The 55,579-nt window shown below is 72.8% G+C and carries 52 protein-coding genes (2 of these 52 running past the window's edge); 22 read left to right on the top strand and 30 right to left on the bottom strand.

Annotated elements, in window-relative coordinates; translation table 11 throughout:
• Positions 1-355, top strand: the 3' portion of a protein-coding gene (locus tag AB0C87_RS27095) for an XRE family transcriptional regulator (protein WP_345182707.1). It extends 245 nt beyond the left edge of the window; the window shows 355 of its 600 coding nt (coding positions 246-600); the start codon falls outside the window, past its left edge; it ends in the stop codon at positions 353-355.
• Positions 356-479: 124 nt separating this feature from the next.
• On the opposite strand, the gene AB0C87_RS27090 is transcribed toward AB0C87_RS27095, so the two are convergent.
• On the bottom strand, positions 480-1,007 hold the full coding sequence (locus AB0C87_RS27090; RefSeq protein ID WP_360580119.1) for an NADAR family protein: 528 nt from the start codon (positions 1,005-1,007) through the stop codon (positions 480-482).
• A 194-nt stretch (positions 1,008-1,201) separates the two neighbouring features.
• Between AB0C87_RS27090 and AB0C87_RS27085 the strand changes: the two genes are divergently transcribed.
• Complete coding sequence (locus tag AB0C87_RS27085) at positions 1,202-1,330, top strand: hypothetical protein (protein WP_268247751.1); 129 nt, start codon at positions 1,202-1,204, stop codon at positions 1,328-1,330.
• Positions 1,331-1,434: 104 nt separating this feature from the next.
• On the opposite strand, the gene AB0C87_RS27080 is transcribed toward AB0C87_RS27085, so the two are convergent.
• Together AB0C87_RS27080 and AB0C87_RS27075 are read right to left on the bottom strand one after the other, a co-directional pair.
• Positions 1,435-2,559: an enolase C-terminal domain-like protein gene (locus tag AB0C87_RS27080; protein WP_360580117.1), complete on the bottom strand. Its 1,125-nt coding sequence runs from the start codon at positions 2,557-2,559 to the stop codon at positions 1,435-1,437.
• 30 nt (positions 2,560-2,589) lie between these two features.
• Complete coding sequence (locus AB0C87_RS27075; protein ID WP_345182711.1) at positions 2,590-3,648, bottom strand: LacI family DNA-binding transcriptional regulator; 1,059 nt, start codon at positions 3,646-3,648, stop codon at positions 2,590-2,592.
• 141 nt (positions 3,649-3,789) lie between these two features.
• Here AB0C87_RS27075 and AB0C87_RS27070 point away from each other — a divergent pair, with 141 nt between their 5' ends.
• The 9 genes from AB0C87_RS27070 to AB0C87_RS27030 all read left to right on the top strand — a co-directional run bounded on the left by AB0C87_RS27070 (position 3,790) and on the right by AB0C87_RS27030 (position 14,355).
• Entirely contained in the window at positions 3,790-4,659 is an 870-nt protein-coding gene (locus AB0C87_RS27070; protein ID WP_345182712.1) for an ABC transporter permease, read from the top strand.
• A gap of 128 nt (positions 4,660-4,787) precedes the next feature.
• Positions 4,788-5,810: an ABC transporter substrate-binding protein gene (locus AB0C87_RS27065; protein ID WP_345182713.1), complete on the top strand. Its 1,023-nt coding sequence runs from the start codon at positions 4,788-4,790 to the stop codon at positions 5,808-5,810.
• A gap of 20 nt (positions 5,811-5,830) precedes the next feature.
• The gene (locus tag AB0C87_RS27060; protein ID WP_345182714.1) at positions 5,831-6,652 is read left to right on the top strand and encodes an ABC transporter ATP-binding protein; all 822 of its coding nucleotides are present in this window, start codon (positions 5,831-5,833) and stop codon (positions 6,650-6,652) included.
• Between the two features lie 100 nt (positions 6,653-6,752).
• Complete coding sequence (locus tag AB0C87_RS27055) at positions 6,753-7,904, top strand: Gfo/Idh/MocA family oxidoreductase (RefSeq protein WP_345182715.1); 1,152 nt, start codon at positions 6,753-6,755, stop codon at positions 7,902-7,904.
• A 32-nt stretch (positions 7,905-7,936) separates the two neighbouring features.
• Entirely contained in the window at positions 7,937-9,031 is a 1,095-nt protein-coding gene (locus AB0C87_RS27050; protein WP_360580140.1) for a dihydrodipicolinate synthase family protein, read from the top strand.
• 13 nt (positions 9,032-9,044) lie between these two features.
• Entirely contained in the window at positions 9,045-9,863 is an 819-nt protein-coding gene (locus AB0C87_RS27045; protein ID WP_345182717.1) for a sugar phosphate isomerase/epimerase family protein, read from the top strand.
• Positions 9,860-11,179, top strand: coding sequence for a hypothetical protein (locus tag AB0C87_RS27040; RefSeq protein ID WP_360580115.1), 1,320 nt, complete (start codon positions 9,860-9,862; stop codon positions 11,177-11,179). Before AB0C87_RS27045 ends, AB0C87_RS27040 begins: the two co-directional genes overlap by 4 nt.
• Before the next feature lie 85 nt (positions 11,180-11,264).
• On the top strand, positions 11,265-13,358 hold the full coding sequence (locus tag AB0C87_RS27035) for a PQQ-dependent sugar dehydrogenase (protein ID WP_345182719.1): 2,094 nt from the start codon (positions 11,265-11,267) through the stop codon (positions 13,356-13,358).
• A 61-nt stretch (positions 13,359-13,419) separates the two neighbouring features.
• Positions 13,420-14,355 carry a LamG-like jellyroll fold domain-containing protein gene (locus tag AB0C87_RS27030; RefSeq protein WP_345182720.1) on the top strand — a complete coding sequence of 312 codons (936 nt, stop codon included), beginning with the start codon at positions 13,420-13,422 and terminating at the stop codon, positions 14,353-14,355.
• Positions 14,356-14,402: 47 nt separating this feature from the next.
• Here AB0C87_RS27030 and AB0C87_RS27025 read toward each other — a convergent pair whose 3' ends face one another.
• From AB0C87_RS27025 to AB0C87_RS27005, 5 genes are all read right to left on the bottom strand, one after another.
• Positions 14,403-15,335, bottom strand: coding sequence for a hypothetical protein (locus tag AB0C87_RS27025; protein ID WP_360580113.1), 933 nt, complete (start codon positions 15,333-15,335; stop codon positions 14,403-14,405).
• Positions 15,336-15,437: 102 nt separating this feature from the next.
• On the bottom strand, positions 15,438-16,502 hold the full coding sequence (galT, locus tag AB0C87_RS27020) for a galactose-1-phosphate uridylyltransferase (RefSeq protein ID WP_345182722.1): 1,065 nt from the start codon (positions 16,500-16,502) through the stop codon (positions 15,438-15,440).
• 13 nt (positions 16,503-16,515) lie between these two features.
• Positions 16,516-17,169 (bottom strand): ATP/GTP-binding protein, encoded by a 654-nt coding sequence (locus AB0C87_RS27015; RefSeq protein WP_345182723.1) that lies wholly within the window; start codon positions 17,167-17,169, stop codon positions 16,516-16,518.
• Positions 17,150-17,527 carry a DUF742 domain-containing protein gene (locus AB0C87_RS27010; RefSeq protein WP_185027345.1) on the bottom strand — a complete coding sequence of 126 codons (378 nt, stop codon included), beginning with the start codon at positions 17,525-17,527 and terminating at the stop codon, positions 17,150-17,152. The genes AB0C87_RS27015 and AB0C87_RS27010 overlap by 20 nt, the downstream gene beginning before the upstream one ends.
• Before the next feature lie 6 nt (positions 17,528-17,533).
• Positions 17,534-20,062 carry a nitrate- and nitrite sensing domain-containing protein gene (locus AB0C87_RS27005; protein ID WP_360580111.1) on the bottom strand — a complete coding sequence of 843 codons (2,529 nt, stop codon included), beginning with the start codon at positions 20,060-20,062 and terminating at the stop codon, positions 17,534-17,536.
• A 289-nt stretch (positions 20,063-20,351) separates the two neighbouring features.
• On the opposite strand from AB0C87_RS27005, the gene AB0C87_RS27000 reads away from it, so the two are divergent.
• Complete coding sequence (locus tag AB0C87_RS27000; protein ID WP_360580138.1) at positions 20,352-21,569, top strand: ABC transporter substrate-binding protein; 1,218 nt, start codon at positions 20,352-20,354, stop codon at positions 21,567-21,569.
• 43 nt (positions 21,570-21,612) lie between these two features.
• Here AB0C87_RS27000 and AB0C87_RS26995 read toward each other — a convergent pair whose 3' ends face one another.
• The 6 genes from AB0C87_RS26995 to AB0C87_RS26970 all read right to left on the bottom strand — a co-directional run bounded on the left by AB0C87_RS26995 (position 21,613) and on the right by AB0C87_RS26970 (position 28,156).
• A complete protein-coding gene (locus tag AB0C87_RS26995; protein WP_185027349.1) occupies positions 21,613-21,846 on the bottom strand; it encodes a hypothetical protein in 234 nt (77 codons plus the stop codon).
• Positions 21,847-21,899: 53 nt separating this feature from the next.
• On the bottom strand, positions 21,900-22,979 hold the full coding sequence (locus tag AB0C87_RS26990; protein WP_345182726.1) for a family 2 encapsulin nanocompartment cargo protein polyprenyl transferase: 1,080 nt from the start codon (positions 22,977-22,979) through the stop codon (positions 21,900-21,902).
• Between the two features lie 16 nt (positions 22,980-22,995).
• Positions 22,996-24,366, bottom strand: coding sequence for a family 2B encapsulin nanocompartment shell protein (locus tag AB0C87_RS26985; RefSeq protein WP_345182727.1), 1,371 nt, complete (start codon positions 24,364-24,366; stop codon positions 22,996-22,998).
• Complete coding sequence (locus tag AB0C87_RS26980) at positions 24,363-25,796, bottom strand: family 2B encapsulin nanocompartment shell protein (RefSeq protein WP_345182728.1); 1,434 nt, start codon at positions 25,794-25,796, stop codon at positions 24,363-24,365. The genes AB0C87_RS26985 and AB0C87_RS26980 overlap by 4 nt, the downstream gene beginning before the upstream one ends.
• A 186-nt stretch (positions 25,797-25,982) precedes the next feature.
• On the bottom strand, positions 25,983-27,392 hold the full coding sequence (locus tag AB0C87_RS26975) for an MFS transporter (protein ID WP_353831656.1): 1,410 nt from the start codon (positions 27,390-27,392) through the stop codon (positions 25,983-25,985).
• 98 nt (positions 27,393-27,490) lie between these two features.
• On the bottom strand, positions 27,491-28,156 hold the full coding sequence (locus tag AB0C87_RS26970) for a hypothetical protein (RefSeq protein ID WP_360580109.1): 666 nt from the start codon (positions 28,154-28,156) through the stop codon (positions 27,491-27,493).
• A 292-nt stretch (positions 28,157-28,448) separates the two neighbouring features.
• Between AB0C87_RS26970 and lpdA the strand changes: the two genes are divergently transcribed.
• Positions 28,449-29,852: a dihydrolipoyl dehydrogenase gene (lpdA, locus tag AB0C87_RS26965; protein WP_345182732.1), complete on the top strand. Its 1,404-nt coding sequence runs from the start codon at positions 28,449-28,451 to the stop codon at positions 29,850-29,852.
• A 66-nt stretch (positions 29,853-29,918) separates the two neighbouring features.
• On the opposite strand, the gene AB0C87_RS26960 is transcribed toward lpdA, so the two are convergent.
• On the bottom strand, positions 29,919-30,527 hold the full coding sequence (locus AB0C87_RS26960) for a hemerythrin domain-containing protein (protein ID WP_360580107.1): 609 nt from the start codon (positions 30,525-30,527) through the stop codon (positions 29,919-29,921).
• 87 nt (positions 30,528-30,614) lie between these two features.
• On the bottom strand, positions 30,615-31,853 hold the full coding sequence (locus AB0C87_RS26955) for an FAD-dependent oxidoreductase (RefSeq protein ID WP_360580106.1): 1,239 nt from the start codon (positions 31,851-31,853) through the stop codon (positions 30,615-30,617).
• A gap of 133 nt (positions 31,854-31,986) precedes the next feature.
• On the opposite strand from AB0C87_RS26955, the gene AB0C87_RS26950 reads away from it, so the two are divergent.
• Complete coding sequence (locus tag AB0C87_RS26950; RefSeq protein ID WP_353831660.1) at positions 31,987-33,519, top strand: helix-turn-helix domain-containing protein; 1,533 nt, start codon at positions 31,987-31,989, stop codon at positions 33,517-33,519.
• A gap of 20 nt (positions 33,520-33,539) precedes the next feature.
• Here AB0C87_RS26950 and AB0C87_RS26945 read toward each other — a convergent pair whose 3' ends face one another.
• Positions 33,540-34,199, bottom strand: coding sequence for a hypothetical protein (locus AB0C87_RS26945; protein WP_345182737.1), 660 nt, complete (start codon positions 34,197-34,199; stop codon positions 33,540-33,542).
• A 318-nt stretch (positions 34,200-34,517) separates the two neighbouring features.
• On the opposite strand from AB0C87_RS26945, the gene AB0C87_RS26940 reads away from it, so the two are divergent.
• Positions 34,518-35,528 carry a DUF1259 domain-containing protein gene (locus AB0C87_RS26940; protein ID WP_345182738.1) on the top strand — a complete coding sequence of 337 codons (1,011 nt, stop codon included), beginning with the start codon at positions 34,518-34,520 and terminating at the stop codon, positions 35,526-35,528.
• A gap of 99 nt (positions 35,529-35,627) precedes the next feature.
• Here the strand turns inward: AB0C87_RS26940 and AB0C87_RS26935 are convergent, their stop codons facing one another.
• A complete protein-coding gene (locus tag AB0C87_RS26935) occupies positions 35,628-36,305 on the bottom strand; it encodes a hypothetical protein (protein ID WP_353831662.1) in 678 nt (225 codons plus the stop codon).
• A gap of 262 nt (positions 36,306-36,567) precedes the next feature.
• On the bottom strand, positions 36,568-37,317 hold the full coding sequence (locus AB0C87_RS26930) for a hypothetical protein (protein WP_353831663.1): 750 nt from the start codon (positions 37,315-37,317) through the stop codon (positions 36,568-36,570).
• Positions 37,318-37,684: 367 nt separating this feature from the next.
• Here AB0C87_RS26930 and ddaH point away from each other — a divergent pair, with 367 nt between their 5' ends.
• Positions 37,685-38,524, top strand: a complete 840-nt coding sequence (gene ddaH / locus AB0C87_RS26925) for a dimethylargininase (protein ID WP_345182742.1) — start codon at positions 37,685-37,687, stop codon at positions 38,522-38,524.
• A 42-nt stretch (positions 38,525-38,566) separates the two neighbouring features.
• On the opposite strand, the gene AB0C87_RS26920 is transcribed toward ddaH, so the two are convergent.
• Both AB0C87_RS26920 and AB0C87_RS26915 read right to left on the bottom strand, forming a co-directional pair.
• A complete protein-coding gene (locus AB0C87_RS26920) occupies positions 38,567-39,841 on the bottom strand; it encodes an MFS transporter (RefSeq protein WP_345182743.1) in 1,275 nt (424 codons plus the stop codon).
• A gap of 30 nt (positions 39,842-39,871) precedes the next feature.
• Entirely contained in the window at positions 39,872-40,444 is a 573-nt protein-coding gene (locus AB0C87_RS26915; RefSeq protein ID WP_345182744.1) for an XRE family transcriptional regulator, read from the bottom strand.
• A 64-nt stretch (positions 40,445-40,508) separates the two neighbouring features.
• Here AB0C87_RS26915 and AB0C87_RS26910 point away from each other — a divergent pair, with 64 nt between their 5' ends.
• Together AB0C87_RS26910 and AB0C87_RS26905 are read left to right on the top strand one after the other, a co-directional pair.
• A complete protein-coding gene (locus tag AB0C87_RS26910) occupies positions 40,509-41,462 on the top strand; it encodes an NAD(P)/FAD-dependent oxidoreductase (RefSeq protein ID WP_360580102.1) in 954 nt (317 codons plus the stop codon).
• Between the two features lie 149 nt (positions 41,463-41,611).
• Positions 41,612-42,601 carry a hypothetical protein gene (locus AB0C87_RS26905; RefSeq protein ID WP_360580100.1) on the top strand — a complete coding sequence of 330 codons (990 nt, stop codon included), beginning with the start codon at positions 41,612-41,614 and terminating at the stop codon, positions 42,599-42,601.
• A gap of 5 nt (positions 42,602-42,606) precedes the next feature.
• On the opposite strand, the gene AB0C87_RS26900 is transcribed toward AB0C87_RS26905, so the two are convergent.
• Positions 42,607-44,055 carry a wax ester/triacylglycerol synthase family O-acyltransferase gene (locus AB0C87_RS26900; RefSeq protein WP_345182747.1) on the bottom strand — a complete coding sequence of 483 codons (1,449 nt, stop codon included), beginning with the start codon at positions 44,053-44,055 and terminating at the stop codon, positions 42,607-42,609.
• A gap of 256 nt (positions 44,056-44,311) precedes the next feature.
• Here AB0C87_RS26900 and AB0C87_RS26895 point away from each other — a divergent pair, with 256 nt between their 5' ends.
• On the top strand, positions 44,312-44,989 hold the full coding sequence (locus AB0C87_RS26895; RefSeq protein WP_345182749.1) for a uracil-DNA glycosylase: 678 nt from the start codon (positions 44,312-44,314) through the stop codon (positions 44,987-44,989).
• Between the two features lie 186 nt (positions 44,990-45,175).
• Here the strand turns inward: AB0C87_RS26895 and AB0C87_RS26890 are convergent, their stop codons facing one another.
• On the bottom strand, positions 45,176-46,030 hold the full coding sequence (locus tag AB0C87_RS26890) for a hypothetical protein (RefSeq protein WP_345182750.1): 855 nt from the start codon (positions 46,028-46,030) through the stop codon (positions 45,176-45,178).
• Positions 46,031-46,163: 133 nt separating this feature from the next.
• Between AB0C87_RS26890 and AB0C87_RS26885 the strand changes: the two genes are divergently transcribed.
• Both AB0C87_RS26885 and AB0C87_RS26880 read left to right on the top strand, forming a co-directional pair.
• Entirely contained in the window at positions 46,164-46,949 is a 786-nt protein-coding gene (locus AB0C87_RS26885; protein WP_345182751.1) for a lysophospholipid acyltransferase family protein, read from the top strand.
• Between the two features lie 98 nt (positions 46,950-47,047).
• On the top strand, positions 47,048-48,205 hold the full coding sequence (locus AB0C87_RS26880; RefSeq protein ID WP_353831666.1) for a DUF5925 domain-containing protein: 1,158 nt from the start codon (positions 47,048-47,050) through the stop codon (positions 48,203-48,205).
• A 12-nt stretch (positions 48,206-48,217) separates the two neighbouring features.
• On the opposite strand, the gene AB0C87_RS26875 is transcribed toward AB0C87_RS26880, so the two are convergent.
• Together AB0C87_RS26875 and AB0C87_RS26870 are read right to left on the bottom strand one after the other, a co-directional pair.
• Positions 48,218-49,399: an aminotransferase class I/II-fold pyridoxal phosphate-dependent enzyme gene (locus AB0C87_RS26875; protein WP_345182753.1), complete on the bottom strand. Its 1,182-nt coding sequence runs from the start codon at positions 49,397-49,399 to the stop codon at positions 48,218-48,220.
• Positions 49,400-49,721: 322 nt separating this feature from the next.
• Entirely contained in the window at positions 49,722-50,501 is a 780-nt protein-coding gene (locus AB0C87_RS26870; RefSeq protein WP_345182754.1) for a DUF2470 domain-containing protein, read from the bottom strand.
• Between the two features lie 66 nt (positions 50,502-50,567).
• Between AB0C87_RS26870 and rpsD the strand changes: the two genes are divergently transcribed.
• Complete coding sequence (rpsD, locus tag AB0C87_RS26865; protein ID WP_353831668.1) at positions 50,568-51,173, top strand: 30S ribosomal protein S4; 606 nt, start codon at positions 50,568-50,570, stop codon at positions 51,171-51,173.
• Positions 51,174-51,191: 18 nt separating this feature from the next.
• Here rpsD and AB0C87_RS26860 read toward each other — a convergent pair whose 3' ends face one another.
• From AB0C87_RS26860 to AB0C87_RS26840, 5 genes are all read right to left on the bottom strand, one after another.
• The gene (locus AB0C87_RS26860) at positions 51,192-51,689 is read right to left on the bottom strand and encodes a MarR family transcriptional regulator (protein ID WP_353831669.1); all 498 of its coding nucleotides are present in this window, start codon (positions 51,687-51,689) and stop codon (positions 51,192-51,194) included.
• Between the two features lie 113 nt (positions 51,690-51,802).
• A complete protein-coding gene (locus AB0C87_RS26855; RefSeq protein WP_345182757.1) occupies positions 51,803-52,807 on the bottom strand; it encodes a hypothetical protein in 1,005 nt (334 codons plus the stop codon).
• Positions 52,808-52,830: 23 nt separating this feature from the next.
• Complete coding sequence (locus tag AB0C87_RS26850; RefSeq protein ID WP_345182758.1) at positions 52,831-54,123, bottom strand: MCE family protein; 1,293 nt, start codon at positions 54,121-54,123, stop codon at positions 52,831-52,833.
• Positions 54,120-55,202: an MlaD family protein gene (locus AB0C87_RS26845; protein ID WP_345182759.1), complete on the bottom strand. Its 1,083-nt coding sequence runs from the start codon at positions 55,200-55,202 to the stop codon at positions 54,120-54,122. Before AB0C87_RS26845 ends, AB0C87_RS26850 begins: the two co-directional genes overlap by 4 nt.
• Positions 55,202-55,579: the 3' portion of an MCE family protein gene (locus tag AB0C87_RS26840; RefSeq protein WP_345182760.1), read on the bottom strand. It continues 708 nt past the right edge of the window; 378 of the gene's 1,086 nt are visible here — the last part of the coding sequence; the start codon falls outside the window, past its right edge; its stop codon occupies positions 55,202-55,204. The genes AB0C87_RS26845 and AB0C87_RS26840 overlap by 1 nt, the downstream gene beginning before the upstream one ends.

Raw genomic sequence — 55,579 nt, 5'->3', positions numbered from 1 at the left:
CGTCCGGCTGACTCCACGGCGCGTGAACGGCAACACCGTCCTCCCCCTGACGCGCCAGCCCGGCCCGATCCAGTCGTACAAGATGGTGCTCCCCGCGGCCCGGCGCGTGCCCGACCTGTGCACCCATGAGGGCTACGAGTGGCTTTACGTGCTGTCGGGACGTCTGCGCCTCGTGCTGGCCGATCACGACCTGGTACTGGGCCCGGGCGAGGTGGCCGAGTTCGACACCCGGCTGCCGCACTGGTTCGGCACGACCGGCGAGGGTCCGGTCGAGGTCCTCAGCCTCTTCGGCCGTCAGGGAGAGCGCATCCACATCCGCGCCAGACCGCGTCCCCGCCAGACGCAGGCGCCCTGAACGCGCCGGCTTGCCCACGGCGGCCCGTGCTATCTCCGCCCGTCTCAAGCGGTCCGATGTTCGAGCCCTCGGCCCCGGTACCCCGGCGCGGCTTCCGGTGGGAGACCGACGCCGAGGAGGGCGGTCAGGAGGAGAGCGTTTCGCGGACGGTCATCAGGGCGAAGCCCAGGAGGTTCTCGCCCTGCCAGGAGGCGGGGTGCTCGGCCCGGGGGTCGTCGGCGGTCATGCCGATGCCCCAGACGCGGTCCAGCGGGCTCGCTTCCACGAGGATGCGGTCGCGGGTGCCGGCAAGATAGTCGCGGAGATCTTTGTTCTGGGCGAACTTGGCCTCATTGCCCTTTGTGACAATGGTCACACGATTGTCGCGCCACGTCTGCTCGTCGAAGTCGCGGACGCGGCGGCCGAGGTCTTTCGCGCGTCGGGGATGGGACGCGGCGATGACGGCGGCGGCCGTTTCCTCGTCGCCGAAGAGGCGGGCCTTTTCCGCCATCATGTAGTGCTCGGCGGTCGCGTACGTGACTCCGCCGACGGCGAAGGGGGACGGCCACCACTGGCTGAGGTAGCCGCGACCTGGGGTCTGGTGGCCCCAGAAGAACAGGAACCTCAGGTGCGTGCCCTGCTCCTGGAGGCGGGTCAGCTCGGCGACGTCCATGACCGAGAGCGTGCCAGGGACGGCCGCCGCGGTCCATCCGGTTTCCGCCGGGAATGGATGATCGATTGGCGTTGTTGTGAGGTTTGCCGCGGCCCTGGGTGGGAACCGCGGTCTAGACCATTTTGCGGACCCGGCATCTCGCCGGGACCATCTATTGATCCGGCCCGGCCTTGAACAGGAGGACTGCGGTAACAATGGACAACGCCCTGGCGAACCCCCGGCGGACCAAGATCGACGCGTGGCCCGAATGGCGGCCCGCGGAACCGGACTCCGAGCGCCCCGCGGAGGCCGATGTGTCCGAGGACGAGCTCGCCGCGCACTGACGGCCCTCCGGCCGATAGATGAGAACCCGCCCGGCCCCCGGGCGGGTTCTTCGCGTCCGGCCCCGGGCGCCGCGCCGGAGCCGCCCGTCGGTCGGCTCGGGCGGTCAGAGGACGTTGACCGCCAGTTCGCGGACGGTCCGCTCGTCCACCTCGACGCCGAGGCCGGGGGCGTCGGGGACGTGGGCGGTGCCGTCGCGGATCTCGACGGTCGGCCCCGCGTACGGGGACTCGATGAACTGGCGTCCGTTGAGGTCGACCGGGGTGTCGACGCCGAAGGCCGAGAAGAGGTGCAGGGACGCGGCGAGGCCGAGGTCGGAGTCGGTGAGGCCGGAGCCCATGAGCGCGACGCCGCAGTCCTCGGCGAGGGAGCACAGGCGGCGCGACAGGGTCAGCCCGCCGGTGCGCTGGACCTTCGCGATGGCGACGTCGACCGCGTCCAGGCGGACGAAGGTCGCCAGGTCGGACGGGTGGCGGAGGCTCTCGTCGAGGGCGACCGGGATCGGGCAGGCGTCGCGGAGGCGGCGCAGGCCCGCGATGTCGTTGGCCGGGAGGGGCTGCTCGAACGCGGTCACGCCGAGGTCCTCCAGGCGGCGCGCCAGCGTGAGGGCCGAGCGGACGGTGTAGCCCTGGTTCGCGTCCACCCAGAGCGCCGCGGCGTCGCCCGCGTGCAGGCGGACGGCCTCCACGACGTCGGCGTCCTCGGGGCCGAGGCCGACCTTCACCTTGAACGCCCAGTAGCCGAGGTCGCGGCCCTCGGCGACGCTGTCGGCGACCTCGGCGGAGGTCCGGCCGGAGACGATCCACCCGAGGTCGATCGTCTCGCGGCGGCGCCGGCCCCACAGGACGCCCAGCGGGACCCCGGCGGCGCGGCCGAGGAGGTCGTGGAGGGCGACGTCCACGGCCGACTTGGCCAGGGGCGCGCCGATGCTGAAGCCCCGGTTGATCGCGCGGTCGAAGGCGGTCGTCACGCCGTCGAGGTCCCAGGCGGGACGGCCGGTGATCGCGGGCGCGAGGTACCGGTCGATCGTGGTGACGATGGACTCGGCGGTCTCGTACGTCCAGGCCGGGATGGGGGTCGCCTCTCCCCAGCCGTGCGCGCCCTCGGCGCTGACCTTCACCAGGACGCGCAGGCTGGGCCGCCCGGCGACGGCGACCGCGCCGCCGGACACCCCGAACGAGCGCCGGGTGGGCAGCCCGACGCAGAACGTCTCGATTTTCTCGATCTTCATTCACGCCTCCGGGAAGCGGGCGCCCGCGGGTCAGCCGGGCGGTGCGGTGCTGCCGCGCAGCACCACCTCGCCCGCGACGCGCTCGATGCGGCTGCGGCGGGTGGCGGGCTCGCGCAGGGCCAGGCCCATGACGCGCTCCCCCATCGCGTTCAGCGGCAGCGCGACGGTGGTGAGGGCCGGGGTCAGGTCGCGGACGATCGAGATGTCGTCGAATCCGGCGAGCGACATCTCCTCCGGCACTAACACGCCGTTGTCGCGCAGCGCGGCGAGCGCGCCGACCGCCATCACGTCCGTGACGGCGAACACGCAGGTCGGACGGTTCTCGCGGCGGAGCAGCTCGGTCGCCGCCCGGTAGCCGCCGTCGCGCGTGAAGGGGGCCTCGACGATGTGCTCGGGCGCGACCCGGACGCCCGCCTCGGCGAGCGCCTCGGTGAATCCGCCGAGCCGGTCGTGGACGGTCGTCAGGGCGCGGGGGCCGGTCAGCACGCCGAAGCTGCGGTGGCCGAGGTCGAGCAGGGCGCGGGCCAGGGCGGCGGCGCCCTCCCGGTTCTGCGGCAGGATGGCGTCGACCTTGAGGCTGCGGTGCCGGCTGAGGACGGCGACGCGGCCGCCGGTGCGCTGGTAGGGGTCGAGCTCGGCGGCCATCGCCCGCTCCCAGTCGCGGTCCTCGAAGCCGGAGCCGATGAGCAGGATCGCGCGGGCGCGCTGGGCGCGCAGCATCGCCACGTACTCGACCTCGCGCGCCGGGTCGCGGAAGGTGCTGGCGAGCATCACCAGCATCCCGTGCTCGGCGGCGGTGCGCATGACGCCGCGGGCGATGGCGGCGAAGTAGGGGTCGCTGACGTCGTGGCAGACCACCCCGACGGACTTGCTGGAGGAGCTGGCGAGCGCCTGGGCGTGCGCGTTCGGGGTGTAGCTCAGCTCGGCCGCCGCGGCCAGGACGCGTTCCCGCAGGTCGGCGCGCACCTGCGAGGTGCCGTTCAGGACGCGGGACGCGGTCGCCAGCGAGACGCTCGCCTCCTTCGCGACGTCCTGCAGGGTCACGTACGCCCGGTCGCCGGTGCGCTCCCCTTCGGCCGCTTCCGTCATCACCGCCCCCTCGGCCGGCACGGGCCCTCGCGGCGGGTTCCTGGCGAAGACCCTCTTGACCGCGGCGCGCGCCGCTTCTTACGGTACATCAGAAAGCGCTTTCTGAACGCGCTTTCCAAACCACCCCGTCCGGAGGAACCCATGGTGAGTCAGGGTACGACGGCCGCCCCGCCCTCGGCGGACGCGGCGGGCGTCGTGGAACGCGCCAGGCCCGGCGCGGGCGAACGGATCCGCGACGGCCTGGAACGGTCGTGGCGGCCCGTCGCCCTGCTGGTGGCCTGCTTCGCCGCGTGGTGGGCGATCAGCGCCTTCAAGCTGGTCGAGGCCTACCTCGTCCCCTCGCCCGGCGCGACGCTGCGGCTGATGGGCGACAAGTGGGGCTACATCTGGCACCACACGTGGGTCACCACGTACGAGACCCTGATCGGCTTCGCGCTCGCGGTGCTCATCGGCGTCGCGTCCGCGGTGATCATGGTGTACTCGTCGACGGTCGAGCGCACCCTCTATCCGATCCTGCTGTTCGCGCAGGTCGTCCCGAAGATCGCGATCGCCCCGCTGTTCGTGGTGTGGCTCGGCTTCGGCATCGGTCCCAAGATCGTCGTGGCGGTGCTGATCGCCTTCTTCCCGGTGGTGATCTCGATGGTCGCCGGGCTGAAGGCGGTGGATCCGGAGATGCTGCAGCTGTCGGCCACGATGGGCGCGAGCCCGATGGCCACGTTCTCCAAGATCCGGCTGCCGGCGTCGCTCCCGCACCTGTTCTCCGGCCTGAAGGTCGCGGTCACCCTGGCCGTCACCGGCGCCGTGGTCGGCGAGTTCGTCGGCGCGAACGAGGGGCTCGGCTACGTGATCCTGCAGGCCAACGGCAATCTCGACACCCCGATGCTGTTCGCCGGGCTGCTGGTCATGTCGGCCATCGGCGTGGTGCTGTTCGTCGTCGTCGAGGTCGCGGAGAAGCTGCTGCTGCCGTGGCACGCGAGCCGCCGCGGCGACGCCGTCACCACGACGTACTGACGGCGCCGCCCGGCGGTGCGCCGGCGCGCCCCCCGCCACCCGAACCGCCCGCCCGGAATCCGCCGGACGGGACGTCCCGACAGTCCAACGGCCGAGCACGACCCACCCCATCTACGGAGAGCCGTCCAATGAAACTCCGCACCCTCGCCATCGCCGTCATGGCGCCGGCCCTCGCACTCGCCGGCACCGCCTGCGGCGGTGACTCGGGCGACAGCACGAGCGCCTCGGGCAAGAAGCTGACCAAGGTCACCCTGACCCTGAACTGGTACCCCTACGGCGAGCACGCGCCGTTCTACTACGGCAAGAAGAAGGGCATCTTCGAGAAGCACGGCATCGACCTGGAGATCAAGGCGGGCCAGGGCTCGCAGAAGACCGTCCAGGCCACCGGCGCCGGGCAGACCGACTTCGGCTGGGCCGACACGCCCGCGCTGCTCGCCGCCGTCGACAAGGGCATGCCGGTCAAGAGCATCGGCGTGTTCCTGCAGACGACGCCCGCGTCCGTGCAGTCGTTCACCTCGGCGGGGATCAAGAAGCCCGCCGACCTGAAGGGCAAGAAGATCGCCGGGACGGCCGGGGACGCGCTGGCGCGCACCTTCCCCGTGTTCCTGCAGAAGAACGGGATGAGCGCGAGCGACGTCCCCGTCCAGAACACCGACCCGGCCGGGAAGATGGCCGCGGTGCTGGCCGGCAAGACCGAGGGCCTCATGGGCTTCGCGAACGACCAGGGCCCGACGATGGCCGCCAAGTCCGGCAAGGAGGTCTCGTACCTGCGGTACTCCGACTTCGGGCTGAACTTCTTCTCCAACGGCCTGCTGGCCGGCGAGCGGAAGCTGAAGAGCGACGCCAAGCTCGTCAAGGAGATGGTCGCGGCGACGAGCGAGTCGTGGACGGCCGCGGAGGGCGACCAGGCGGGCGCCGTCGCGAGCATGGCGGGCGCGTCCGAGCAGCTGCCGCCCGAGAAGGTGCTCACCGAGCAGTTCAAGACCACGCTGACGCTGCTGCACACCCCCGCGACGCAGGGCAAGGCGCCCGGCGTCAACTCCGAGGACGACTGGAAGCAGACGATCGCCACCTTCCAGCAGGCCGGGGTCATCGGCAAGGCGCAGGCGCCGTCGGAGTACTGGCAGGCGTCGGCCGCTCCGCAGACGTGACGGGACGAGCGATGAGGATCATGAGCGAGAAATCCACCGCGAAGCCGGACACCGGCCGGGAGACGGGCCGGGAGAACGCCGTCAGCCTCAATGAGGTCGCCGTCCGGTTCCGCACCCGCAAGCGCGACGTCACCGCCCTGCGCGAGGTGTCGCTGGAAGTCCCGATGGGCGAGTTCGTCGCGATCGTCGGTCCGTCCGGCTGCGGCAAGTCCACGATGCTGAAGCTGGTCGCGGGGCTGCTGAAGCCCTCGACCGGGGACGTGCGGCTGCGCGGCGACAAGGTCACGGCGCCGCGCCCGGACATCGGCTACGTGTTCCAGCGGGCCGCGCTGCTGGAGTGGCGCAGCGCCCGCAAGAACATCCTGCTCCAGGCGGAGATGCGCAAGATGCCGGCCGAGCAGGCCCGCAAGCGGACCGCCGAGCTGATCGAGATGACCGGCCTGAAGGGCTTCGAGGACGCGCTGCCGCACGAGCTGTCGGGCGGCATGCAGCAGCGGGTCGCGCTGTGCCGGGCGCTGCTGCACGAGCCGCGCGTCCTGCTGATGGACGAGCCGTTCGGCGCGCTCGACGCCCTCACCCGCGAGCAGCTCAACATCGAGATGAACCGGATCTGGCGGGAGACGGGCACCACCGTCCTGCTGGTCACGCACTCCATCGCGGAGGCCGCCTACCTGGCCAACCGCGTCGTGGTAATGACCGACAGGCCCGGGTCGATCGCCGAGATCATCGACGTCGACCTGCCCGCGGAGCGCGACTACGCCGCCACGATGGCCCGCCCGGAGTTCGCCCGCGTCACCAACCGCGTCCGGGGACTTCTCGGCGCGGGCGCCGCGGCGGACTGACCGGCGCCGACCGACCGGGCGCGCCACCGACCGGCGCGCCCTGCTCGGCACGCCGGAGGGCGCGCCGCACTGGACACACGACAGGCTAGGAAGGAACGGGATGGCACGCAGGTCCATCGGGATCGTCATGAACGGCGTCACCGGCCGGATGGGGTACCGCCAGCATCTTCTGCGCTCGATCCTCGCGATCAGGGAGCAGGGCGGGGTCCGCACGGCCGAGGGCACCGTGCTGTGGCCGGAGCCGGTGCTGGTGGGACGCAGCGAGACCAAGCTGCGCGAACTGGCCGAACGGCACGGGCTGACGGCGTGGACGACCGACCTGGCCGAGGCGCTGGCGCGTCCGGACACCGACGTCTACTTCGACGCCCAGGTCACCTCCGCGCGGGTCGAGGCGATCCGCGCGGCGGTGGCCGCCGGCAAGCACGTCTACACCGAGAAGCCCATCTCGGAGGATCTCGACGAGGCGCTCGCCCTGGCGCGCCTGGCCGACGAGGCCGGCATCAAGCACGGCGTGGTGCAGGACAAGCTGTTCCTGCCGGGGTTGCTCAAGCTCAAGCGGCTGGTGGACGGCGGGTTCTTCGGCCGGATCCTGTCGGTGCGCGGCGAGTTCGGGTACTGGGTGTTCGAGGGCGACTGGCAGGAGGCCCAGCGGCCCAGCTGGAACTACCGCGCCGAGGACGGCGGCGGCATCATCCTGGACATGTTCTGCCACTGGCGGTACGTGCTGGACGGGGTGATCGCGCCGGTCCGGTCGGTGCAGGCGCTGGGCGCGACCCACATCGGCGAGCGGGTGGACGAGCACGGCAAGCCCTACGAGGCCACCGCCGACGACGCCGCCTACGGGATCTTCGAACTGGAGGGCGGGATCGTCGCCCAGATCAACTCCTCGTGGGCCACCCGGGTGTTCCGCGACGAGCTGGTCGAGTTCCAGGTCGACGGCACGGAGGGGTCGGCCGTCGCGGGGCTGCGGCGGTGCCGCGTCCAGCACCGGTCGATGACGCCGAAGCCGGTGTGGAACCCCGACCTGCCCGCCACCGAGGACTTCCGCTCGCAGTGGCAGGAGATCCCCGACAACACCGAGTTCGACAACGGCTTCAAGACCCAGTGGGAGATGTTCCTGCGCCACGTCGCCGACGACGGCCCCTTCCCCTGGGACTTCTACGCCGGAGCGCGCGGCGTCCAGCTCGCCGAGCTGGGCCTGCGGGCGTGGCGGGAGGGCCGCCGCCTCGACGTCCCGGAGCTGACCCGATGAGGATCGACCTGCCCGGGGCGCCCGGCCACGTGATGAGCGAGCCGCGCACCTACAAGCCGCCCGCGGGACCCGCCGCGTCGCGCGTCGCGTACGCGGCCGCGCACGTGGTGGCCGGGGACGGGGCGGCGGGCGACGCGGGCCTGGACTGGGACGCGACGCTGGCGTTCCGCCGGCACCTGTGGTCCTACGGGCTGGGCGTCGCCGAGGCGATGGACACCGCCCAGCGCGGCATGGGCCTGGACTGGGCGACGACCCGCGAGCTCATCGTGCGGAGCGGTGAGGAAGCGCTTTCAGCAGGGGGCCAGATCGTCTGCGGGGCGGGCACCGACCAGCTGCCCGCGGGGCCCGCGTCGCTGGAGCAGATCGCCGCCGCCTACGAGGAGCAGCTCGCCGTCATCGAGTCCGTCGGCGCGGTGCCGGTGCTGATGGCGAGCCGGCACCTGGCCGCCGCGGCGAGCGGCCCGGAGGACTACGCCGCCGTGTACGGGCGGCTGCTGGCCCAGGTCAGGCGGCCGGTCGTGCTGCACTGGCTGGGCCCGATGTTCGACCCGGCGCTGGAGGGCTACTGGGGCTCGGCCGACCTGGACGTGGCGTCCGGCGCGCTGCTCGCGCTGATCGGCGAGCACGCGTCCAGGATCGACGGGGTGAAGATCTCGCTGCTGGACGCGGCGCGGGAGATCGACCTGCGCCGCCGGCTGCCGGCCGGGGTCCGGCTCTACACCGGCGACGACTTCAACTATCCGGAGCTGATCCGGGGCGACTCCGAGGGGCACAGCGACGCGCTGCTCGGCGTCTTCGACCCCATCGCGCCCGCCGCCGCGGCCGCCCTGCACGCGCTGGACGGCGGCGACACCGCGTCCTACGAGGAGATCTTCGCCCCCACGGTGCCGCTGGCCCGGCACCTCTTCGAGACGCCCACCTACTACTACAAGACGGGAGTGGTGTTCCTGGCCTGGCTGACCGGCCACCAGCGGCATTTCCGGATGGTCGGCGGGCTGGAGACCGCGCGTTCGGTGACGCACATGGCCGGCCTCTTCCGGCTGGCCGACGCCGCCGGCCTCTTCCCCGACCCCGACCTCGCGGCGCACCGGATGCGCGCCTGGCTGACCGTCCAGGGAGCCGCGTGATGGGGGCGGGCGCGTGAAGAGGTTCAGCCTGAACCAGTGGACGACCAGGCACTGGCCCCTGGAGGAGCTGGCCGCCGGCTGCGCGTCCGCCGGGGTGACGGGTGTCGGGCTGTGGCGCGAGCCCGTCGCCGAGTACGGCCTGGCCCGCACCGGCGCGCTCATGCGCGACCACGGGCTGGCGGTCACGTCCCTGTGCCGGGGCGGCTTCTTCCAGGAGCCGGACGCGCTGGAGAACAACCGCCGCGCCGTCGAGGAGGCGGCCGAGCTGGGCGCGCCCTCCCTGTGCCTGGTCAGCGGCGGCCTTCCGGACGGGTCCCGCGACCTGGACGGGGCGCGCTCGCGCGTCGCCGACGTCCTGGCCGAGCTCGCGCCCTACGCGGGCGAGCACGGCGTCCAGCTCGCGATCGAGCCGCTGCACCCGATGTTCTGCTCGGACCGCTGCGTCGTCTCCACCCTCGGGCAGGCGCTCGACCTCGCGGCGCCCTTCCCGTCCTCCCAGGTGGGCGTCATGGTCGACACCTATCACCTGTGGTGGGACCCGGCGGTGTGGGACGGCATCGCCCGCGCGGGCGCCGAGGGCCGGATCTCGCTGTTCCAGGTCGCCGACTGGGTGACGCCGCTGCCCGAGGGCGTCCTCACCGGGCGCGGCATGCTCGGTGACGGGCGCATCGAGCTGCGCCGCTTCCGCGAGGCGGTGGACGCCACCGGCTACACCGGCCCGATCGAGGTGGAGATCTTCAACGACGCGCTGTGGGCCATGCCGGGCCCCGAGGCCCTCGCCCTGACGATGGCGCGTTACGAGGAACACGTCCTCAAGGAAGACGGGGCGTGACGTCCGCTCCGGCGCGCCCGCGCGCGTCCGGCCCCGGCGGGGGGCGGACGTGGCGGGCGGCGGCCGGGGCGTGGCTCGGGATCGGGACGGCGCCGGGCGCGCTCGTCCTCGGGGCGCAGGTCGGCGGGCGGCACGGCGGCGCGCTGCCCGTCCCGGTCCTGGTGGTCGGCGGGGCGGTCATGGCCGCGCTGCTCGCCGCGCAGGGACGTCTCGGCCTGCGGGAGCCGGCCGGCGAGAACGCCGGCATGGCCGACCTCGCGCCCCGCTACCTCCCCCCGGTCGCCGAGCGCGCCTTCACCGCCCTGCTCGCGGTCGCGATGGCCGGCTGGTTCGGGTTCAACGTCGGCCTCGGCGGGGCGGCCGCCGCGGCGCTCGGCGGAGTCCCGGACGCGGCCGGGGTCGCGGCGCTGACCGTCCCGACGGTCGCGGTGCTGGTGGCGGGCGGCGGGCGGTGGAACGCGGTCGCGGTCGCCACCACCCTCACCGCGGTCGCGCTGATCGGCATCGTCGCGGTGAGGCTCGCGCCGCCCGCGTCGCCGGTCTCGCTCTCCCGCGACGGGCCGCCGGGCGTCCTCGCCGCGGACCTCGCCGGGTACATCGGGTACGTGTCGGTGTTCGCCGTGCGGGCCCCCGACTTCACCGTCGGACTGCGCGGCCGCCGCGACCTCGCGGCCTGCGTCGCGCTGCTGGTCGTCCCCGCCCTGGCGGCCTCCGTCGTCGGGGCCGGGGTCGCGGCGGCCAGCGGCTCCACCGACGTGGTCGCGGTCCTCGCCGGGCCGGGCGGGCTGCCGGCCGCGAACCTGTTCGTCGCCGCGTCGGTCATCGCCCCGACCCTCGCCGCCGTCCACTCCGGCGCCCTCGCCGTCGACCGCTTCCTCCCCCGCCCCACCGTCCCGCGAGAGGATGCGGGTTCGGGGGACGGGAGGACGCTCGGCCGGTTCCGGCCGCGGGTGGAGGGGCGGCGGGTCGCGGCGGTGCTGGCGATCGCGGTGCCCGGGGCCGTGCTCGCGGCGCTGCGGGTCGACCGGATGCTGCTCGAATGGCTGACGGTGCTCGCGGCGGCGCTGCCGGCGCTCGTTCCGCCGATGGCGGCGGAGTTCGGGCGGAGGCGGCGCGGGCGCGCGGGACGGCCCGTGGCGACGTGGATCTGGGCGCCCGGTGCGGCGGTGGCCGTGGGGCTGACCCTGGCCGGGCACGCGGCCGCCGCCCCCGTCGGTCTCGTCGTCTCCACGGCCGCGACGCTGGTCCACGCGTGGTTCCCCCGGAGCGGTCGCGACGAGATGACCACATCCGGCTCGTCCGAAATTCGTCCTTGACGTCGGCCGAGCCCAGTCGTACCTTCTGGAAAGCGCTTCCAGAAAGCGCTTTCCTGCCACCGATCCCCACCCTAGGACGGCTGGAATGCGAAGTAAGCTCACCTGGTGTCTCCTCGCGATCGCGGCGCTGATGCTGCCGCTGCTCAGCGTGCCGCCCGCGGCGCTGGCCCGGGACGACGCCCCGATCCTCGACCCGATCCCCGAAGACCCCGCACCGTCCGGCCTCGGCCTCGTCCTCCAGGAGGTCGCGCAGCTGCCGAAGTCGACCCCGACGGGCACCCCCACCGACCCGCGGCTGCTGCGGTGGAACCGCATCAACTACGTCGGCGAGGTCCCCGACAACTCGGGGCGCCTGTACGTGCCGGACCTGAACGGCAACCTGTACATGCTCGACAAGAAGACCCGCACCCCCCACGTCTACCTGGACGTCGCCGCCACGTTCGCGCCCGACTTCTTCTCCCAGGCCGGACTCGGGCAGGGCTTCGGCTTCGTCGCGTTCCACCCTGACTTCCGGAAGAACGGGAAGTTCTACACCACGCACGTCGAGGCGGGCGAGGCGCTCAAGACCAAGACGCCCGACCTCACCGCGCAGCCGAAGACCGGCTACCACGGCGTCGTCGACGAGTGGACGGCCAAGGACCCGAAGGCCGGCACCTTCTCCGGGACGCACCGCGAGATCCTGCGCATCGGGTTCGCCGGGCGCATCCACAACCTCCAGCAGATCGACTTCAACCCGAACGCCCGTCCCGGCGACGCCGACTACGGCAAGCTCTACCTGTCGGTCGGCGACGGCGGCAACGGCAACGTCGGCGACAACGGCGGCGACCCGCAGAACCTCGGCGTGCCGCAGGGCAAGATCCTGCGGATCGACCCCGCCGGGAAGAACAGTGCCAACGGCAAGTACGGCGTTCCGGCCGACAACCCGTTCGCCGGGCAGGCGGGCAAGCTCGGCGAGATCTACGCCTACGGCATGCGCGACCCGCACCGGTTCAGCTGGGACACCGGCGGCACCCACCGGCTGTTCCTCGCGCACATCGGCGAGCACGAGATCGAGTCGATCCACGAGCTCTACCCCGGCGCGAACATCGGGTGGAGCGAGCGGGAGGGCGCGTTCACGTTCCGCAAGGACGACCGCTGCCACCTCTACCCGCTGCCGGCCGACGACGCCAAGTACGACTACGAGTACCCGCTCGCGGCCTACGACCACGACCCGCCCGCCGACTGGAACTGCTCCAGCGACGTCGGCCGCGCCATCTCCGGCGGCTACGTGTACCGCGGTGCGAAGCTGCCCGCACTGCGCGGCAAGTACCTGTTCACCGACATCGTGAGCGGCCGGCTCATGTACACCGAAGAGTCGGAGATGAAGCACGACTCGACCGGCACCAACCGCGCCCAGATCTACGACCTGGCGGCCTTCGACACCTCCGGCAAGCCCGTCACGATGCAGCAGCTGGCCGGCGACCAGCGCGTCGACCTGCGGTACGGCTCGGACGGCAAGGGCGAGCCGTACCTGCTCGCCAAGGCCAACGGCAAGATCTGGAAGGTCGTCGGGACGAAGCGGGTCGCGGCCGGCGCGGCCGGTCCGGTCCGCGTCGGGAACGCGATGGGCGCCGAGAACTGGACGCCCGTCACGCCGTCCAAGTGGCAGTTCCCTGGCGACCAGGTGGTCCTGGCCGAGGCCGGGGTGCAGCGCCCGGGTCCGCGCCGCCCGTTCGAGTACGCGGTGCTGAACAAGGGCCCCGCCCTCACCTCGGCGCGGATCGACGCGGAGGTGCGGCTGGACACTCCGGTGTCGGTCAGCAACCGGGACGTGATCGTCGTCTTCGGCTACCAGGACGACACGCACTTCTACTACGCCCACCTGTCCAGCGACAACACCATCTACCCGCACAACGGGATCTTCCTGGTGAACGGCGCCGACCGGCTGCGCATCGACCAGCAGTGGAACGCCACCCGGTCGCACGGCGCCCCGCCGGCCATCACCGACGAGGCGTGGCACCGCGTCCGGGTGGACCGCCGGGCGGACACCGGTGAGATCGCCGTGTACGTGGACGGGGCGTCCAAGCCCGTCTTCACGGCCCTCGACAAGACCCTCGGCTCCGGCCGGGTGGGCTTCGGCTCGTTCGACAACATCGGCCGGCTCCGCGACCTGACGGTCCGCGGAACCCCGGCGCAGTAACGGCCTCCTCCGGGCGGGCGCCGCGAGCCTGCGCCCGCCCGGAGGGCCCCAAGGAGTCGACATGATGATTCGCCGCGGCACCGCCGCACTCACCACCGCACTGCTGGGCGCGTCGCTGTGCGTCGCCGCAGCCCCGGCCGACGCCTCGACCGGCGGCGTCTTCCCGCCGCTCCGGCAGAACCTGATCTCCTACTACGACTTCGAGCACCCCGTCCCGGGCGACCCGTCCCGCGAGGCCGACAGCGGACGCTCCGGAACGACGATCAACCTCATCAACGGCGGCGCGGCCATGCGGGTGCGGGACGGCGAGCGCCGGCACGCCATCCAGCTCGGGCAGGTCAACCCGTCCGCGAAGGGCAACGACGACTGGAAGGCGGGGCTCTACTCCGCGTCCGGCGTCCCGTCCCTGCACGCGTTCAGCTCCGCCAAGGGCGCGACCCTCGCGGGCTGGTTCAAGATGACCGGGACGAACCCGAGCCCCAACACCGAGACGTCCAACCCGAGCGACGTCTACAACGCGGTCGGCCTGTCCGGCCTGCTCACCGGCGACTCCGACGGCCACGCCGTGCGCGCCCTGCTGGAGATCATCGAGGTCTCCGGCAAGCTCCACGTCGTCGCGCTGGGCCGCCGCGTGGACGGCTCGAAGTCGCAGACGTTCGCGGCGAGCGAGGACTGGCAGAGCATCCTCCCCCAGAACACCTGGGTGCACCTCGCCGCGACGTTCGACTACGACACCGGCGAGATGGCGCTCTACAAGGACGGGCGGCCGCTGGACGGCTTCTACACCACGGCCGGGGACCCGTGGGGCCTCGAAGGCGCCCCCGAGCCCGACGTCACGTCCGCCACGGACCCCCGCGGCATCAAGATCGGCGGCAGCTACCCGCAGAACACCGCGGAGAAGAACCCCTGCAACTGCCGCATGGACGGCCTGATGTTCCTCGACCGCCCCCTCACCCCGAAGGAAGCGGCCATCCAGTACAAGTTCGCCAACCGCTGACCTCCCACCCCCACCGCCGGCGTCCTACGGGCGCCGGCGGTGCCTTTTCATGTGCGGAGGCAGGCCGTGTAGAGGGCGGTGTCCGTGGCGGCCAGGAGGGTGCCGTCGGGGGCCAGGGACAGGTCGTTGGCGGGGGCCGGGAGCCTGACGCGGTGGGACGGGGCCGGGGAGGCGGCGTTCCAGGCGAGGAGGGTGTCGGGAGCGTCCTGGAGAGCGGCGGCCACCAGGAGGTGTCCGTCGACCAGGGCCGCGGCCACATGGTCGCAGGGGGCCGGAGTGGACAGGGTCGCGAGGCGGTCGCCGTCGAGGCCGTGCACGCCCAGGCCCTCAGGGGCCGGGTAGAGGAGCACGAGGCCGTCCGGGGACGGGGTGAGGGCCGTGGCGGGGGGCAGGGACGCGGACGGGGCGCGCGACGGGGCCGTGGCGATCTCCTCGCCGCGTTCGAGGTCGAGGAGCGTGACCGCGGAGTCGCCGGTCAGGCCGGTGATGGGACCCGTGGCGGGCGTCGCGTGCAGGAGCCGGCGGCCGATCGCGCTGCGATGGCCGAGCCAGAGGTGGAAGCTCGCGAGGCGGTCGCCCGTGAGCGCGTCCCACACGGCGACCTCGGCGTCGTTCGCGGGGCCGAAGACGGCCACGACGGCGCCGCGGCCGTGGTGGACGGTGAGGCCGACCAGGTCGGGCTGGGCGTCCAGGGTGAGTTCGCGGCCCGTGCCGAGGTCGTGGACGTGGAGGCGGTCGCGGTGCGTCCAGGCGACGGTCGGGGACCCGGCGGGGAGCCCGAACGCCCAGTCGGCCCGGTCGGCCGGGAAGTCGGGGATCGGCGGGCCGAGCGGCGCGCCGGCCGCCAGGTCCCACGCCTGGCCGATGTTCACTCCCTGCCCGACGCGGGAGGCGAACGCGAGCGACGGGCGCTCGGCGGTGGCGGCGACGCCGTCGAAGGACCCCCGCGCCAACGGGTCCGCCAGCACGCTTTCCGGCATGCGTCGGAGCGTAGGCCACGCGGCGGAGATCGTTCCAGACAGTCGCGAAATCGGGAGGGTCAAGCCCGAGTCAACCGGGCGGGAGTGGACGGCGGGCGCGCGTCAGCCGAGGGCGCGCAGGCGCGCGGCGACGTCCTCCGGCGGGACGTCGTTGATCCAGGCGGCCATGCCCGACTCCGAGCCCGCCAGGTATTTGATCTTGTCGGCGGCGCGCCGGATCGAGAACAGCTCCAGGTGCAGGCGGAGCAGCTCGCGGCCCTCGCCGACGGGCGCCTGGTGCCAGCCCGCGACGTAGGGCAGCGGGGCCTCGTAGAGGGCGTCGCAGCGGCGCAGCAGGTCGCGGTAGAGGACGGCCAGCTCGTCGCGCTCCCCCGCGTCGAGGGCGGCCATGTCGGGGACGTGGCGGTGCGGCGTCAGGTGCACCTCGACCGGCCAGCGGGCGGCGGCGGGGACGTAGGCCGTCCAGTGCTCGCCGGCCAGCACGACGCGGCCGCCGGCGCGCTCGGCCTTCAGGACGTCGCCGAACAGGTCGGGGTTCGCGGACGCGGACGCCAGCATCCGCTCGGTGCGGGGGGTGAGGAACGGGTAGGCGTAGATCTGGCCGTGCGGGTGGTGCAGGGTCACGCCGATCTCGACGCCGCGGTTCTCGAACGCGAAGACCTGCGCGACGCCGGGGATCGCCGACAGCTCGGCGGTGCGGTCGGCCCACGCGTCGACGACCGTCCGGACGCGGGAGACGGGCAGCTGCGCCATCGAGGCGGAGTGGTCGTCGGTGAAGCACACGACCTCGCAGCGCCCGGCGCCGCGGGACCGTTCCACCCCGTCGATCGAGCCCGCGCCGTCGACCGAGCCCGGCACCGGCGGGGTGCGGACGTCGAAGGACGGGAAGCGGTTCTCGAACACGGCGACGTCGTAGGACGGGTCGGGGATCTCCGAGGCCGGGCCGCCGGGGCACAGCGGGCACTGGTCGGCGGGCGGCAGGAACGTCCGCGTGTTGCGGTGCCTGGTGATCGTGACGTGGTCGCCGGTCAGCGGGTCGCGGCGGACCTCGCACACCGGCTCGACCGGCGGCAGGCCGCGCGGGTCCGCGACGGGGGCCCGGCCGGGGGCCTCGTCGTAGTAGACGATCTCGCGGCCGTCCGAGAGCCGCGCGCGTGTCCGGTTCATCTCGTCCGGCAGCCTACAGCGCCGGGGCGTCCGCCCGCGTCGTCTTCTCGTGCACCGTCAGCAGGTACTTGACCAGCGCCGTCAGCACCTCCTTGCCGGACGTGCGCTCCCGTACGTCGCACATCACGACCGGGGTCCCCTCGCTGAGGTCGAGCGCCTCCCGGATCTCGTCGGGCGTGTAGTCGTAGCCGTCGTCGAAGCGGTTCACCGCGATGACGAACGGCAGGCCCCGGTTCTCGAAGTAGTCGACGGCGGGGAAGCAGTCCGAGAGGCGGCGGGTGTCGGCGAGCACGACCGCGCCGAGCGCCCCGAAGGACAGCTCGTCCCACATGAACCAGAACCGGTCCTGGCCGGGCGTGCCGAACAGGTAGAGCACGAGGCCGTCGCGGATCGTGATGCGGCCGAAGTCCATCGCGACAGTGGTGGTGGTCTTCTGCTCGACGCCCTCGGTGTCGTCGACGCCGACGCCCCGGTCGGTGAGCAGCTCCTCGGTCTGCAGCGGGCGGATCTCGCTGACGGAGCCGACGAGCGTCGTCTTGCCGACGCCGAAGCCCCCGGCGACGAGGATCTTCACCGCGACCGGGGTCGCCGGGCCGACCCCCTCCGGGGACGGCCCCGCGCTCCCTCCGGCGGCCGCACCGGCGTTCTCAGAGGGCTTGAAGACCATGGAGCACTTCCCTCAGCAGACGTTCCTTGGAGAGCGCGCTCTCCTGTTGGGGACGGGTGGCGGTGATCAGTCTGTGGTGGAGCAGATCGCCGAGCAGCACCCGCACGACGACGAGCGGCAGCCCGACCCGCGCCGCGACCTCGGCCACCGGCAGCGGTTGCAGGCACATCTCCAGAATGTCGAGATGCTCGGGACCGATGCCGGGTGAGCCCGACCGCGGCCGCGCCGCGGTCGAGATTATCGTGATCATGTCGAAGGCCTCGCCGGTCGCGGGCCTGGCGCGCCCGCGGGTGAGCGCGTACGACCGCACGATCGGGCCGGCCTCGTCATCGAGCCATTCGCTGCCAGGACCGGTCATGGTCCGTCACGATTCCTCGGTGTCGAGGGACTCGGCGCGGCCGCGCCGGGTGCCCTGCTGGATGGACGACATCATCGACCGCAGCTGCTCGGGCGACCGGTCGGCGCGGGCGGAGGGCGCGGGAGCGGCCGGCGCGGAGTTCTCCTCCCGCAGCTGCGAAGCCATGTTCTCCTGCCTGACCCGCTTCGGCAGCGAGGGCCGGTCGGCGCCGGGCGACTTGCCCGGGGGCCGGCGCCGCACCTCGCGGGGCGAGCGCGGCACGCTCGGCGGGGGCGGCGACGGCGCGGGCTCGGCCTCGGGCGGCGGGTCGCCCCACGGCGACGGGGCCGCCCGGGGCGTCGGCGCCGGGCCCTGGATCGGCTCCTCGAACACCGGGAGGGGCCCGGTCAGCGCGTCCGCCTCCGCGAGCGGCTCCCCGGGCGCGGGCACGGGGGTGGCCGGGGGGATGAACGGGCGGGCGGGCTGGGCGAGCGGCTCCCGCGGCGGAGGGGGCGCCGGGGACGGGGCCGCGGACGGGGCGGCGTGCCGTCCGGACGGCAGGTGCAGCACGGAGCCGCCCTCGCCCAGGACCGGCTGGGGGCCGCTGCGGACGCTCGCGCCGCCGTTCACGACCGTGCCGACGGGGACGAGGGCGTCCTCGGCGCGGCGGGTGGTCAGAGCGGGTGCGCTGTGCACCGGTGCGCCCTCGTCGGGGACGACGAGCTCCTCGGGCAGCAGCACGATCGCGGTCATGCCGCCGTAGGGGGACGTCCGCAGGGTGACCTTGATGTTGTGCCGGCGGGCCAGCCGGCCGACGACGAACAGGCCGAGCTGCGCGCTGTCGGACAGGTCGAACTCGGCGGCGGTGGCGAGCCGCTCGTTGGCGGCGGCGAGGCTGGGCTCGTCCATGCTGAGGCCGCGGTCCTCGACCTCCAGCGTGAAGCCGTGCGAGACGGCCTGCCCGTGCACCTGGACGGTCGTGTGCGGCGGCGAGAACGTCGCGGCGTTCTCGATCAGCTCGGCGAGCAGGTGGATGACGTCGGCGACGGCCGGGCCGACGATGGCGGCGCGGGTCATCGGGGCGACGTTGACGCGGGTGTAGTCCTCGACCTCGGACGCGGCGGCGCGGGCGACGTCCACGATCGCGACGGGGCTGCGCCAGCCGCGGCCGGGCGCCTGCCCGGACAGGATGATCAGGCCCTCGGCGTGCCGGCGCATGCGGGTGGCGAGGTGGTCGACCCGGAACAGGTCCTCCAGGTCGTCGGGGGTCTCGATGCGCCGCTCCATCGAGTCCAGCAGCTTGAGCTGGCGGTGCAGCAGCGTCTGGCTGCGGCGGGCGAGGTTCACGAACACGTCGCTGACGTTGCGGCGCAGCGTCGCCTCCTCGACGGCGCTCTGGATCGCGGTGCGGCGGGCGGCGTTGAACGCCTCGCCGACCTGGTCGATCTCGCGGGTGCCGAACGCCAGCGGCGGCGCCTCGGCGGCCACGTCGACCTCCTCGCCGAGGCGCAGCCGGCGGATCACGCCGGGCAGCCGGACGTCGGCCAGGTCGATCGCCTCGCGGCGCAGCCCGCGCAGCTCGCGGATGATGGACCGGGCGACCCAGACCGCGAGGACGAGGGTGGCGACGACCGCGACCAGTCCGAGCGCGCCCGCGAGGACGACGCGGGTGATGATGCCCTCGGAGATCGGCTGGGCGCGCTTCTCGGCGCCCGCCGACACCGACAGTTCGAGCCCGCGGAGCCGGGTGAGGTTGGAGTCGGCGGTGGTCTTCCACAGCGCCCCGGCGGCGCCGGTGGCGTTGACCAGCCGGGGGGAGGCGACGAAGCGGTCCTCCAGCGCGCGAAGCCGGCCGTACTCGGGCATGCCGACGATGCGCTCGTAGTAGGACTGGTCGGGCGAGCGCAGCTCGGCCGCCGTGTAGGTGTAGAGGGTGCGCTGGGTGCCGACGAGCTTGACGTACTGGGCGTGCTCGCCGGGCGTGATCCTGCCGGCGGCGAGGGCGCCCGCCAGCAGCGCGTCCTCCTGCGCGAGGACCTCGCGGGCCCGGGTCAGCGACGCCTCGTTGCGGGCGTCCTTGGCGACCTCGGAGTTGTCCAGCGTCGCGAGGGAGCCCTGGAGCGCGCCGACGTCGCCGAGCAGGGCCGTGTAGTCGGCGAACGCGCGGGCCCGGTCCAGGCGGCCGGCGTCGATGGCGCGGCGCCGGTCCGCCAGGCCGTCCAGCTCGGTGAGGATCTTGCCCGCGATGCGCTGGGCGTCCTCCGGCGCGGCGCCGTCGACGGCCTCGGCCTCGGCGAGCTTGCGGAACAGGTCGGCCTGCCGGTCGGTGACCAGGCGGCCGGACTCCATGGCGGCGCGGTCGCCCTCCGCGCGGCCGCCGAGGTACACCATCGACAGCCGGCGTTCGGCCTGCAGGGCGCTGCCGAGCGCGCCCGACGGGTAGCCGTAGTGGTCCTGGACGGTCTTGACGTGGCGGAGGTTGAGCCCCTCGCCGAGCGCGATGCTCGCGGCGAACGCCCACAGGACGCCCAGGGAGACCACCGAGACGGTGACCATCAGGACGACCTTGAAGCGGATGGAGCGGAAACGCGCGGCCTTGGGAGCCCGCCGGTGTCCGGCGGACGAGTCCGTTGTGCGGCCTCGAATTGGCACTGCGGCAGAACCTTCACTCGATCGGACGACTGACATCGACTGGTCTGGACGGCTGGCATCGATTGCGTGCGGAGCGGCTCACGCGGAACGCAGGAGAGCCTAGGGCGGTCCGCCGCCATGTGTCGACAGTTTCCAGTTCATCACGTTTTGTGGCGGCGGACAGCCCAAAATACCCCTACGATGCCTCAGCGTGATGGCTCGTACCCCAGAAGCGACGACGACCGTGCGCTCACCCGCCCGCGTCCGCCGGACCCTGCTCGCCACGGGGGCGCTGGTCGCGGCGGTGCTGACCGGCGCCTGCAGCGGCGACTCCGGCGGGACCGCCGCGCCGCCAGACGTCCCGATGCTGCAGGAACTCGGCACCCCGGAAGGCCGGCTCGACCTCGTCGCCTGGGCCGGATACGCCGAGAACGGCTCGAACGACCCGAAGGTCGACTGGGTCAAGCCGTTCACGAAGGCGACCGGCTGCAAGGTGTACACGAAGGTCGCCGACACCTCCGACTCGATGGTCGCGCTCATGAAGACGGGGCGGTACGACGGCGTGTCGGCGTCCGGCGACGCGAGCCTGCGGCTCATCTACGGCGGGACGGTCGCACCCGTCAACACCGGCCTGATCAGCAGCTGGGACGACATCGCCAAGTACCTGAAGAACCAGCCGTACAACTCCGCCGCCGGGCGGATGTACGGCGTCCCGCACGGCTACGGCGCCAACATGCTGATGTATCGTACGGACAAGATCACGCAGCGTCCGACGTCGTGGAGCGTGGTGTGGGACAAGGAGTCCCCCGCCGCCGGGCACGTCGTCGCCTACGACTCCCCCATCTACATCGCGGACGCCGCGCTGTACCTGAAGACGCACCGCCCCGAACTGAAGATCAACGACGTCTACGAGCTGGACGAGAAGCAGTTCGACGCCGCGGTGAACCTGCTCAAGCAGCAGCGCCCGAACGTGAACCAGTACTGGGCGAACTACCTGGACGAACTCCAGTCGTTCAAGAGCGGCTACAACTACGCCGGCACCGCCTGGCAGGTGACCGCGAACCTGGCCATGGCCGAGAAGGCGCCGGTCGCCACGACGATCCCCGACGAGGGGGCGACCGGCTGGTCCGACACCTGGATGATCTCCTCGAAGGCCCAGCATCCGACCTGCATGTACAAGTGGATGAACTGGATCACCATGCCCAAGGTGCAGGCGGAGGTCGCGCAGTGGTTCGGCGAGGCGCCCGCCAACCCCAAGGCGTGCAGGTACACCGCCAAGGGCTTCTGCTCGACCTACCACGTCGGCGACCCGGAGTTCTACAAGCGACTGGCGTTCTGGAAGACCCCCGTGAAGGAATGCGGGGACGACCGCGGCAGCAAATGCGTGGACTACTCCCGCTGGGCGCAGGCCTGGACGCAGATCAAGGGCTGACCCGCGCCTGACCAGGGGACCCGTACTGACCGCCGGCCGCACGTCAGGGCCAGCGGTACTCCGCGCCTGCGGACGGGACGTGGTGGGGCAGGTAGCACTTGGTCGTGACGTGCTCGTCCTTGCAGTCGAGGCACAGGTAGGTGCGGTGGCCGCGCAGGCCGCGGCCCCGCCTGTCGCAGGGCGGGCAGACGCACGGCGACCAGCCGACGATGACCCGGCCCGGGTCGAGCCGGTGCCCGGCCGGGCACAGGAACGGGACGTGTTCGGGAGCCTGCACGACTCCACACCCTACTCGAACATCTGATCGATCCAGAAGGGCCCCGGTGGGGGTCAGCGGTCGCGGTGGGTCATCAGGCGGGCGAGCGCCCGCAGTTCGGCGTCGGCGGCCGGGGCGACTCCGGCGGCGTCGAGGTCGGCGAGGGCGTCGGTGAGGAGTTCGTCGGCGCGGGCGGCGGCCCAGGCGCGCCCGCCCGCCGCGTCGACGAGACCGGCGGCGAGGACCGCCTCCTCGTCGGTGAGCGGCTCCTCGCGCAGGTAGAGGGCGGCGAGGTCGCCGCCGGCGGCGCTGCCCGAGGTGAGGGCCGCGACGACGGGCAGCGACTTCTTCCGGCGGCGCAGGTCGGCGTGGACGGGCTTGCCGGTGACCGCCGGCTCGCCCCAGATGCCGAGCAGGTCGTCGACGAGCTGGAAGGCCAGGCCGAGGCGCTCGCCGAAGACGCGCAGCCGGGAGACCTGCCCGGCGGTGCCGCCGCCGTACACGGCGCCGAGCGCGCACGACGCGCCGAGCAGCGCGCCGGTCTTGCCGGCGGCCATGGCCAGGCACTCGTCGAGCGTGACGTCGGCGCGCTCCTCGAAGGCCAGGTCGGCGCGCTGGCCCTCGACCAGTTCCAGCACGGCCCGGGCGAGGATGCGCACGCCGCGGGCGACCACCGCGGAGGGCTCCTCGGCGAGGAGCTCGTAGGCGGCGGCGAGGAGGGCGTCCCCGGACAGGATGGCGGCGTTCGCGCCGAAGACCGCCCACGCGGTGGGGCGGTGCCGGCGGGTGAGGTCGCCGTCCATCACGTCGTCGTGCATGAGGGAGAAGTTGTGCGCGAGCTCGACCGCCACGGCGGCCGGCAGGGCGGCCTGGACCGTCCCGCCGACCGCCTCCGCGGCCAGCAGCGTCAGCGCGGGCCGGATCGCCTTGCCGCCCGCCCCGGCGGCAGGGCGGCCGCGCTCGTCGCGCCAGCCGAAGTGGAAGCCCGCGGTGGAGCGCGACGCCTCCGGCATGGCCTCGACCACGTGGCGCAGCGCGGGGTCGAGCAGGCGGCGGCTCCAGGTGAGCACCTCCGCCGCCGTCCGGGGGCGGAGCCGCGGCTCCGTCCGATGGTCGCAGCCGACCACGGCCGGGTCGTCACTCCAGGCGGGCATGGCGGGTCCCCTCTCGTCAGCGGGCGATCTCGACGTTCTCCAGGACGCCGAGGGCGTCGGGGACCAGCACGGCGGCCGAGTGGTAGGCGCTGACGAGGTAGGTCAGCAGCCCCTTGTCGTCGATACCGGTGAAACGGACCGTGAGGCCCGGCCGGACCTCGCCCTCCAGCCCGGTGCGGTGCAGGCCGACGACGCCCTGGTCGTCCTCGCCGGTGCGCAGCGCGAGGATCGAGCTGGTCCCGGTCGGGGAGATCGGGATCTTGTCGCAGGGGAGGATCGGGACGCCGCGCCAGGCGTGCGCGCGGCGGCCCTCGACCTCGACGGGCGCGGGGTACACGCCGCGCCGCGTGCACTCCCGGCCGATCGCCGCGATCGTCTTCGGGTGGGCGAGGAAGAACCGGGTCTTGCGGCGCCGCGCCAGCAGCTCGTCCATGTCGGCGGGGGTCGGCGGGCCCCCGAGGGTCTGGATGCGCTGGCGCAGGTCGGCATTGTGCAGCAGGCCGAAGTCGCGGTTGTTGACCAGTTCGTGCTCCTGGCGCTCCCTGATCTCCTCGATCGTCAGCCTGAGCTGCTGCTCGACCTGGTCCATCGGATCGCTGTAGAGGTCGGCGACCCGGGAGTGGACGCGCAGGACCGTCTGGGTGACGGCCAGCTCGTACTCGCGGGGCGAGGCCTCGTAGTCGACGAACGTGCTCGGCAGGACGGGTTCGCCGCCGTGCCCGGACGCCACCTCGATCGCCGCCTCGCCGTGCCTGGTCCGCGGCGGGGCGGGCGCGGCCCGGTACTCCTCCAGGTGCGCGCGCAGCGCCTCGGACCGCTCGGTCAGCTCCTCGACCGCCTGCCGCGGCAGCGACAGGACGATCACGGGGGTGAGCGCGCGGAACGTGTGCGCCCACTCCGCCGGCTCGCCGAGCAGGGCCTCGGCGCCGAAGAACCCGCCGCCGTCGCGGACGCCGACCCTGCCGGCGGCGTCGTAGGCGCCGGGGACGCTCTCCTCGACCTTGCCGTGGGCGATCAGGTGGACCGCGTCGAGGGGCCCGCCCGACTCCGCGATCACCTCGCCGGGCCGGTACTCGCGCTGCTCGAACCGCGCGGCGAGGGCGTCGAGGATCTCGGGGTCGGACAGGCCGCGCAGCGGCGGCAGCTCGGCGAGCTCGGGCGGGACGACCCGGATCGCCGCGCCGTCGTTGACGAACGTCACGAGCCCGTCGCCGAGCCGGTAGGTGAGCCGGCGGTTCACCCGGTAGGCGCCGCCGGCGGCCTCCACCCACGGCAGCCGCGACAGCAGCCACCGCGGGGTGATGCCCTGCGTCTGCGGAACGGTCTTGGTCGTCGAGGCGAGGTTGCGTGCGGCGCGGGTGGAGAGGGCCAGCCGTTCCTCCGTCACGCGCCGGCACCGCCGTGCGCGACCTCGACCGACTCCAGCATGCCGAGCGCGTCGGGCACCAGGACGGCCGCCGAGTAGTACGCGCTGACCAGGTAGTTGAGGAGCGCCTTGTCGTCGATGCCCATGTACCGGACCGACAGCCCCGGCTGGTACTCGTCCGGCAGGCCGACCTGGTGGAGCCCGACGACGCCCTGCGCCGCCTCGCCGGTCCGCATCAGCAGGATCGAGCTGGTCAGCGTCGGCGAGACCGGGATCTTGTTGCACGGGAAGATGGGCACGCCGCGCCAGCCGGGCACCTTGTGGCCGCCGACGTCGACGCTGTCGGGGTAGATGCCGCGGGCGCTGCACTCGCGGCCGAACGCGGCGATCGCCTTCGGGTGCGCGAGGAAGAACGCCGGGTCCTTCCAGACGAGGGTGAGCAGATCGTCCATGTCGTCGGGCGTGGGCGGGCCGGAGCGGGTGTGGATGCGCTGCGACAGGTCGGTGTTGTGCAGCAGGCCGAAGTCGCGGTTGTTGACGATCTCCTGCTCCTGGCGCTCGCGCAGCGCCTCGATGGTCAGCCTGAGCTGCTGCTCGATCTGGTCCATCGGCTGGTTGTAGAGGTCGGCGACGCGGGTGTGGACGCGCAGCACGGTCTGCGCGACGCTCAGCTCGTACTCGCGGGGGGACGCCTCGTAGTCGACGAACGTGCTCGGCAGGACGGGTTCGCCGGCGTGCCCGGACACCACCTCGATCGCCGCCTCGCCGTGCGCGTTGTGCGCGCGGCGCGGGCTCGCCCGGTACTCCTCCAGGTGGGCCTGGAGGGAGGAGGACTGGCCGAGCGTCTCCTGGAAGTCGGCCTGGCTCATGCTGAGGATCGTGCAGGTGGTCACCGCCTTGACGGTGTGCTCCCACGTCGGCGGCTCCTGTCCCTCCTCGGTCCCGAGGAGGGCCTGCTCGCCGAAGAAGTCGCCGTTGGCGAGCGTCCCGAGGACGGCGTCGGAGCCGTACTCGCCCGCGCCGATCCTGCTGAGCTTGCCGTGCGCGACGAGGACGACGCGGTCGACGGGGCGGCCCCGCTCGACGACGACGTCGCCGGGCGCGTACTCCTGCTGGGTGAAGCGCCCCGCGATGGCGTCCAGGGTCAGGTCGTCGTCGTAGCCGCGCAGCGGGGCCAGCTCGCCGAGCTCGCGCGGGATGACGCGGACGTCGGCGCCGGTCGTCACGAACGTGACCCGGCCGTCGCCCAGCGTGTAGGTGAGCCGCCGGTTGACGCGGTAGGTGCCGCCGGACGCCTGCACCCAGGGAAGCAGCTTCAGCAGCCACCGCGACGTGATGCCCTGCATCTGCGGGACGGTCTTGGTCGTGGTCGCCAGGTTCCGCGCGGCCGCGGTGCTCAGGCTGTGCTGGTGGTCCTGTTGCTGCTGTTCCTGAAGCTGCTGTTCCGTCACGTCCACACCACCGATTCGTCGTGGTCTTGCGGGGAAGTTGCGGCCTTTGGCCACCCGTGACGCTACAGACGGTAATGAGACGGTCGCAAGGAGCCATTGGCAGCACCTCTGATTTGCCCTCGCGCCACACAACTCGCACCCGGGCGCGATATCGGCTGCTCAGCCGGAGGGCGTGGGGCAGATCACTCAGCCGCGCCGCGCCCCGGAGCCCACCGGTTCCGGGGCGTTCTCCTCCCCGGCCCGGTCGATCGGCACCCCGGCCGTCTCCGGGATCTTGATGATCGGCAGCAGCGCGACCAGGGCGACGATCATCAGGTAGTAGGCCGGGACGAAGTTGGAGCCCGTGGCGTCGATCAGCGAGCCCACGAGCACGGCCGCCGTCCCGCCGAACAGGGACGTCGAGATGTTGTAGCCGATCGCGAAGGCCCCGTACCGCACCTTCGTCGGGAACATCGCCGGGAACGTCGCGCCGATCACCGCCAGCATCAGCACCAGCAGCCCGCCGATGACCGCGTAGCCGACCGCGACCCCGGCCGGGTCGTGGGTCTGCATGAGCGCGAACGCCGGCCAGGACAGCACGAGGAACCCGACCGCGGTGGCGATCAGCAGCGGCTTGCGGCCGATCCGGTCCGACAGCGCGCCGAGCGGCAGGATCACCGTCATCATCGCCGCCTCCACGCCGATCGTGGTGAGCTGCGACGTGGTGTCGTTCATGTCCAGGAAGTCGACCAGGTAGGAGGGCATGAACGTCAGCAGCGTGTAGACCGCGACGTTCAGCAGGATCACGATCCCGATGAGCCTCAGGATGGTGCGCCAGTGGTACTCCACGGTCTCCTTGAGCGGCGACCGCGCCTTCCGGCCCTCCGCCTCCATGTGCTGGAACGTCGGGGTGTCCTCGATCCGCGTCCGGACGTAGAGCCCGACGGCGCCGAGCGGCAGCGCGATCAGGAACGGGATGCGCCAGCCCCACCCCTGCATCGCGCTCTCGCTGAGGGACAGGTCGATGAGCAGCACGAGCCCGGCGCCCAGGATGTAGCCGCCGAGGGTGCCGAACTCCAGGAACGCCCCGTAGAACCCGCGCCGGTTCGTGGGCGCGTACTCGGCGATCATCGTGGCGGCGCCGCCGTACTCGCCGCCCGTCGAGAAGCCCTGGACGAGCCGGACGCCGAGCAGCAGCAGCGGCGCGGCGATCCCGATCGTGGCGTAGCCGGGCAGGACGCCGATCACGAACGTCGAGCCCGACATCAGGATGATGGTGGCGGCCAGGATCCGCTTGCGGCCGAGCCGGTCCCCCATCGGACCGAAGAACATGCCGCCGAACGGGCGGGCGAGGAACGCCGCCGCGACCAGCGCGAACGAGCGCAGCGTGGCGCTGCCGCCCGCGTCCTCGGGGAAGAACACCGTGCCGATGATCGAGGTCATCACGCCGGCGCTGAACACGCCGAAGTCGAACCACTCGATGCAGTTGCCCATCGCCGAGGCGATCACGGCCTTGCGGACGGCGCCCTCGCCGGGCCCGGCGCCCTCGGGCGGTCCCGCGCCCTCGCCGCCGCGTCCCGGATCCGCTCCCCGCCGCGCGTTCGTCGAGTCGTCCACGGCATGCCCCTGCCCGAAGATCAGCAAAAGTAACGGGGGGTTGGGGCTCCGATGACTCTGCGGCAGGAGGCCTGCTCAGGCCCCTGGATGAGCCCCGGTCAGGCCTTGCGGGACCGCCGGCGGGGCGTCCGCGCGGTGTCCTCGTCCTCGTCGGCGCCGCCGAGGACGTCGTCCGGCAGCGCGGGCAGGACGGTGGTGCGCAGCGGGTCGCCGTCCAGGGGACCGGCTGCGGGGGGCGGGGTCTCGTCCCGTCCGGGAAGCTCATCGGTGGACAGGGGGTCGCCGGTGACCTCAGGGGCTTCGGCGTTCTCGGGGTCTTCGGCGGCCTGCGGGTCGTCCGGCAGCTCGTTGGTGCTCAGCGGGTCGCCGTCCAGCAGCTCGTCGATGGACACGGTGGCCTGCGGGTCGTCCGGCGCGTCCAGCAGGTCGTCCTCGGGGATGGAGACGAGCGCCTGCGTCTCCTGCGCACCGCGCGTGATCACACCGCTGGCGAGGACGGTGTTGCGGTGCCGCAGCGCACCGTTCTCGCGGAGCAGGTTGTCGATGTCGGAGCGGGCGCGGGCGACGCGGCGGCTCATCCGCAGGTGCACGACGAGGCCCCCGGCGGCGGCGCCGAGGACGAACCCGGCGACGGGCAGGCCGACGGCCGACGGCGCGAGCGTGGCGACCAGCGCGACGACGACCAGCGCGACGACCACCGCGAGCGCGAGCAGGTGCTCTTCCACCCAGTCCAGGACGGTGTTGACGCGCTTGGGGATCCTCACTCGCCTTCTCCTCCACTCGGCTCGGAACGGGGACAACGACCGGGCCGAGGCGTGATGTTCCAGCGCCGCGGCTCCGCCGTTCCAGGGGACGCCGCCGGGCTCCGCGGCCGGGACGGCTCCGGGCTCGCGCCCCTGCGCGCCGCCCTGTCAGTCGACGGGCTCCCACGGATCGTGATCGGAGGGAGACCTTGCCGAAACCCTAACAGGACGTGACGGCCGCGTCCGACCCGGCGCCCCGCGTGCGCTCCGCCAGGATGCGAACACATGGCCGTGGCGAATATCGTCCTTGGATATGAGCGAACACTTTGACGTCGTGGTCCTGGGCGCGGGCCCGGGTGGATATGTCGCCGCGATCCGGGCGGCGCAGCTTGGGCTGAAGACGGCGATCATCGAGGAGAGGTACTGGGGCGGGGTGTGCCTCAACGTCGGCTGCATCCCCTCGAAGGCGCTGCTGCGCAACGCCGAGCTGGCGCACATCTTCACCCACGAGCAGAAGACGTTCGGGATCAACGTCGAGGGCAGCGTGTCCTTCGACTACGGCGTCGCCTACGAGCGCAGCCGCCAGGTGTCGGACAAGCTCGTCAAGGGCGTCCAGTTCCTGATGAAGAAGAACAAGATCACGTCCTACGACGGGCGGGGCACGTTCACCGACCCGAACACCCTCCAGGTGGCCAGGCAGGACGGGTCGAGCGAGACGGTCACGTTCGACAACTGCATCATCGCGGCCGGGGCGCACACCAAGCTGCTGCCGGGCACGTCGCTGTCGGAGCGCGTGGTCACCTACGAGGAGCAGATCCTCAGCTCCGAGCTGCCGGACAGCATCGTCATCGCGGGCGCCGGCGCGATCGGCGTCGAGTTCGCCTACGTGCTGCACAACTACGGGGTGAAGGTCACGATCGTCGAGTTCCTCGACCGGATGGTCCCGAACGAGGACGCCGACGTGTCGAAGGAGCTGGCCAAGCGCTACCGCAAGCTCGGCGTGGACGTCCTCACCTCGACCCGGGTCGACGCGATCGACGACTCCGGCGAGAAGGTCAAGGTCACCGTCACCGGCAAGGACGGCGCACAGCAGGTGCTGGAGGCCGACAAGGTGCTCCAGGCGATCGGGTTCCAGCCGAACGTCGAGGGCTACGGGCTGGAGAAGACCGGCGTCGCGCTGACCGACCGCGGCGCGATCGACGTGGACGGCCGCTGCCGCACGTCCGTCCCGCACATCTACGCCATCGGCGACGTCACCGCGAAGCTGATGCTCGCGCACGCCGCCGAGGCCATGGGCATCGTCGCGGCCGAGACCATCGGCGACGCCGAGACGATGGAGCTCGACTACGTGATGATCCCCCGCGCCACCTACTGCCAGCCGCAGGTCGCCTCGTTCGGCTGGACGGAGGCGCAGGCGAAGGAGCAGGGCTTCGAGGTCAAGACCGCGAAGTTCCCGTTCAGCGCCAACGGCAAGGCGCTCGGCCTCGGCGAGGGCGACGGCTTCGTCAAGGTGATCAGCGACGCGAAGTACGGGGAGATCCTCGGCGCGCACATGATCGGCCCCGAGGTGACCGAGCTGCTGCCCGAGCTGACCCTGGCGCAGCAGTGGGACCTCACCGTCAACGAGGTCGCGCGCAACGTGCACGCCCACCCCTCCCTGGGCGAGGCCATGAAGGAGGCCGTGCACGGCCTGGCCGGGCACATGATCAACCTCTGATCCGCGGGACGGCACGAGGCCGCCGCCACGGTCCGTCCGTGGCGGCGGCCTCGCCGTCTCCGCCGGTCAGGCCGCCGGCCAGCGCTGCAGCGCCCGGTAGGCGGGCTGCCACTGCGTCTCGAACGCGGTGCGGGCGGGCTCCGGCAGGACGGACAGCGTGGCCGCGGCCGTCGCGTCGTCCACTCCGTCCAGGAGCCACGGCAGCACGCGCGGCGCGTTCGGGCCGACGTGGCGGCCGTGGACCTGGCCGAAGTTCTGGAACTGCTCCGCCTTCAGGGTGGCGTCGATCAGCGGGATCGCCTCCTTCTCCTCGTGCGCGAGGTGCGCGGTGAGGGCGGTGGCGAGGGCGTCGACGATCTCACCGACGGGCTCGGCGCCGGTGTCGACGGCCTCGATGAGGGGGTCGACGGCGGCGTGCTCGGCCTCCATCGCGTCCAGCAGCGCCAGGTCGTCGGCGCGGCCGGCGAGGGTCTCCCGGACGACCGGCCAGAGCGCCTCGTCCTCGGCGGTGTGGTGGGCGTGCAGGGACAGTTTGAACAGCTCCCACCCCGCCGCCGCGGCCAGCAGGCGGCGGGGGTCGTCGGCCTCGCGCGCGGTCACCTCGGCGAGGTGCTCCAGCTCCCTCCTCAGCGCGTCGTGCATGACGTACATCAGGGTCCAGTCATATTCGCTCATCGCTCCTCCTTCTTCACCGCACTGACGGAGCGGCCGGAGGAAAGGTGACGGCGAGAGGCGACGGCCCGGGGCGGAGAGCGCGGATCGTCAGCGGAGCGGGTCGAACGGGTCCAGCTCGCCCGGACGGCGCCCGGTGGCGATCATCTCCGCGAGGAGGCTCCCGGTGGCCGGTCCGAGCGTGATGCCCCACATGCCGTGGCCGCCCGCGGCGAAGACCCGCGGCGACCGGGTGGCGCCGATCAGCGGGAGGCCGTCGCGGGTGCAGGGGCGCGACCCGACCCACTCGTCCTGCCGGGCGCCGAGGTCGGCGCCGCGCAGCAGCGGGCGCGCGGCCTCGACGATCGCCCGGATCCGGCGCGGGTCGAGCGGCGCCTCGGGACGGCGGAACTCCATCATCCCGGCGACGCGGAGCCGGTCGCCGAGCGGTGTGCAGGCGACCCGCTGCGCGGGGAAGTACACCGGCGCGTCGGGGACCCGCTCCATCGGCACGCTGAAGCTGTACCCGCGACCCGCCTGGACGAGCGCGCCGACGCCGAACCGCCGGGCGAGGTCGCCGAGCCACACGCCGCTCGCCAGCACCACCGCGTCGAACGTCTCGAAGTCGCTGCCGCCCGTGCGGACCGCCACGCCGCCCGGCTCGTCGCGGACGTCCGTCACGTCCGCACCCGCACGGATCTTGCCGCCGCGGTCGCGGACGGAGTCGGCGAGCGCGTGCACGAACACGCCCGGGTTGATGAACCGCTGGCCGCGCAGCAGGATCGCCGCGCCGATCTCGTCGGAGAGGGCGGGCTCCACCCCGCGCGCCTCGTCGCCGGTCAGGACCTCGAACTCCAGCTCCTGCCCGGCGGCGCGGATGTGCTCGATCTCCTCCAGCAGGACGCGCCGCTCCCCCTCCGTCCGGTACGCGGCGAGGAACGACCCGGCCTCGCTCGTCTCCGCGCGGACGCCGCCGTCCAGCAGGGCGTCGAAGCTCGGCAGCGCCCGGCCGTTGATCGGCACCAGCGCCTCCATCGCGCGCCGCCACCGCGCGGCCGTGCTGTTGCGGGCGAAGCCCGCGAGGAACCGCAGCAGGCGCGGGTTCGCGCTCGGCGGGACGTAGACCGGCGAGGACGGGCTGAGCACCGCGCGCACGCCGTAGGAGAGGACGGCCGGTTCGGGCAGCGGGGTCGCCAGCCCGGGGGTCAGCCACCCGGCGTTGCCCCAGGACGCTCCGGCCGCGACGTCCCGCCGGTCGAAGACGGTGACGTCGTCGCCGTGCTCCTGCAGGAACCATGCCGTGGACAGACCGACCATCCCGGCCCCCACGACGGCGACTCGGCGCGCCATGGCCTCTCCTCTCCTCGTGAAACGTGTCACCTCGATGGTGAGGCGTCCGCGAGCCGATGCCCCTGTCGAGTTCGGCCAATCAGGAGGCCCACCATGGTGCGAAGCGCACAATGGAGGGAAGGAGGCAGATCGAATGATCAGCGTGAGCGGCCTGGTCGACGCGCTGGGCCCGGGGCTGCTGCGCCTGGTCGCCCCCGGCCGGGACGCGCAGGTGCACGACGTCGTCCTGGCCGAGCCCGGCGAGGCCGCCGGGCAGCCGGGAGAGATCGTCCTCGGCGCCGGCGTGACCGGCCCGGCCGGCGCCGTCGCGCTCCTGGAACGCGCCGACGCGGCGGGGGCGAGCGGCGTGGTGCTCAAGTCGCCCCTCGCCGGGGCCGCCGAGGTGGCCGCCGCCGCGCGCCGCCTGGCCCCGGCCCTCGTCGAACTCCAGCGGGACGCGTCCTGGACGCACGTCATCTGGCTGGTCCGCGGCGCCGTCGACCGCGCCCACGCCCCGCTCCCCGGGCCGTCCGGCCCGCAGGACGACCTGTTCGCCCTGGCCGACACGGCGGCGGAGATCGCCGACGCCCCGGTGACGCTGGAGGACGCGCGCTCCCGCGTCCTCGCCTACTCGGGCCGCCAGGACAGCACCGACCCGGCCCGCGTCTCCACGATCGTCGGCCGCCGCGTCCCACCGCAGGTCATCGCCCACCTGCGGGCCTCGGGAGTGTTCCGCAAGCTGGCCCGGTCGAGCGACCCGGTCCTCGTCCCCGCGGGCCCGGACGGAATGCTGCCCCGCCTCGTCATCCCGGTCCGCGCCGGCGGCGAATGGCTCGGCTCGATCTGGGTGGTGGCGCGCACGGCGGTTCCCCCCGACCGGGTCCGGCGCCTGGCCGACCTGGCCTCCGTCCTGGCCCTGCACCTGCTCCGCCTCCGAGCCGAGGCCGGCGTCGCGCGCCGCGTCACGGCGGACGAGGTGCGCGCCGCGCTCCAGGACGGCTCCCGGCCCGTCCCGGCTCCCCCGCCCTGGCGCGTGGTCGCGCTCGGCGACCAGGCCGGGACCGACGACGTCCGCCGCCGCCTCGACCTCTGGGACGCGATCACCCGCCGCTACGGCTGGCGCCGCCCCCTCCTCACCGACCTCGCCGGCACGATCTTCGCGGTCCTGAGCGAGCCCGGCCGCGACACCGCCGAATCCGGGACGACGCCCTGGCTGCGCCACGTCCTCACCCGCGTCCGCGCCCACGACCGCACCCTGTACGCGGCGGCGGGCGGCCTCGCCCGCTCCCCCGCCGACCTCCCCCGCTCCCGCGCCGAGGCGTCCGAACTCGCGGCCCTGGTCGGCTCCGGCGGCCTCGCCCCCGGGGCCGTCCTCCTGGAGGACGCCTGGGACGAGGTGGTCGTCGAACGCGCCCGCAAGGCGGTCGGCGCCGACCTGCTGGGCGGCCCCCTCCCCGCCCTCCGCGCCCACGACGAGAAGCACGGAACGTCCTACCTCCCGACCCTCGCCGCGTGGCTGGACCACTACGGCGACACCAAAGGCACGGCCCAGGCCCTGGCCGTCCACCCCAACACCCTCCGCCACCGCCTGCGCCGCATGACCGAGACAACCCCGCTCGACCTCACGAGGCCCCAGACCCGCCTGGCCCTCCGCCTCCAACTCGCCGCCCTGGGAGTTCGGCCATAGCCCGCGGCGCCCGCCGTTCCTCAGCCGACGGCGCGTTCCGCGTAGGGGCGCAAGGCCTTGCGCAGCTTGGCCGCGTCCGGCGGCTGCCCGATGGAGGCCCGGTCGTCGAGCTTGACGCTCCCTGGGCACGCCGCGTCGCCGGGCACCGTGAAGCGGCCCAGCGGCCTGGCGGTCTTCGCCTCGTAGATCTCGAAGACGTAGGAGGCCTTCAGGAGCGAGATCTTGGTCGTGCCCAGCGCCCCGGTGCGCTCCGACAGCTGCCAGTCCAGCCGCGCAACGGCTTCGGGGACGTACTCGCAGACCCGGGTCTCCCGTCCCGTGTCCTGGTAGCCACAGGCGACGAGCTGGACCTTGGGCTTCGCGCCGGCGTCGCTCCCCCCGTCGTCCGCCGTCCAGCGGGCGGGAAGCTCGTCGGCGTCCTCACCGGTGTTGGCGTTCACGTACAGCAGCCTCACGGCGTGCGGGCCGTTGCCCCGGTAAGGTTCGGCGACCTCTTTGAAATACGTGTCGCCCCGCGCCTTGCCGACCGGTTCCCGGGGGCAGAACAGGTTCACGGTGTCCGGGGAGGGCGGCTCCGGGGGAGGCGGATCGGCCAGCATGCCGACCACGCCGATACCACCGAAGATCACGACGATGCCGATGCCGAACGTCCACCATGCGATCCGATCCGACCTTCGCATGCCACGATTCTGAACGATCGCCCCGCACGCCTCCACCAGATCGCGCCCCGGCGCCTCCGGCACGCCGAGCGGCCAGAGCCGAACGAGCACTGACGATCGGCATGGAACCGCCGGCATCGGACTCGCCCGCCTGGGATAAGGCGATATTCCCCGACATGGGGGAGAAGAATTTCTCCGGCACAAAGGTCGACCACGGGACGCTCGACTTCACCGAGTCTCGCGGATCGCCATTCCTCCCTGTAGCGATTCCATGATCTTCGCTCGCGTTCACGCTTGCCCGCGTCAGGGGAGAGCTTGGAACGAACGGGGGGAAAATTCATGATCATAATCAGTTCATCGGAAACGACGCGACGCAGGGCCCTCGGCCGGTTCTGCGGCGCCGCCGCGCTTCTCGCGGGCCTGGTCGCGACCGGGGTGGCGGCGCCCGCCGGCGCCGCCACGGCGGCGGCCCCGGACCCGGCGAGTCCACGGGCGGCGACGTCCCAGACCAGAACCGAGAACGGCCGGCTTCCGGTCAAGGCGATCGAGAAGATTCTGCAGGCCGACGGCCACGTCAGCAAAAGCGGGGTTCTCGAAGTCGACATCGACCGCACGGACCTCCATGTCATCGGGGGCAATCCCCCGGTGAGATTCAAGGACGGCTTCCAGATCCAGCACGAGCTGTTCTTCCAGTCGCTCGGGCACGGAAAGGCGATCCTCAACGGCGACCTGGCGCTGCGGCCCCAGGAGATCCAGCCGGTCATCGACTCGTTCATCGCGCACGGGCTCACGTTCCAGGCGCAGCACCAGCACCTGTACGACCTGCGGCCGATGGTGTGGTTCCTGCACTTCCGCGCGATCGGCAACCCGCTCCGGCTCGCCGGCGCCGCACGCGCCGCCATCGCCAAGACGTCCACGCCGCTGCCGCAGCACTCGCCGCCGCATCCCACGACCCCGCTTCCCGTGCGGAAGCTGGAGAGGATCCTCGGCGGGGACGCGACGGTCGGGGAGAACGGGATCGTCACGGTGACCGTGCAGCGCACCGACAGGATCAGGCTCGGCGGCGTGGTCGTCGACCCGGACCTCGGGGTGTCGACCAGCATCCAGTTCCAGCCGCTCAGGAAGGGCCGGGCGGCCGTCGTTCCGGACTTCTCGATGACGGCGAAGGAGACGCAGCCGGTCATCACGGTCATGCGCCGCCATCGCTGGGAGGTGGGCTGCCTCTACAACCAGGAGACCGACGAGCACCCGCAGCTGTACTTCTCGCACATGTACCGCGTCGGTGACCCCGTCACCCTCGCCCGGCAGATCCGCGAGGGGCTCGACCGCACGGCCGCCAAGCGCGCCTGACCGGCGGGCCACGGCATCCACGCTGAGAGCGCGGCCGGCGGCGGAACCTCCGCCGGCCGCGAGGTCCCTGGCGAGCGCGGTATGCAGCACCGGGCCCGGTCAGTCGGTCTTCTGCGGGATGAGCTGAAGGCGGATGTCGCCGTCATACGCGACGACGAACGTTGAGATCCGGGCCGTGCGAGCGTCGGGTCTCCAGGTCAACGGGACGAGGAAGAGGCGCCCGCCCGAGGCCAGAAGAAGTCGCAGGTTCTGGTAGCGGTGGCGGTAGGTGACCGATCTGCCGAAATCGGCGTGCAGCGTTTCGGGCGGAGCGTCGCTCAGCGGCTCCTTGGTGTAGAGGACGACCTCGGGAAGCTCGGCGAAGTCGCGGGCGTCGTCGTAGGCGCGGGCGACACCGACCTCGCCGGCAAGGCTGTTGGCCGCCCAGAACAGGCCCATCGCGACCACCGCGAACGCCACGTACCGTCCGCCGCGCTCCACGTCGGTCAGAGCCGGACGTTCTCGCCAACCGCCGTCCCCCGCTTGGCGGAACAGCCAGAACGCGTAGACCAGCGAAGGTACGCCGGCCGTCAGGCAGAGCGGCGTCACGCCGGGTGTCTCGTTCGCGGCGACCTTCGCCGACAGGACTCCGACCAGCGCCCTGCCGGTGAGCGCGAGCCCGGCCAGCGCCACGGTCAGCGCGATCCGGCGGGCGGCGCGCACCCGGTCCGGGAGCACCACGCCGCGCACGACCGCATGTCCGCCGAGACTCGCGAGCACGATCAGGAGGAGGAGCACTGCCGCCGGGTACGCCACCTCCACGCCGTAGAGCAGGAGTGTCTGGTTCCCGAGGTCGGTGAGTTGCAGATCAACGCCGAAGTAGCGGAACCGCTGGAGCGTGGCGACATAGCCGTACCAGATCAGGACGGCCGCGACGAGCGACGTCGGCGGGCCGAAGGTGCCGAGTGCGGAGAGTCGCTGCGTCCAGTCCGGCGCCGGTCCGGGATCGGGCTCCGGAGGGAGAGGCCTGCGCGCCCTCGCCAGCCGTTCGGATCGGCTCCTAGCACTGGCCGAGATTGCCCTCGCCTCCGTTCGGCGCCTCGGGGAAGGGCGTCCACTTGGTGCAGGCGTTCAGCGTCAGCGTCGTCTGCCAGGTCGCGCGCACCGGACGGTCGCCGGTCGCCCCGAGACCACCGCACGGCCCGGAAGAATCCGTGCACAGCTTCGAGAGCCGCCACGTGACCAGCACCGTATAGCGGGCGGGTCGTGGAATCTCTGGCCGGTCGGTGTACACGGGGGTGATCGCGCACGGGTCCGTGGGCGCGACCACCGTGTCCGGCGCACAGGGCTTGCGCGCCTGGATGCCCACCCCCGCGGCGCCCGTGCAGCTCGGAGCCGTCTCGTAGGTGACGGTCCCGAACCGGGACCGCGCCAGAACATCGTCGGACATGCCGCTGTCGGCGATCTGCACGGGCTCGCCCGACTGCGCGGCCGTGAAGCCCTCGATCCGCACGGGGTAAGGGCTCCAGACCATCTGGCACAGCGCGTCCGGTGTCCGGTTCTGGAGGGACGCTCCACTGCCGGTGCTCACCCGCGGCGTCGTCCAGGCGCGCGGCGACGGACCCACCGACGGCGGCCCGGTCGTGCCGCCGGTCGGCTGATCGGTCGCCGCCCCGGTCGCCGCCCCCGTCGCTGAGGGGGCGAGCGTCACGGGGTCGGCCCTTGGTCCTTTGTGCGATGAGCCGCCGCACGCCGTCAGCGTGGCCAGGCCGAACACCAGTGACACCACGGCTAAGGGACGCGAACCCATTTCCCCATTGTCGGAGAGTTCCCCCTGCTGGAGGAGGCCTTCATGCAGGCCGGACGCGGCCACCGCGCGCCATGCGCGCGTGAACCGGAGCCGCCCAGCCGGCCGGGAGGACCTCGCCTTTCTCATGCCGGTCGATCCGGGTCCGGGCGGCGGCACAACGGTGTGGTGGGCGCAGGTCCTGGAGGGCCGGGGATCGGCGGCCCGAGACCGGCGCGAGGGGGCCGACGCACGCAACGAATAGCGCGAATGAGACGGAAACGCGCAACGAACCGCCAGGTCAGAGCAACATCGGCGCATTGGATTGCGCGTGTCTGGTTCCTAGGCTTTCGCTGAGTCGTTTCCCCTTCGGATGTCCCTGGAGACACCTATGACCGTCATGCCGGCGATGGAGCCGACCGCCGTCCGGACCGCGCTGCGGCGGCACTACCTGATGTGCCGTCCGGACCACTTCGCCGTCACGTACGCGATCAACCCGTGGATGGACCCGGCGGCCGGGGCCGAGGCGGCGAAGGCCGTGGCGCAGTGGGAGGAACTGCGGGCGGCGTACCTCGCCCTCGGGCACGAGGTGAGCCTCATCGACCCGATCGAGGGGCTGCCCGACATGGTGTTCGCGGCCAACGGGGCCCTGGTGGTCGGCGGACGGGTGTACGGGGCGAAGTTCACGCACCCGGAGCGGTACGCGGAGGGTCCCGCGTACGCGAAGTGGATGCTGGAGAACGGCTTCTCCGAGCTGCTTGAGCCGCAGCACACGAACGAGGGCGAGGGCGACTTCCTCACGCTCGACCACGTCATCCTGGCCGGGACGGGGTTCCGCACGGAGATCGCCGCGCACCAGGAGGCGCAGGAGTTCCTCCGCCGCCCGGTGGTGACGCTCCGGCTCGTCGACCCGCGCTTCTACCACCTGGACACGGCGCTGTTCCCCCTCGGCGGCGACAACGTCGCGTACTTCCCCGGCGCGTTCTCCCCCGGCAGCCGGGCGGTGCTCAGGCGGCTGTTCCCGGACGCGATCCTCGCGAGCGAGGCGGACGCGGCGGTCCTCGGGCTCAACGCCGTCTGCGACGGGCGCAACGTCGTCATCAACGCCGAGGCGGTCGGGCTGATCGAGACGCTGCGGGAGCACGGGTACGAGCCGCTGCCGGTCGACCTGTCGGAGCTGCGCAAGGCGGGCGGCGGGCCGAAGTGCTGCACGCTGGAGCTCCGCTCCTGATCGGTGGAGAGCTCCGCTCCTGATCGGTGGGGAACCGCGTTCCTAGTCGGCCGGGGCGAGGCGGCGGCGGGCCAGGGCGCGGGTGCGCAGGACGCCCGTCACGCCGATCGCCCAGATGCCGATCTGGACGGTCCAGGCCGCCCGGAACGCTCCGGGCGTGAACTCACCTCCGGGTGACAGGGCGTCCAGGACCACCCCGATCAGCAGGATCGTGACGAGGGAGGCGACGAAGCCGCCGACGTTGACGATGCCGGTCGCGGTGCCCTGCCGTCCCGGCGGGTTGAACGTCCGGGCGTAGTCGAAGCCGATCATCGAGCCGGGGCCGCCGGGCGCGACGCACAGCACGAGCAGGACCAGCAGCCAGGGCGGCGCGGGCGGCGGCACGGCGAGGACGGCCGCCCACGCCGCCGCGTTGAGCGCGACGATGCCGAGGACGAGCCAGGACCGGCGCAGCGGGTAGCGGGCGACGAGCCGTCCGATGAACGGTCCGGACACGACGTTGACCAGCACGAAAAGCGTCAGCAGCGTGGAGGCGGTCGCGGGGCGCAGGCCCTGCCCGGATACCAGGTACGGGTAGCCCCACATCAGCGCGAAGGTGTTGGACGAGAACTGCGTGACGAAGTGCGACCAGAGGCCGAGGCGCGTGCCGGGGTGGCGGAACGCCTCGGCCAGGTTGGCGCCCGTCTCGCGCAGGGACGGGACGTCCGCGCGCCCGGGGCCGTCGCGCAGCACGGCGACGGCGAGCACCGCCATGAGGGCGCCGAGCGCGGCGGCGGAGCCGAACGCGGTGCCCCAGCCGGGGCCGTGCAGGAGGGCGACCAGGGGGATCGCGCTGAGCACCTGGCCGAGCTGGCCGAGCTGCCCGGTGAGCTGGGTCACGACCGGGACGTAGCGCCCGGGGAACCAGGTCGCGACGATGCCGAGGACGCTGATGAACGTCATGGCGTCGCCGGCGCCGACCATCACGCGGGCGGCGACGGCCGTCCCGACGCCGGTGGAGACGGCCATGAGCGCCTGGCCGCCGGCCATGAGCAGCGCGCCGCCGGCGACCATCCAGCGCGGGCCGACGCGGTCGAGCAGGAGCCCGACGGGGATCTGCAGGCCCGCGTACACGAGCAGCTGCAGGACGGTGAAGGACGCGAGGATCCCGGCGGACGCGTCGAAGCGGTGCGCCGCGTCCAGGCCGACGACGCCGAAGGACGTCCGGTGCAGTACCGCCACGGCGTAGGCGAGGACGCCGACGCTCCACAGCACCCACGCCGTGCGGGCGGGCTTCTTCCGGGCAGGGGCTTTCTGGGGAGTTTGGGCGGTCTGCACGTTTACTAAATTTATGTCACCCTTGCCGTCTCATGACCGGCGGGGCTTCGCGCGCAGGTGCATCCGCTCCCCCTGCGGCCCGAAAAGGCTGAGCACCTCGACCGGCCCGCCGTCGCCGCCGAACCAGTGCGGCAGCCGGGTGTCGAACTCGGCCGCCTCCCCCGGCTCCAGCACCATCTCGCGGCCGGCGAGGAAGAGGCGCAGGCGTCCGTTCAGCACGTACAGCCAGTCGTAGCCCTCGTGGGTCCGCGGCTCGGGCGGCGGGATCCGCTCGGGCACGACCATCTTGAACGCCTGGACGCCGCCGGGCCGCCTGGTGAGGGGGAGCACGACCATGTCGTGCATCCGCAGCGGCCGCGGCCTGATCCGCGGGTCGCCGACGGCGGGGGCGCCGACCAGCTCGTCCAGCGGGACCTGGTGGGCCTGGGCGAGCGGGAGCAGCAGCTCCAGGCTCGGCCGCCGCTTGCCCGACTCCAGCCGCGACAGCGTGCTGACCGAGATGCCGGTGGCCTCCGCGAGCGCGGCCAGCGTGACGTTGCGCTCCTGCCGCAGCCTCCTCAGCCGCGGCCCGACCCCGGCCAGGACCTCCTCGGTCGTCTCCATGCCCTCATTGCAGGATTGGCAACGAAGTTTGTCAAATCCGGAAGGCGCCGCGCACCCTCGGGGCATGACCGAACGAGACGTACTGATCATCGGTGGGGGGCCGTCCGGGCTGAGCGGCGCCCTCACCCTCGCCCGCGCCCGCCGCTCCGTCACCGTCGTCGACGCGGGCGAGCCGCGCAACGCCGGGGTCGACCACATGCACGGGTTCCTCACCCGGGACGGGATGCCGCCCGCCCGCCTGCTGGAGACCGGCCGCACCGAGGTGCGCGGCTACGGCGCCGAGATCGTCGAGGGGACGGTCGCCCGCGCCGAGAAGGGCGCCGAGGAGGGCTTCGTCCTCACCCTCGGCGACGGCACCCGGTTGCGGGGCCGCCGCCTACTGGTCACCACCGGCGTGACCGACGTCCTGCCGGACGTCCCCGGCCTGCGGGAGCGGTGGGGCCGCGAGGCGCAGATGTGCCCCTACTGCCACGGCTGGGAGGTCCGCGACCAGAGGATCGCCGTGCTGGGGACGTCCCCGAACTCCGTCCACCAGGCGCTGCTGCTGCGCCAGTGGTCGCCCGACGTGACGTTCGTCCCCGTCGCTCCCGGCGACGCCGCGCCCCCGGCGGGCGAGGACGCGGCGCGGCTGGCCGCGCGCGGCGTCCCCGTCGCGCCGAGCGGGGTGCGGCGCGTCGTCGTCGAGGACGACCGGCTCACCGGCCTGGAACTGGCCGACGGCTCGGTGCTCGGCTGCGACGCCGTGTTCCTCGCGCCGACGTGGGTCCCCAAGGCCGGGCCGCTGACCGACCTCGGCTGCGAGACCGGCGAGGACGGCTTCGTGAAGACCGACCCGACCGGGCGGACCAGCGTGCCCGGCGTGTGGGCGGCCGGCAACGTCGTCGTCCCGGCCGGCCAGGTCGTCATGGCGGCGGCGGCCGGGGCGATGGCCGGCGCGATGATCAACGCCGACCTGGTCGAGGAGGAGGTCGCCCGGGGAGTCAGTGTCGCAAAGTCCCGGCCCACTTCGCTCGCCTAGGGGCTCGCTACGTGACCGTGCCTGGGCGAACGCGGCATCGCTTCGCGATCTGCCCGGCTCCGCTCGCCTCCGGCTTCGCTCCACCGGCCAGGTCACGCGTTCGCGCTCATGGCCGAGGCCACCTCGAAACCCGTCCTAGGCTCGGGGGTGTGGCGGACGAGGAGGAGTGGCGGCGGGCGCGGGCGGAGCTGAACGCGGGCCGCGGACGGCTGGGCGAGGTCGCGGACGGGCTGTACCCGGACGTGCCGCGCGTCGCGGGGACCCCGCTGCTCTGCCGCGACGACTGGATCCCCGAGGCGCCGATCCCGCTGGAGGAGATCAGGCTGGAGTGGGACGCCCGTCCCGTCCCGGCCGCGATCGCCGACCCGGCCGACGGGCTCCCGGAGGGGTACCGGACGTACGCGGAGGCCGTCGCCGCCCTCGCCCCTCCGAAGGTGTTCGAGGACCGTCCGAGCTACCGGCTGGTCGCGGCCGAGCCGCCGGTGCTCCGGCTCGGCCCCGCCCGCTACTTCGACGCCGTCAACGTGGGCGAGTCGGTCGCCCACGAACTCGCGGCCGGGGTGGACGGGCTGCCGCTGCGCGACCGCGTCGGCGACCCGTGCGACCTGTCACGCAGGGCCGCGCTGCCCGCCGTCACCACGGTCACCGTGACGACGTCCGGGCGGTACGTCCTGCACCGGCGCGACGCGGCGAAGGTGGCGCACGCCGGCGGGCTCTTCCAGGTGATGCCGGTCGGGGTGTTCCAGCCGCTCGGTGACGAGCCGCCTGATCTGTGGCAGTGCATGGTTCGCGAGTACGCCGAGGAGCTTCTCGGCGCCGACGAGGACTACGGCGACGGCTTCGTCCAGGAGGACTGGCCTTTTCACCAGGCGATGACCGCCGCGCGCGACGGGGGCCGCCTCCGGGCGCACTTCCTGGGGCTCGGAGTGGACCCGTTGACGCTCGCGCTCGACCTGCTGACGGTCGTCGCCGTCGACGACGCGCTGTTCGGCGAGCTCTTCGGCGGCCTCGTCGCGGTCAACGACGAGGGCGAGGTGTCGATGGCGCCGTTCGACGGGGCCGTTCCCCGGCCGATGCAGCCGGCGGGGGCCGCCGCGCTGGGTCTGGCGCGGCGGCACCGGGCGGCCCTCGGGCTGTAGCGGCCTCATTCGCGGCAGAGCGAGCGCAGCTCGTCGAGCGCGTCCACCAGGTGGTCGATGATCTCCGAGGGGTCGGGGATGAGCTCGCGGCAGGCGACGATGCCGACGTCCACCTTCCCGTCGTAGGAGAACACGGTGATGTTCAGGCCGCCGCTGACGTCGGTGATGACCGAGATCGGATAGTAGGCGAGCACCTTCGCGCCGCACAGGTACAGCGGGAACTGCGGGCCGGGCACGTTGGAGATGACCAGGTTCACCGCGCGCAGCGACACCGCCGGCGCGGCCCGCAGCGCGAGCCGCGTGACCGCCCCGGCGAAGGGCGCCGGGAGCAGCCCGCTCATCTCCCGCACCCAGCCGCCCGACGTCCCGGTGAACCGCCGCTTGGCCAGCTCCATGTCGCGCTGGACGGCGGAGTACCGGTCGGCGGGGTCGGGCAGGTGCGTGGCCAGCGGCGTGGTCATGATCGAGACCTGGTTGCCCGGCTCCGCGGCCGCGCTCGCGCCGCGCCGCAGCGACACCGGGACGGCCGCGACCAGCGGGCGCTCGGGCAGGTCGCCGCGCTTGTCGAGCCACTGCCGCAGCGCCGTCGCGCACAGCGCCATGACCACGTCGTTGACGCTGCCGCCGAGGGTCCGCCGGATCTCCTTGATGTCGGCGAGCGGCAGCTCCCCGCAGGCGACCGCCCTGCGCCGCCCGATCGGGCGGTTGAACGGCGTCGGCGGCGCGCTGATCCGCGGCGCCCTCGGCAGCTCCGGGCGGCCCAGCACGCCCTGCATCCACGACGACATGAGCCCGACGCCCGGGACGGACGCCAGGCCCGGGACCTCGTCCAGGTACGGGGCCGTGCGCACCGCCGACACCGCCGACCGCACCGGGTGCAGCGCCGTCCGCAGCAGCCCCGTGCCGAGCATGCTCGCGGTGCCGGGCGCGCGGGCCGGGACGGTCTCGTCGGCCGGGAGCTCGCGGGGCTCGGGCGTCAGGTCGAGCAGCGCGGCGAGCGTCTCGGCGGCCATCACGCCGTCGACGGCCGCGTGGTGCACCTTCACGTAGACGGCCGTCCGGCCGCCGGCGAGGCCCTGGATGAGGACCATCTCCCACAGCGGGCGGGACCGGTCGAGCGGCTGCTCGTGGAGCATCGCGACCAGGTTGGCGAGCTGGCGGTCGCTGCCGGGCTCCGGCAGCCCGAACTCGGAGATGTGCCGCTCGGGCTCGAAGTCGGGGTCGTCCTCCCAGTACGGGTTGTCCAGGCCGAGCGGCACCTGGACGAGCCGCTGCCGCAGCGGCCGGGCCGCGAGGTGCGCGCGGGCGCGGATCAGCTCGGCGACGTGCGGGACGGTGAGCCGGCCGCCGGGGCAGGTCCCGGGGTCGACGATGCCGAGCCCGGCGATGTGGGCATGGGTCGTCGCGTTCTCGGCATGGAGGAAGGTGGCGTCCACCGTGGTCAGCTGGGTCATGCTCTCTCGTCCGTCCGCTCGTCCTGGGCCGGCTTACTCTTTAGGAGTTATGCGCTGGAAGTCCGCAGGTCAATGAAGGCCGCCAGGAAGTAACAGCGACTTAACGGGACGTTTCACCCAGTTCATCGACCACTTTTCGCGGCGCTGGAGAACATTTGCCCGTGTCCCGACCTGATGTGGTCAGAAAACTTCACAACATCGATCAAGCGGGCAATCGTTCACCGGCGCCAAGATCATCCCAGTAGGCTCGTACCCCATGACGGCACGACCACTCTCGGAGATCGTCGAGGCGGGATGGGCGGCCGCGCTGGCCCCCGTCGCCGGGACGATCGCCGCCGCGGGCGACTGGCTGCGCGCCGAGGTCGCCGCCGGGCGCCGCTACCTGCCCGCCGGGAACCACATCCTCCGCGCCTTCACCCAGCCGTTCGACGACGTGCGCGTCCTCATCATGGGGCAGGACCCCTACCCGACGCCCGGCCACCCGGTCGGCCTCAGCTTCTCGGTCGCCCCGGACGTCCGGCCGCTGCCCGGCAGCCTCGTCAACATCTTCCGCGAGTACGGCGACGACCTCGGCCACCCGCAGCCGTCCAACGGCGACCTCACCCCCTGGACGCGGCAGGGCGTCTGCCTGCTCAACAGGTCGCTGACCGTCATGCCGGGCAAGCCGGGCTCGCACCGCAACAAGGGCTGGGAGGAGGTCACCGAGCAGGCCATCCGCGCCCTCGCCGCCCGGGACCGCCCCCTCGTCGCCATCCTGTGGGGCCGCGACGCCCGCAACCTCAAGCCGCTGCTCGGCCGCGTCCCCTGCGTCGAGTCGGCCCACCCGAGCCCCATGTCGGCCGACCGCGGCTTCTTCGGCTCCCGCCCCTTCTCCCGCGCCAACCAGTTGCTGGAACAGCAGGGCGCCGCCCCGGTCGACTGGAAGCTGCCGTAACCCCAGGGGGCGACCCCCTGGAACCCCCGTTACGAGCCGGGCGATCCTTACGCCACGGTGCGGGTTTCCGTGCCCGTGCGGTCTGGTGTCGTGTCGCTGCGGTCGCCCGGCTCGGCGGGTCGTGCGACCTCCAGGCGCCAGAGCGCCTTCCGGCCACCCGACCCGCGCCCGTGGCTGAGGCCTAGCTCATTCCTTGGGGAGCTTGCGGAGGAAGAGGGCGAACTCGCCGGCGCCCTCGGCCGCGTCCGGGGAGAGGGGGGTGAGGCGGCGCTCGCCGTGGCTCCAGTAGACGCCGGGGGCGCAGGGGTCGTCGGCGTTGGCGTGCATCTCCCGGACGACGTCGGCGAAGACGGGCAGGACCTCGCGGACGGCCGTGGAGGTGATCGGGTACAGCAGCAGCGTGCTGTGGCAGGGGACCCCGACGAGGGCGCCGTGCTCGTTCGGCCACGGGACGAACTGGTGGACCTCGCTGAGCAGCGCCGACACGTAGCGGCTGCCGGGCTTGCCGACGACGCGGACGTTGCGGCCCGGCAGGAGCGGCTGGTCGTGCACGGACACGTCGGCCAGCTCGCGGTCGTGGGTGTTCGTCATCACGTAGCCGAGCTTGTGCAGGCCGAGCAGGCCCGCGCGGGCCTTGGTGAGGGGGCCGCCGTAGCGGGGGTGCTCGATCATCACCATGGCGTCGAAGTGGTCGCCGGCGGGGACGACGACGAGGCCCTCGCGGTCGCGGGGGTCGAGCTTCGGCACGATGCGCAGGCGCAGCAGCTCCCGGACGTCGCCGAACAGCTCCATCTCACCGACGGCGAGGAACGCGCGGTCGCCGACCTCGCGGACCCACTCGTCCACCACCTTCGGCCACGCCGAGCGCGGCTCGCGGGCGCAGCGCTCCAGCACCGTCCAGCTGGAGGCGCGCGCCTCCGACCGGCCCACGGGCAGCACCACCTCGGAGGTGCCGTGATCGAACCAGGCGCTGGGCGCCAGGGCGGGCAGCACGTCGCGGATGAGCGCGTGCACGTCCGCCGCCGCGTCCAACGGTTCCATGGGGCTCATCCTCCCTCAGCATTCGGCGGATCAGTTGCACACCCACCTTCTCAGAGTTGGGCCCGGTTGTGCGATGCATCGCGATCCCCGCCTCGCACTCGCTGATCAGGAGTTGCTCAAGTACGGTGCCTACATGCGCGAACTCGTGTACCCACCGGTGATCAAGACGGCTCTCGGCGTGTTCAAGGCCCTGAACATCAGAATCCGTCTGGAGGGGACCGACCAGATCCCCAGTACCGGCGGTGCGGTGCTCGTCAGCAACCACGTCAGCTACCTGGACTTCATCTTCGCGGGCCTCGCCGCGCACCCGGCCGGCCGGCTGGTGCGGTTCATGGCGAAGAAGGAGATCTTCGACCACCGGATCGGCGGCCCGCTGATGCGCGGCATGCACCACATCCCGGTGGACCGCGACGCGGGCGCCTCCTCCTACGCGGCGGCGCTCAAGGCGCTGCGGGGCGGGGAGATCGTCGGGGTGTTCGCCGAGGCGACGATCAGCCGCTCGTTCACGGTGAAGGACATCAAGAGCGGCGCGGTGCGGATGGCGGTGGCGTCCAAGACCCCACTCGTCCCGGTCGCGATCTGGGGCCCGCAGCGGTTGTGGACCAAGGGCCGCAAGCGCCGGCTGTTCCAGCGCAACGTGCCGGTGACGATCATCGTCGGCGAGCCCATGCACCCCAAGCGCGGCGACGACTACGAGCAGGTCACCCGGGATCTGCACGCCCGGATGGCGGAGCTGCTGGAGAAGGCGCAGCGCGAGTACCCCGACGTCCCGCGCTCGGACGAGACGTGGTGGCAGCCCGCCTACCTCGGCGGCACGGCGCCGACGCCGGAGGAGGCCGAGAAGCTCGACCTGGAGGAGGCCGAGGCGCGCAAGGCCGCCCACGCGGAGCGCGAGGCCCGGGAGGGCGGCGGCTCCTGACCCGCCCCGGGCCCCGACGAGCGGGCCCGACCGCGGTGCGCGGCGCGTCCGGCTAAATCGGTGGACGCGGCGCGCCGCGGGGCGTGATCATCGGTGTCATGACCATGTCGCAGGAGAAGCCGCAGGAGGTCCTGCATCTGATCGAGCCCCGGGAAGGCGCCGAAGCGCCGGAGCCCGCGCTGCCCGTGGTCTTCAACCTGTCCGACAACAACTCCCCCGCCGACGTGATGGACGTGCTGTCGCTGCGCCCCTTCGCGTCCGGGGAGCAGCCCTGGTCGCGGTCGACGCGGCTGGAGAACGTCCGGACGGAGGCGCCGCTGCGCCCGGACGGCGCCAGGCTCGTGCGGGTCGCGCACGAGAAGGGCAAGGAGTCGGTGCTCGCCGAGGGCGACGGCTGGACGCTGCTGAGCAACCGGTGGAAGAGCGGCATCGCCTACGTCGCGGTGTCCGCGGTGACCGACGAGCTCGCCGAGACCGTGCTCGCGGCGTCGGTGAAGGACGCGACCGAGCCGCCGAAGGTGGACGAGACCAGCGTCGAGATGGGCTTCTGGCACATGGGGGCGCACGGCCCCGTCCGCAGCGAGCGCGCCATCACCGCCGACGCGTGGGAGGACATCCGGCGCAACTACACCGCGCCGGTCGCCGACGCGCTCGACGCGGTGATGAAGCTCACCCGCGAGGAGGTCTCCGGACGGCTGCTGCTCCTGCACGGGCCGCCCGGCACCGGCAAGACCACCGCGCTGCGCGCCCTCGCCCGCTCCTGGAACGACTGGTGCCAGTCCGACTGCGTCCTCGACCCCGAGGCGCTGTTCGGCACGCCCAGCTACCTGATGGAGGTCGCGGTCGGCGACGACGAGGACGAGAACCGCCGCTGGCGGCTGCTCATCCTGGAGGACTGCGACGAGCTGATCCGCGGCGAGGCCAAGCAGTCGACGGGCCAGGGCCTGTCGCGGCTGCTGAACCTCACCGACGGGATGCTCGGCCAGGGCCGGGACGTGCTGGTGGCCATCACCACCAACGAGGACCTCGCCATGCTGCACCCGGCGGTGGTCCGTCCCGGCCGCTGCCTCGCCCAGATCGAGGTGGGCCGGCTCACCCGCGCGGAGTCGCTCGCCTGGCTGGACGGCACGGACGTGCCCGGCGCGGAGATCGGCGCCGACGGCGCGACGCTCGCCGAGCTGGCCGCGCTGCGCAAGGGCGAGAAGCGTCCCGAGGGTCAGGACGCCCCCGCCACCGCGACCGGCTTCTACCTCTAGGGCGTCTCCTTTCTAGGCGGCCTTCCGCAGGGCCTGCTCGATGTCGGCCCAGAGGTCGTCCGGGTGTTCGAGGCCGACGGCGAGGCGCACCGTTCCCTCGCCGATGCCGGCGGCGGCGAGGGCCGCGGCGTCCAGCTGCCGGTGGGACGTGCTGGCCGGGTGCATGACCAGGGTCGCGATGTCGCCGAGCGACGGGCCGAGCGAGACCAGCTCGACGGCCTCGGAGAAGGTCCGGCCCGCGTCCCGGCCGCCGGCCAGCTCGAACGCGAGGACGCCGCCGGCGCCGTCCGGCAGCAGCCGCCGGGCGATCTCGTGCTGCGGGTGGTCCTCAAGCCCCGGGTAGTGGACGCGGGCGACCGACGGGTGACCGGCCAGGCGCCGGGCGATGTCGAGGGCGGACTCGCTCTGCCGGGCCACGCGCAGCGGCATCGTGGCGAGGCCCCGGACGGTCAGCCAGGCGGCGAACGGGTCGGGGGTGGAGCCCAGCTCGACGGCGTGCTCCCAGACCCGCCGGTGGACGGCCGGGTCGGCGAAGACGGCGGCGCCGCCGATGGTGTCGCCGTGGCCGCCGAGGTACTTCGTCGTGGAGTGGACGACGATGTCGGCCCCGTGCTCGATGGGCCTGCACAGGAGCGGGACGAAGGTGTTGTCGACGACGGTCAGCACGCCCGTCCCGCGGACGGCCTCGGTGAGCGCGGGCAGGTCCGTCACGTGGGTGGTGGGGTTGGCGACGGTCTCCAGGTAGAGGATCCTCGTCGTGTCGCGGAGCGCGTCCCGCACCTCGGCCGGGTCGTCGCCGGAGACGAACGTGACCTCCACGCCCCACCGCGCGGCGAGGTCCTGGAGCAGCGCGTGGGTTCCGCCGTAGAGGGCGGCCTGCGCGACGACGTGGTCACCGCTGCGGAGCAGGCCCGTCAGCACCGCGTTGACCGCGCCCATGCCCGACCCGGTGGCGAGCGTGCCCGCCCCGCCTTCGAGTTCGGTGAGCGACTGCTCCAGGGCGCGGACGGTCGGGTTGGCCATCCGGGCGTAGAAGAACGCCTGGTCGGGGCCCTGGAACGCGGCGGCCAGCGCGTCGGAGGCGTCGAAGGAGAACAGGTGGCCCTGGTAGATGGGGACGCCGAGCGGGCGGCTGCCCTCGGGCACGATCACGGGCGGGTGCACGGCTCGGGTCTGCGGGTGATGTGCGGTCATGCTCCCAGCGTGCGGCGGGATCGGCGCGGCGGAAACGGCCAATCGCGACCAGTGGCCCGGTGCGCCCCCTTGCTCATGCTCGTGCTCGCACCGCGCCGGACCACCGGCCCGGCCGAAGGCGCCGCGTCCCCGGCCGGCCGGTACCGTCTCGCCGCCGGCCCGCCCACCCCGCAGGGGCGAACCGGCGGTCGAGGCCGTCCGGCCGGGGAATGAAGCGGCGTCCTCGACCGGAGACTCGATCATCGCCCGCGCGGGGGCCCGCCCGCCATCCGGGAGATCACTGGCATTCGGCGGGGTTTGTACGTACCGCCTCCCCCGCGCACTACGGGGTCGCCCGGGCGAACAGCCTCCGGTACACGCTCCGCAGACCGTGGAGATCACTGACGGGCTCGGCGAACGGGAGCCGCACGTCGAGCGAGGACGGCGCGTCCGGCGGCGGCGCCGGGCAGCGCAGCCACATGCCGTACCGGTCGAGCCCGAGCGGCCGGACGGGTCCGGGCGGGACCGATTCCGGCAGCAGCCGCGGCAGTTCGGCGCGGTGGGCGGAGTCCAGGTGCGTCAGGATGCCCGCCTCGACGGCGACGAACGGGTCGGGCGCGGCGCCGGCGTACTCCTCCGGCTCCAGGATGGCGCTCCCCCAGGCGTCGTCGACCTCCACCTGGGCGACGTCGAGGGCGAGGACCGTCCATTCGCGGCCGTCCCGCCCGGCGCCGAGGTCGAGCAGTTCGGGACGCGGGTGCGCGTGGGAGAGGCGCAGCGCGGCGGCGCGCAGCTCTCCGTCCGGCACCTCGCCCAGCCAGCCGTGCAGCCAGGCCCGGCCGCGGACGCGGTCCGGCAGCGGCACCGGCGCGACGTCGCTGATCCGCAGCGTGGCGGGCACGTCGTCCTCGCCGGCCAGGGCCGCGGCGATGGGCGCGTCCGCCCGGACGAGCAGCAGCGGCCGGCCGTCCCGGTCGGTGGTGTGCGCCGGGACGGGGGCGTGGGGCACGCCCGGCGCGACGAGCACGCCGTCCGCGACGCCGTAGGCGAGGGTCCGCGCGCGCTCCGCCGCCGTGGGGCCCTGGATGGTGTGCGTGGCCTGCGTGGTCTCCGCTCGCGGCACCGTGCCTCCTTGACGTCTCAGGTTAGGCTTACCTAACTTAGGATTACCTAACCATCAAGGAGCGTGATGAACAACCCCCGTCCCAAGGTGCGGCTCTCCCGGGCCCTCGGCATCCCGCTGACGCCGAAGAGCGTGAAGTACTTCGAGGCGCGCCCCTACCCGCCCGGCGTGCACGGCCGCGCCCGCAAGCAGGAGAGCGACTACAAGGTCCGGCTGCGCGAGAAGCAGCGGCTCCGCGCGCAGTACAACATCCGGGAGGCGCAGCTCCGCAACGCCTTCGACAAGGCCGCCCGGACGGGCGGCAAGACCGGCGAGGCCCTGCTCGTCGACCTCGAACGCCGGCTGGACGCACTCGTCCTGCGCGCCGGCTTCGCCCGGACGATCTACCAGGCCCGCCAGTTCGTCGTGCACCGCCACGTGCTGGTGAACGGCCGCCGCGTGGACCGCCCGTCCTACCAGCTGCGGCCCGGCGACGTCATCACGGTGGCCGAGCGGAGCCGCGCGATGGTCCCGTTCCAGGTCGCGGCGGCCGGCGGTCACGCCGCCGAGGTCCCGCCCTACCTGGAGGTCCGGCACGACGCCCTCGCCGCCCGGCTCGCCCGGCTGCCGGAGCGCGCCGAGATCCCGATCCTCTGCGACGAGCAGCTCGTCGTCGAGCACTACTCCCGCTAGCGGACGCTCGGCGCCGTGCTAGCGCAGGTCGCCGAGTTCCTCGCGGGCGGTGGTGCGCAGGACGCGCAGCGCGTCCACGAGGACGCGGCGCTGCTCCTCGGTCAGAGGGCCCGCGAAGTGCGCGCGGAGCGTCTCGGCATGCACCCGCAGGGCCTCGTCCAGCTTCGCCCGCCCGGCCGGGGTCAGCGCCACGTTCTGGCGGCGCCGGTCGTCCGGGGCCGGCTCCCGGCGGACGAGCCCGGCCTCCTCCATCCGGTCGACGATGCGGGTCATGCCGCCGCTGGTCAGGATCAGCTCGCCGGCCAGCCCGCCCATCGACACCGCGCAGTCGCCGCCCTCGCCGGACAGCCTCAGCAGCACCTCGAAGACCGCGTGCCGGATGCCGCAGCGGCGCTCCAGCTCCCGGCCGGCGATCCGCTCCAGCACCGACGCCGCGCCCAGCAGCGCGCCGAACTCGTGCACCAGCGCGTCCGGGACGGCCGTGCCCTGCCCGTCCTGCTCCGTCACGATCGCCATGATGCCCCCGTCTCCGTCCGGCCGCCCGCCGGCCGCGCGACACCGTCGCAGGCATAACGCGCGAGCGCCCCGCACGGCTTCCGTGCCGGGGCGCTCGCTCGGGCCTCGCGGGCTCAGTTCTTCGGCTTGCCGCTCTTCTCCGCCGCGGGCGACTTCGACGCGCCCCCGCCCGGAACGGCCGGCAGCTGGTTCTGCTGGTTCTGGTTCTGGTCGTTGACGCCCGACGCGTACTGCTTGGTGACCTTCCACTTCCCGTCGATCTTGGCCAGGGCGAGGCGGAGCAGCGTCGCCGGGGCCGCGGTCGCGCCGTCCTTGGTCCGGACGTCGATGTCGACCATGACGACGGCCGTGGCGAACCTGCCGTCCACGCTGCCCACGAAGACCTGGTTCGTCTTGGACGTCAGCGACAGCTCGGGGTTGCTCTTGAACGTCTCGCCGAGGCTGGGCAGCGTGGTGTTCTTGAAGCTCTCCAGCAGGTCGCCGCCCATGAGCTTCTGGGCCTTGTCCATCTGCGTCTGGTAGTTCTGCGCGTTGTAGTTGAGCGCGACGTCGCCGTAGGCGGACGCCACCTCGCTCACCGCGTCCCGCTCGTCCTGCTTCGACGACAGGGAGCTCGCGCTCGTCCACTGCCAGATCGCCAGGCTCGCCAGCAGCGCGACAAGGACGACCACCACGACCGCCTGCACCATGCCGAGACCGAAGACGCCCGGCCGGTCCGAAGAGGACGCCGAGGCGCTCGGACGTGCCGGGGCCTTCTTCGGCGTCTCCTCCTCCTCGACCTCGTCCTCCGGCGGTTCGAGGCGGGTCGGGCGCGGCCTGGGCCTGGCGGCGGGCTTGGCGGGGGCCTTGGCCGCGGGCTTCGCCGCCGGCCTGGCCGGACGGGCCGGAGCCTCGTCCGGGGCCTCCTCGTCCTCGGCGTCGAGCGCCTCCAGAACCTCGTCGAGGTCCTCGTCGTCGATGACCTCGATGACCCGCACCCGGCGCTTGCGCCTGGCGGCGGGCCGGGCGGGCCGCTCGGCGGCCTCCGGCTCCGCGGCCTCGGCCGTCTCGGGCGCCGCCTCCTCGGCCGGGACCGCCTCGACCTCGTCGGACCCGCCCTTGGTGGTCTTGGCTGTCACTTCGGATACTCCTCGGGTTGGGGTCAGTCCTTGCCCCGACGCAGTCGGGAAAGGCGGGACACCACGGGCACCGAGCCCATCATGACCCTGATCAGCACCAGAAGGGCGATGATCGGGGGAACGTACACCAGCCAGATCGGCGGTCCGCCGGGAGAGTCGCTCTCGTTCGCGGCCTTCCTGGCCTGCACGTTCCGCTGGAGGGCGGGATCGTGGGTGGGGATCGTCTCGCCCGGGTTCTTCGCCTTGTAGGGCTTCTGCTTGGTCACCGCGGGGGTGCGGCCGCCGGGGCAGGTCGGAATCCGGTTCACCGCCGGCTGCGCGCGCGGGTACTTGTACTCCAGCGTGGCGAGCCTCTTCAGCGTGACCTGGAAGACGACGTTCAGGACCGGCTGGCCCTGGTCCCTCCCGATCACGTTGTCCAGGACGACCTTGAGCTGCGGCGCCACCGCGAGCGTCTTGCGCAGGTCGTCGAGGTAGTCGGGGTCGTAGCTCCCGATGCCGAGGTTGCCGAGCATGTCCACGGCGCAGCCGAAGTCGGGGCCGGTCTGGTCGAGCAGGTCGTTGACGGTGGCGAGCAGGCCGGGGCCGCGGTCGCGCAGCTCGGCGATCTGCCCGCGCACCTGGCTGAGCGCGGCCATGAGCGCGGCCAGGTCGTCGATCCCGGCGCCGAGCGAACCGCGGTTCTGGTTCAGCACGTGGGTGATGCGGCCGAGGTCGTTGGTCAGCCCGTCCAGCAGCTCGGTGTTCTGCGCGAACGTCTGGGTGAGGTCGTCGCTCCCGTTGACGATCTGGCGGAGCGAGCCCTCGCGCCCGGCCCATCCGGCGGCCAGCTCCTGGGTGAGCACCTTGGCGTCGTCGGGGTCGATCGCCTTCAGGGTGTCGATGACGGCGCCGAACAGGTCGCCGTACTTCGGCGGGACCTTCGTCTGCGACACCGGGATGACGGTGCCGGGCTTCATCGGCGGGGCGCCGGACCTGCCCGGCCCCGGCGTCAGCTCGACCACCGGCTCGCCCACCGCGGACTTGCGCGCCGCGGCGGCGGTGACCCCCTGCGGGATCTTGACGCCGCGCTCCATGTCCAGCCGGACGACGACCTTGTCCTTCTCCAGCCGCACCGAGTCGATCTTGCCGACCCGCAGGCCGAGGTAGTCGACCTCGAAGTTCGGGTGCAGGCCCGGAGACGACTCGAACTCCACGGTGATGTGGTACGGCCGGTCGATGAAGTCGAAGCGGACGACGTTGTTGAACGCCCACACGACCATCACCGCGGCGAGCACGCCGAACGCCGCCAGGTTGATCGTCAGCCGTCTGTTCATCCGCGCGGCTCCAGGATCTTGTCGAGGTCCGGAAGGGCGCCCTGGAGCTGCTTGGGGATCTCCGGCGTCCCGGCCTTCTTCTTCTTGGGGCTCTGGCCGAGGCCCGGGAAGATCGGCGTCCCGTCCGGCCAGACGATCCGCAGCAGCGGGTACAGCAGCAGCTGGCCGTCGTAGGTGGCCCGGGGAAGCTTGTCGGTGAACTGGACCAGGCCGTCCACCAGCGCCGTGAGCCGCCTGCGGTTGCTGCCGAGCTGCTGCAGGACGGGGTCGAGGTCGCGCAGCAGCGAGCGGAACCGCTGGATCCGCCCCTCCAGCACCTTGTCGTTCAGCTCGTGGGCCGTCTTGGTGAGCTTGTCGACCATCTCGATGATCTTGTACTTGTCCTTGTTCAGCAGCCGCGTGGTGCGTTCGAGCTGCGCGGGCGTCTCGTTCAGGGCGTCGCTGCCCCGGGCGAGGGACCGGCCGAGCCGGGCGAACCGGTCGACCGACTCGCCGAGCTCGCGGCGCTGCTCGGCGAACATCCCCAGCAGCGCGTTCACCTGCGCGATCGTCTTGTTGAGCTTCTGCCCGTTGCCGTCCAGGGCGGTGGCGCCCGCGTTCACGACCGTCGCGACGTCGTTCCCGGCCAGGGCCTGGACCAGCGGCCCGGCCTGCCCGACGACCTGCTCGAACGCCGGCTGGACGCTGGTGTCGGTGATCGCCGCGCCGGTGGCGAGGAACGGGCCGCGGTCCATGCTCGCGCCGGGCGGCATCTGCAGGTCCACGTAGTTCTCGCCGAGCAGCGAGGTCACCTTGATCTCGGCCCGGGTGCCTCGCGGGATCCTGACGTCGTCCTCGATGGCCAGCGTCGCCTTCGCCCGGTAGCCGGCGAGCTCGACCTTCGTGACGGTGCCGATCGTGAGGTCGGACATCTTCACGCTGTGCCCGGCGACGAGGCCCTGCGCGTCGTCGAACGTGGCGGTCAGCGTCAGGCCGCCCTTCGGCGCGCCCGCCGTCTTGTAGGAGCAGCCGGAGACGGCGAGGGCCGCGACCGCGACGAGCACCAGCAGCAGCCGGCCGGTGAGGAGGGACCTGCCCATCAGTTGCCTCCGTTCTGCCAGGGACAGTTGGAGTTGGGTGCGGGCAGCGGGCAGTCGACGTCGTCGGAGTTCATCAGGCCCTTGAGCCAGGTCCGCAGGAACGCGTCCGTGGCGAACCGGATCTGCAGCGACTTGTTCTTCGGGTTGTAGCCGCCGATGAGCGCGTCGCTGATGCCGGGCAGCACGCGGATGAGCTGCGCCAGCTCCCTGGCGTTGCCCTTGAGGATCAGGGCCGTCCGGGTGAGGACCGCCAGGTCGTAAGGCAGGTTCCCCTTGTACTTGCGCAGCAGCTTGTCGCCGTTCTTCGCCAGCTCCAGGATGCCGCTGATCAGCTGCTGGAGCTCGCCGCGCTCGGAGCTCAGCACCTGGCTCGCGGT

This window comes from Actinomadura sp. NPDC048021 (assembly GCF_040653135.1).
Classification (GTDB): domain Bacteria; phylum Actinomycetota; class Actinomycetes; order Streptosporangiales; family Streptosporangiaceae; genus Spirillospora; species Spirillospora verrucosospora.
This window is presented reverse-complemented; position numbering and strand designations above follow the sequence as displayed.

What these genes read in the sequence shown, in the direction of transcription:
- AB0C87_RS26875 (WP_345182753.1), bottom strand. Translation starts at nt 49,399, where the DNA reads ATGACCGCACATCACCCGCAGACCCGAGCCGTGCACCCGCCCGTGATC.
- AB0C87_RS27080 (WP_360580117.1), bottom strand. Translation starts at nt 2,559, where the DNA reads ATGAAGATCGAGAAAATCGAGACGTTCTGCGTCGGGCTGCCCACCCGG.
- AB0C87_RS26960 (WP_360580107.1), bottom strand. Translation starts at nt 30,527, where the DNA reads ATGAGCGAATATGACTGGACCCTGATGTACGTCATGCACGACGCGCTG.
- AB0C87_RS27030 (WP_345182720.1), top strand. Translation starts at nt 13,420, where the DNA reads ATGATGATTCGCCGCGGCACCGCCGCACTCACCACCGCACTGCTGGGC.
- AB0C87_RS26895 (WP_345182749.1), top strand. Translation starts at nt 44,312, where the DNA reads ATGACGGCACGACCACTCTCGGAGATCGTCGAGGCGGGATGGGCGGCC.
- AB0C87_RS26950 (WP_353831660.1), top strand. Translation starts at nt 31,987, where the DNA reads ATGATCAGCGTGAGCGGCCTGGTCGACGCGCTGGGCCCGGGGCTGCTG.
- AB0C87_RS26910 (WP_360580102.1), top strand. Translation starts at nt 40,509, where the DNA reads ATGACCGAACGAGACGTACTGATCATCGGTGGGGGGCCGTCCGGGCTG.
- AB0C87_RS27025 (WP_360580113.1), bottom strand. Translation starts at nt 15,335, where the DNA reads ATGCCGGAAAGCGTGCTGGCGGACCCGTTGGCGCGGGGGTCCTTCGAC.
- AB0C87_RS27075 (WP_345182711.1), bottom strand. Translation starts at nt 3,648, where the DNA reads ATGACGGAAGCGGCCGAAGGGGAGCGCACCGGCGACCGGGCGTACGTG.
- galT (WP_345182722.1), bottom strand. Translation starts at nt 16,502, where the DNA reads ATGAACCGGACACGCGCGCGGCTCTCGGACGGCCGCGAGATCGTCTAC.
- AB0C87_RS27005 (WP_360580111.1), bottom strand. Translation starts at nt 20,062, where the DNA reads ATGGTCACCGTCTCGGTGGTCTCCCTGGGCGTCCTGTGGGCGTTCGCC.
- rpsD (WP_353831668.1), top strand. Translation starts at nt 50,568, where the DNA reads ATGAACAACCCCCGTCCCAAGGTGCGGCTCTCCCGGGCCCTCGGCATC.
- AB0C87_RS27050 (WP_360580140.1), top strand. Translation starts at nt 7,937, where the DNA reads ATGAGCGAGCCGCGCACCTACAAGCCGCCCGCGGGACCCGCCGCGTCG.
- AB0C87_RS26890 (WP_345182750.1), bottom strand. Translation starts at nt 46,030, where the DNA reads ATGGAACCGTTGGACGCGGCGGCGGACGTGCACGCGCTCATCCGCGAC.
- AB0C87_RS27060 (WP_345182714.1), top strand. Translation starts at nt 5,831, where the DNA reads ATGAGCGAGAAATCCACCGCGAAGCCGGACACCGGCCGGGAGACGGGC.
- AB0C87_RS27035 (WP_345182719.1), top strand. Translation starts at nt 11,265, where the DNA reads ATGCGAAGTAAGCTCACCTGGTGTCTCCTCGCGATCGCGGCGCTGATG.
- AB0C87_RS26940 (WP_345182738.1), top strand. Translation starts at nt 34,518, where the DNA reads ATGATCATAATCAGTTCATCGGAAACGACGCGACGCAGGGCCCTCGGC.
- ddaH (WP_345182742.1), top strand. Translation starts at nt 37,685, where the DNA reads ATGACCGTCATGCCGGCGATGGAGCCGACCGCCGTCCGGACCGCGCTG.
- AB0C87_RS27070 (WP_345182712.1), top strand. Translation starts at nt 3,790, where the DNA reads ATGGTGAGTCAGGGTACGACGGCCGCCCCGCCCTCGGCGGACGCGGCG.
- AB0C87_RS26955 (WP_360580106.1), bottom strand. Translation starts at nt 31,853, where the DNA reads ATGGCGCGCCGAGTCGCCGTCGTGGGGGCCGGGATGGTCGGTCTGTCC.
- AB0C87_RS26880 (WP_353831666.1), top strand. Translation starts at nt 47,048, where the DNA reads ATGACCATGTCGCAGGAGAAGCCGCAGGAGGTCCTGCATCTGATCGAG.
- AB0C87_RS27015 (WP_345182723.1), bottom strand. Translation starts at nt 17,169, where the DNA reads ATGGTCTTCAAGCCCTCTGAGAACGCCGGTGCGGCCGCCGGAGGGAGC.
- AB0C87_RS26845 (WP_345182759.1), bottom strand. Translation starts at nt 55,202, where the DNA reads ATGGGCAGGTCCCTCCTCACCGGCCGGCTGCTGCTGGTGCTCGTCGCG.
- AB0C87_RS27085 (WP_268247751.1), top strand. Translation starts at nt 1,202, where the DNA reads ATGGACAACGCCCTGGCGAACCCCCGGCGGACCAAGATCGACGCGTGG.
- AB0C87_RS26990 (WP_345182726.1), bottom strand. Translation starts at nt 22,979, where the DNA reads ATGCCCGCCTGGAGTGACGACCCGGCCGTGGTCGGCTGCGACCATCGG.
- AB0C87_RS27065 (WP_345182713.1), top strand. Translation starts at nt 4,788, where the DNA reads ATGAAACTCCGCACCCTCGCCATCGCCGTCATGGCGCCGGCCCTCGCA.
- AB0C87_RS27010 (WP_185027345.1), bottom strand. Translation starts at nt 17,527, where the DNA reads ATGACCGGTCCTGGCAGCGAATGGCTCGATGACGAGGCCGGCCCGATC.
- AB0C87_RS26945 (WP_345182737.1), bottom strand. Translation starts at nt 34,199, where the DNA reads ATGCGAAGGTCGGATCGGATCGCATGGTGGACGTTCGGCATCGGCATC.
- AB0C87_RS26885 (WP_345182751.1), top strand. Translation starts at nt 46,164, where the DNA reads ATGCGCGAACTCGTGTACCCACCGGTGATCAAGACGGCTCTCGGCGTG.
- AB0C87_RS26900 (WP_345182747.1), bottom strand. Translation starts at nt 44,055, where the DNA reads ATGACCCAGCTGACCACGGTGGACGCCACCTTCCTCCATGCCGAGAAC.
- AB0C87_RS26930 (WP_353831663.1), bottom strand. Translation starts at nt 37,317, where the DNA reads ATGGGTTCGCGTCCCTTAGCCGTGGTGTCACTGGTGTTCGGCCTGGCC.
- AB0C87_RS26860 (WP_353831669.1), bottom strand. Translation starts at nt 51,689, where the DNA reads ATGGCGATCGTGACGGAGCAGGACGGGCAGGGCACGGCCGTCCCGGAC.
- AB0C87_RS27000 (WP_360580138.1), top strand. Translation starts at nt 20,352, where the DNA reads ATGGCTCGTACCCCAGAAGCGACGACGACCGTGCGCTCACCCGCCCGC.
- lpdA (WP_345182732.1), top strand. Translation starts at nt 28,449, where the DNA reads ATGAGCGAACACTTTGACGTCGTGGTCCTGGGCGCGGGCCCGGGTGGA.
- AB0C87_RS26915 (WP_345182744.1), bottom strand. Translation starts at nt 40,444, where the DNA reads ATGGAGACGACCGAGGAGGTCCTGGCCGGGGTCGGGCCGCGGCTGAGG.
- AB0C87_RS27055 (WP_345182715.1), top strand. Translation starts at nt 6,753, where the DNA reads ATGGCACGCAGGTCCATCGGGATCGTCATGAACGGCGTCACCGGCCGG.
- AB0C87_RS26850 (WP_345182758.1), bottom strand. Translation starts at nt 54,123, where the DNA reads ATGAACAGACGGCTGACGATCAACCTGGCGGCGTTCGGCGTGCTCGCC.
- AB0C87_RS27090 (WP_360580119.1), bottom strand. Translation starts at nt 1,007, where the DNA reads ATGGACGTCGCCGAGCTGACCCGCCTCCAGGAGCAGGGCACGCACCTG.